The following is a 57,671-nucleotide window of genomic DNA, read 5'->3' on the forward strand; positions in this document are numbered from 1 at the left end:
TCGACACTTCGGGAGCCGCTCTCGTAACGGGAGAAGGAACTTTTTCTCCGGAGCAAAAAGCGGAATCCAAAGCTCAGCCGGTTGAACACGGCCAAGCCGGTGAGAAGGGCAACGACGGAGAACGTGCCACAAACGGGAACCCGGGCGGTCCGATCCTGCTGGTCGCCGAACGTTTCAGCTTGAACGGAACGCTGGAGCTGGTCGCAAACGGAGGGGACGGCGGCCGAGGGCAAGACGGAGGTGATGGTGCACCCGGAGCCGATGGAGCAAAAGGCGACGACGCGGAAACGTATATTTTCTCGTCCGATAAGGAAGGGGAGCCGGGCAAACCTGGAGGAAACGGCGGCGGCGGCGGCAGCGCCGGAGCGTCGGGCCAGGGAGGAAACGGCGGCCTCGTATTTGTGGGCAGCGTTGTTCAGCCGGAAGACGGCCGCTTCGCATTGACAAGCGAGGGAGGCCGGGCGGGAGAAAATGCCCTGCCGGGAAAAGGACAGGCCGGAGGCAAAGGGGGACAAGGCGGCTTAAAGCTCTACACGACTCCGCCCTCTTACGGCGGTATGCCGGGAACGATGTCCATTCCGATTACGATAGTCGGCAAAGAACGAGCGTCCACGGGACAGGACGGCGAACAAGGACAGGACGGACAAGCGGCAGCAGCGGCGAACGCCGGTTATAACGGATCGATCGTCGTTGCGACGCTGACGTACGAACAGTTTTACGGCGTTCCGATCGAGGTCGACAATCTGTCGCAGAGCGATAAAGCCCGTGTGGAAGAAGCGTTATGCGCTTCTCTCGAACAGAAAATGCTGACGTTGAACAAAGCGAACGTCGCTTACCTGTCCGGCGAGGAGACGAATATCGAAGAAGCGGTCCTGCTGCTGCAATGGTTGTACCGCACGGTGCCCGACGAAGCGGCGCTGGCGAATTTGAGAAGCCTACCGAAAGAAAACGGCGCACATCTGGCTCCCCTTCTGGAAGCATCGGTGCAGTGGCTTGCTCTGCGTAACAGAATCGTGATTTTGCTGTCCCAGATAACGCAGGGACTCGATTATTTCGGGCATCCCTGGAACTGGGTTCCTCTTTTGCCACTCGGCGAATATCAGGAAAGGGGCAGGGATCTGATCGACGCTGCGCAGCAGGCGGAGCAGCTGTACCGGGATTATCTTCAGGCCCAGGATCGTATGGAGAATCGGGTATATGCGCTGAAGCATGCTTTGGACTTGTCGGCCGATAGCATCGCAGGCATGGAAAAATCGAGAGAAAACACGATCAAAACGAGAATTGATTTGAAAAAAACGGTAGACGGCATGATGGAGAAAATTACGGCCCAAGAGGCGGTATTGCAAAAAGAGGCGGCGGAATTCGTTGAGCTGGTTAGAAAACAGCTGGCCGTGGCCTCGCTCAAAGAAATGTTTAATCTGATCGTAAACGGCGTAGCTTTGGTGACCAACGTCGGACCGGCGATTACGGCGCTTCGGACCGGCGGAGCCATCGCTTCCGCGATCGGCACTTACATGGAGTCAGGTAAAACGATTGCAATATCCGAGGAAGGCAAAGACCAAAATCAGGTCGACAAGGAGAAAAAGAAAAAAGAAGCCGCTCTGACCAAGTCGGTCGGCAATGTGACCAAGACGTTGTCGTCAGGAATCGCCGTCATTACAAACGTGGTCAATTTGGTCGATCTGACGAAACGAATGAACGAGGCACGCGACAGTTTCGGTTACAAATCGACCATGGTGACGATGAAGCGTGAAGAATTCGAAGCTATGTTGAAGCCGGTGTATAATCAGATCGCTCCGGAAAAAGTAGAAGCGTACCGTACAGCCTTTTATACCTATCTGAATATTGTAGAAGATTATCAAAGCAAAATTCAGAGCTATAAGGCCACTTATTTTCAAGAAGGGAAAACGGTCGCCGAGATCATGCGTATCCGTGCCGAAGACGAACGCATTCGTCAGGCGCTCGGCAATCAGGATGATCCTTCTCTTCCGCTGTTCCATACGTACGTTTTCAACATGTATAACGAATTGAAAGAGAATTTGATCGATTTTCTCTACCAGGAATATCAGGCGTTCCGGTATTCCGTACTGCGACACGATCGTTTTCCGAAGCTAAGGGACAATCATGTGGCGGAATTGAGCCGGATTCATGCCGATATCACCGGAAAGTTGACGAGCGATATCAATCGATCGGACGCGTCCATACAGGACATTCGACAGCTCAAGGTCATTTTGAACGAAAGTTCTTTTCCAGATCAGTTCGCAATGTTGCGCGAGCGCAAGCAAGCCTTGTTCCCCGTATCGCTGGACAATCCCGCGGTTCGGCAAAAACTGGCGGGCAAGGCGCACATCATGGTGAACAAAGTGAAGTTCGAACTTCCCGGCGTGCAGGCAGGCTCCGGCGAAGTGCATATCGAATACAGCCATTCGGGATATTCCGCTTTTCTAAGTCGAGATGCGCAGCGATATGACTTCGTGCATCAGCGAATCAGAGGCTTTTACGAGTACTCATCGCATGACGGTACCGATGTTCAAACTTCCGGTGGTAACATCGGCGACGGCTTGACGCGGATCATGCCCGGACTGCTGACGCTTTGGTCGATTGCCCTGCCTCAAACCGATTCGGCCGATGCACCGTTGAACGAAGGCGTCGATCTTCAGGGAATGAAGCAGATCGTCATGACGTTCGAAGGAACCGCTGAACCGTTTGCGGAGAAAGCGCCGACTTCTCCGCTGGACAGGCTTAAGGTCAAGGGGACCCCGATCACGGGTCTTACAGATGACGACGAGCTTTTCTTGGTCGGAGAATCGGTCGCCGAGTCCTCCGTAGAACATGAATTGGAGGAAGAACTTGTGATCGAATTGTAAGAATGCGGCCCGAAGCAAAAACTCGCAGGGATAGTCCCGGCGAGTTTTTGCGCGTTCCGGTCCATTAAGAGACTCTTGCCGAGACAAATCTGTTAGGGCAACAAACGAATTTATCCGTGTATCTATTACAAGGAGGCTACAACCATGTCGATCATCCGGGATTTGTTCCGGCATCTCGATTGGGCGAACCAAACGATGCTGGATACGCTGCGGCAGCAGGAAGTCGGCGGCAAACCGCTGATCCTGTTCTCGCATCTGCTGCACGCCGAACGCGTGTGGCTGGCGCGGCTCGAAGGAACGGACAGTTCGCGGTTCGCGATCTGGTCCGATGTCGAAATGTCGTACTGCGCCGAACTGATGGAGCGCAACGCGCGGGACTTCGCCGCTCTGCTGGACGATCCGGCCGCATCCGATCCGGCCCGCGTCGTCGCTTACGCCAACAGCCGGGGGACGACGTTCACGAATACCGTCGGAGACATTCTGACGCATGTGGCGCTTCACGGCCAGTACCACCGGGGGCAGATCAACGCGCGGCTGCGCGAAGACGGGCACAATCCCGTCAACGTGGACTATATTACGTTTAGACGCTGAGCCGCTTCGCGACGGGCGGGATTGTCTCCGCTTCGCCGCCCTGTTATAATTTGCCTATACTATTCGTACTGGGGGTTGGACCGTGGCAATGTGGAGCGTACCGGATTGCTCGTTCGCTAGAAAAGCCTTGCGCGAAGCCTGAATAGGGGCGGACTTTGTGTAGGGCAAGGCAGCAACAATCAGTATCGATCGCCCTGACTTTACGTAACGGCTTACCCGCAGGCTTTGCACCTTATCGCTTGACTACCAACAAATAAGGGGCTGAAAGCTATGCAAAACGTAACGCCATTCATTCGCAACCATCAACTGAACGTGATTCATAAACAAGCCACTTTCCTGCTCAAGACGCTGCGCAGCGTCGCGGATCGCAAAGTGCTGGAATCGGTTCGCCATACGGCCGTCCTGAACGTGTTCGAAGCGTTCGATCATCTGGATGCCGGGCAAAAAGAGCTGTTGGAGCGGATGTCCGCTTTCGAAGCGGCGCACGACCTGCAGGACTATCTCGATTCGCTCGAACCGTATCTGCTGCCGTTTCCCGAAGCGACGTCCCAACAGATCCAGAAGCTGTTTCCTAAAGCGAAAAAGTTGAAAGTGCTGGAACTTGCGGCGGTGGATTATCCGCATACGACGTACCTGAGATGGATCGATATCGCCACCAACCGGCTGTTTATCGTCTATCCGCGCGCGGGCGGATTCGTCGGGGTCGAAGGACGGATGACGTCGACGAACAAAAAAGGCTTCTGCATGTTCTGCAATCGGCATCAGGAACTCGGATTTTTCAACGTGAAGCTCAAAGGCAGTTCGCCGGACAACCTCTCTTCGCTCGGCCAATACGTCTGCATGGACGATCTGGCCTGCAACAAAGGGATTACGGATCTGGGTCCGCTGGAAAAGTTTCTGGCTTCGGTAGGCAAATAAGCCTGAGCGTGAGTGCGTAAATCGTATAACAAAAAGGCCGCTCTCCGGAGCGGCCTTTTTGCGTGCGCATGAACCGGGATAACCGCCAAGCCCGGTCGAAGCCGGTCTCCCCGCAACCCCGGTTCCTTCCGTCTTACTCCGCCGCGGCGTTCAGGTTTCCGGCTCGCCGGAATTTCCGGGCTCGCCGCGATCCGCCCGCAGCAGGCGCAGCGTGTACGCCATCGCCGGGAGGGCGAGCTGCAGCTGGTAATACGAAGTCCGTGGCAGGCCGATTCCGGCTTCGAACAGCCAGAATCGCTGCTCCGCGTCGATGCCGATATCCAGTCCGATCTCGTGGAAGCCGCCGCCCGCCGCTTTTTCCAAATGTTCCGCCATGCGCAGTCCGTACCCGTCGATACGCGTATGCAGAGGACCGTTTTCTTTTTCCCCGAATTGGTTGGCCAGAAAGTCCGCCCATGTGCTCGTCCCGCGGTACGTAAGGTCGGTATTGGTCACTTTCACGTGCGGGGTCAGCGACAAGCCGATCGAATGGAAAGCGACGATCCAGCGTCCTGCGCCGTTTTTGGACAGATGCAGCCGAACGTGGAACGGATGTCCCTGCGGCGTAACGCTGCGGATCAGCTTCTGCACGAAATATTTTTTGGCGGCCAGCATATGAATCAACCGGGGCAGGTCTTCCCGCGCGAACCGGTGCTTGTACTGCTGGTCATACAGCTCGATGCCGTCTTCGACAAACTCCGCGGTCAGCGCGTTCCGGCCGAGGTACCCGCCGTTCGTCTTGAAGATGACGCGTTCGTGCCGCTCGATAAAATCGATGACGTCCCGGGCGTCGGATTCCCGCACCGCCTTGTACGGAATAAGGCTCTGCGCCAACTGCGGATCGCGCTCGACCATCTTGTACACTTTGGTCTTCGTCATCGAGCGGCCCGCGATCGTATGGCCCATCGGGATACCGTCCAGCTTGCGGTAAGCCGCTTCGAACCGGGCGATCCCGCGCCGGCGCGTATTGTCGTAGACGGCGTCGGGATAACGGAATTCGCCGCGTACCCATTCGTCGTGCTCAAGCTTCATCCCGACGATCGTATGCTCTCCGATATCGGAAGCGCGAAAATAATAAAAGTCGGCTCCGTGGTAGGCGGCGGCGACCGCGCAGGCTCTCATCAGCGCCGGTTCGACCTTCCAGCCCAGCATCATGCCGATCAGCGGCTTTCGATCCATCGTCACCGACCTCCCGCATCGCGTTCGCCGTCCGCGCGTCCGCTGTCCGTCGGCTCGCCGCGATGCCGCGCGAGCACGTACAGCGTGTATGCCATCGCCGGAAGCGAACCCTGCATTTGGTAATACGGCGATCGGGGCAGGCCGAGACCGGCTTCGAACAGCCAGAACTTGCCTTCGGCATCGACGCCCAGATCCAGCCCGAGTTCGTGAAAGCCTGAGCCGATCCGCTCTTCCAGATACTGCGCCGTCCGGATACCGTATTCGCCCAGACTGTCGTCCATCGGGCCGCCTTCCGCTTCGCCGAACTGGTGCAGCAGGAAGTCCGGCCAGGTGCTCGTTCCCCGGTACGTCAAATCGCTGTTGGTAATTTTGACGTGCGGCATCAGCGAGAGCGTGACCGATTTGTAGGCGATCACCCATTGGTTCTGCCCGTTTTTGGACGCATGGACGCGAATATGAAAAGGATAGCCGTGCGGCGTGACGCTGCGGATCATTTTTTGTGCGCAGTATTTTTTGGCAATGAGCAGGTCGAGTGTCTTGAGTGTCTCTTCCCGGTTCAAATTGTGCACGTACTGTTGATCGAACAGCTGGATGCCGTCTTCGCCCGATTCGGCCGTAAAAATATTTGCGCCCATCGCGCCGCCGTCCGGCTTCAGCACAACCTGTTGGTGCTTGTCGATAAAGCCGAGCGTCTTCTCCGCGTCTCGCATCGTCATGAACGGAATAAGGTGGCGCTTCAGGTCTTCGTCGCCCCGGAGCAGGTTGTACACTTTCGTCTTGCCCATCGAGCGTCCTTCCAGCGTATGTCCCATCGGCACGCGTTCCAACTTGCGGTACGCTTCCTTGAACAGCGATTTGCCTCTGCGGCGCACGTTGTCGTAAATGACGTCGGGATAGCGGAATTCCCGCTCGATCCATTTGTTGTCTTCGAGCTGCATGCCGACAATGGTGTCTTCCTTGATATCCCGGGTGTGAAAATAATAAAAGTCCGCTCCGTAATGCGAAGCGGCCAGCGAACACGCTCTCATCAGGTCCTGTCTGACTGTCCAACCCAGCATCATGCCGATCAGCGGTCTTGCGGTCATCGTTACCGGCCTCCCGTTAAGTTCAATACAGCCATTTTACCCAATCGGGCGAGATTCGTCACTGTCCGGGCGGCATGGGTAATACCGGGTAGAGACCGACGAAAGGAGACTTCCCATGACCCTCACGACGAACGAACAGCTATCGCAGCTGCTGGCGGCCTATGACCTCGACCGGCCGCAGCCTACTTTTTTGAGACATAACGAAAATCGCACTTATCGCGTGCAGGATGCGGGAGGACGCAGTTATTTGCTGCGCATCCACGATCCTTACGTACCCGAGATGAAAGGACTCCAACATCGGTACGACGGCATTCTGGCGGAACTCGAGATGCTGGAGCGGCGCGGCGCCCGAAGCGACGAAGAAGTGCAGGTGCCTGTGCGCAGCCGGGCGGGCGAGCTCGTGACGACGTTCGAAGAGCGCGAGCGGACGCTAAACGTCTCGCTGCTGACGTGGCTGGATGGACGCGACCTGCAAAAAGAAGATCTGTACGGCGAGGATATGGTCGGCAAACTGGGCGGGGAACTGGCGAAGCTGCATGCCTTTTTCGCGGAATACGCAGCGCCCGGCATGGAAGCGAGACCGCATCAGGGCCGGGCTTACAACGACCGCTTGGCCGGCGTCATCCGCTCGGGCGTCGCCAAAGGGCTGTTCACGGCCGAAGACGCGGACACGGTGGAAGAGACGCTGCGGCTGATCAACGACCGGCTCGCGGGGCGCGGCGGAGAATTCGGAACGGATCTGATCCACGGCGATATCGGCCTGAACAATGCGATCGTGACGGAAGACGGCGGCGTGCGGCTGATCGATTTCGGCTTCTACGGCAGAGGCTACCGTCTCACGGACGTGGCGATGGGGGCCATGATGCTGCCGAGCGACCGGCGCGAGCTGTTTCTCGCGGCGTATGCCGGCGGCAAAAAGTGGACGGAAGAAGAGCTGCGCGAGATCGACGGCTTCATGCTGGTCGCGATTCTCGGGTATTACGTGTTCCAGTTCGGCAACGTGCGGATGCACGATTGGATGCGGGAACGGATGCCGATGCTTTGCGCGGACAAATGCCGGCCTTTTCTGGCGGGAGAGCGGATGCTGGAACGAATCGCTTTTTGAAAAGGGAAAGGTGAAGAGTGAAAGGGGCCGCGGAGCGCAAGCAAGCAGGAAACGGCGAGGACGGCGGAGAATTCCCGTGTAGACGAAGAAGTCAGGCTCCAAGCCGTTTGGATACGAGGGAGTTTAGAGGCCGAAAAAAGGCAGAGTCATAGAAGGAGGATTCCATGAAAATGTCTACGTGGGCCGGAGGCGCCGCACTGGCGGCGCTCGCCTGGCATTATCACGCGCTGCCCCGGAAAGATCCGATATCGACCGAAGATACGCCCGAAAGCTGCCTGATCGACACGCCCAACCGGCCGGCGTTCCAATCGGGCACGGAATGCGCGGCGTTCTCCAGCGCTTACGTCATGCGCCATCTGGGCGAAAAAAGCGACGGCCGCGAGATCTACCGGGGCTATCCGCGCAAACTGCTGGACGGTACCGTCGACCCGCGCGGCATTCTCGTTTTTTTCAAACGGAGAGGCTACCGGGCGACTTTCTACCGCGGAGACGCGGACACGCTCAAGAAGCGGATCAGCCTCGGCGTCCCCGTCATCGCGTTCATCAAAGTTTACCCGGATAAAAGATACGCGCACTTCGCTCCGGTCGTCGGGTACGATCTGGAACATTTCTACCTCGCGGATTCGCTCAAACACCGGATCAATGCGCGGGGAGAGAGTGTCTACAACCGCAAGCTGCGCATCGACGAACTGGAACGGCTCTGGCGGACCAATCCGTTGTATAAGCAGTCTTATATCGTGATTGAACGGTAGGAGGGGCCTGCCGGAAAGGGGAAGACGGATGGAACTGAACGATTTTATGGAAACTTCGATTCCGTGTTCGCCGAATAGAATTGCCGAGCAGCATCAAGGAAAGCGAATAAATTTCACTTCCGGGAATCGGCTGTCGGTTTTTTTCATCAGAGCGCCGTTTTTATTTTTGAGATGTTGGTCGAAAAAGTCCAGCATGTAGGCATTGACCACAGTATCGGCTCTTTGAGGCGCTATTTTTCCGGTGAGGCCCAAGCGGGCGAACAGCGGAGACAGGAACTGGGCGTCGGTAAAGTTCAGATGTTCGGTATTCTCGATATAAAGCGCTTGTCCTCCCGCTTCCACCGCTTCATGCATCCGCTTGAGTTCCAGCCGCTTGTCTTGCGCAGCGGCTTCTTCCCATTCCCGCGTCGAACCCATACGTTCCATTTCTTCATCCGTGTAGGGACGCTGTTCCAGCACTCGCTGCAGTTTCCCGAAATAGCTGTCCGACGTAATAAACAAGAACGGTTTCCGCAGCTCTCCCCGCTCGCGCAGGCGATACAGCCCGCCGTCCAGATCGATGCCGGCCGCGATTCGCGGATCGTACGAAGCGTCATAAGCGGCGGCTCCGCCGATCGAATGACCGAATATCCCGATATGGCCGAGATCCAATTTGCTTTGCAGGTTGCTCGGGATCTGCCCGGACTGCATCTGTTCGAACCGGTCCAGTACAAACGCGACATCGTCGGTCAATAGGCGGCCCAGCCGATCGCGCTGCAGGCTTACTGTGCGATAATCGTCGTCGGGCGAGAACAGGCTGTCGGCTGCGGCAGTTGTAATCTTTCCGTCCGGAAATTCGGTGGCGAAAGTAGTATAGGTATGGTCGATCACGGCTACGATATACCCGCGAGCCGCGAGGTATTCGGCCTGCGACGTATGGAAGAACCTCGACGAAGCGTTGCCGGGATTGCCAACAATCAGCGGATAGGTCGGCTGCGCCGAAGACACGGCAGCCTGCGGATCGGCATGGGCGGACACCTGCTCCAAATAGTCAAAAGTAAATTCGGGCAGTCCGTACTGCGCAGCCATATGTGGCAGAATCCGGGGGTCCGGAATCCAGGCGGCGGGTGTGCCGGTGCCGGCTTGAGCCGGATACCACACCTGAACCATCAAAGCCCGGTGCCCTTGAACGGGTCCGTCGAACGTTTCTGTTCGGTCCGTATCCACAAGATACAGCGCCTGCGTGCCTACCGGATAATCGCCTTGCGGCTCGGGCAGCTTGACTGCGGGAAAAGCATACAGCAGACCGACCGTTCCGGCCAGCGCGAGTCCTATACCGACATAGGCGAATCTTCGCAGCAGTCGGTACCGTTCTTTTTTGCAGACAAGCGCGGTAACCAGCAGGACCAGCACAACCGCGGCTCCCGCCAATGCAAATCCTCTCATTGTCGACTCCTCCTGTTCTTTTGGGCAGATGCTTCAATCTTACCTGGCAAAGGCCGTTTCAGCCATCGATTTTCCTTACAGCTTGATCGAGCTTGTGGGTACAAAAATCCCGGGTGCAAGAGCTGCTTGGCTTGGGACAAGGCAGCAGGCGATTTGGAATATTGCGACTCCGGACTCAAGACCCTCTCCCCAAATCCTTCTAGAATTGAAAAGAACTAATTAAAGAAGGTTACATACGGATGAAAAGAACGTAAAATGACCCAGTCGGAGGAATCGCGATCTTGAGAAAGCTGCCGTTTATCATTGCCGTTATTTGTTTGGGAACCGCCTTATCCGCTTGTTCCGCTCCAGCCGTTCCTCTGAGTCCTGCGGCTGCAGGCGTGACACAGGAGGAGAGCGCACAGATGGAGAAATATAATGCGTACGTGACGTTGAACAACCTCATGAGAGGCCGGATCGACGAAGTGCTGATTCATTATTTCGAGAAGTTCGGTACGGACAAACAGCCCGTGATCGAAGACAACTTCAGCTTTATTATGCTGGATGTGGTCGAACAGGACCGCGCCGTAATCGATCAGGTCAAAGGCTTTATGTCCAGCAAGCCGACTTTTGCGAGCGCCGACCCGGCTGCCTCCAAGCTGATCCCGGGTATTCAGGATCTATTGGCCGTTCTTGACGAGATGAAAGTCTATTACGACAGCAAAGGCTATGTGGACGACGACTTCACCACAGGCAAAGAGCTGCACGCCAAACTGCTGACCGCTTATGAGGCTTACGACAAATCCGCCCAGGGCTACTATACGGCTCTGCAGAAAATGGGCGACGAGCAGCGTCTGGCCGATCTGCAGGAATTCAAGAAGGCCGGCCAGGACATCCGGTACAACGCCTTGAAGTTTATGATCGACGCCGAAGCGACGGCGATGGAGATCGAGGCGCAGGGGATTCACGCCGCCAATGTGCTGGAGCTTGATCTGGCGAAATTCAAAGCCAAATACGAGGTGATGACCGCCGATCTGACCGCCCTGACCACCCTGTCCAAAGACAAAGACCAGATTCAAAAAGAAGGCCTGAACGAGTTTGCGATCCGCAGCTATGTGGAAGCGGCTACCGAAGCCAAAGTCGGCGCTTCGAATATCATCGAACGGATCAGGAACAAGGAGCCCGTATCCGATTCCGATCTGAGCGGCCAGTTTCTGGACAGTACGGAAGGAACCCCCGAGACGTTCAACCAGCTGATCGGCAAAGCGGTCGAACGTTATAACGGCATGTAAGGCAAACCGCGTAGGCCCAGCATGAATCCTCCCTTTGAAAGCGTGCCTAGACGGTACGGCTTCCGAAGGGAGTTTTTAATATAAAAAATGAACAGGGAGCGTGAACCGTATGGAAAATGAGCTGATGCAGCGTCTGATTGAACGGTACTTGAGCGCTCATCACACGTTCGCAGTCGACCTGCCCAACGGTATGAAAGCGGGCGAAGTTCTGCGGCTGCGGGGAAAATCGGTCTTTGAAAAAAAGGAGAAAAGCGGGTCCGAATCGAAGATCACAGTTAAAAGGTTCTGTCGTAAGCAGCAGGAGCCTGGAAAACGGCGAATCCGGAAAAATAGCGGCGGACGAATCTTTTTTTACAAGCGATCGAATCTCGTAGTCAGGGAATAAGTCATCGTACGCCTTGCACGGACAAAAAAAGCGGTGAAGCCGCTGTCAAAGGAGGAGAGGACACGCATGAAAAGATCCTCATTGTCCCTCGCACTCCGTATTCTGTCGCTGCTGCTCGGCGTAGTCGGAGTGCTGCTTATTATCCGCAGTACGGAACTTGGGCTGGCCCAGGCGGATTCGCTGACAGACGGCGAACAATACGACTCCGGCACCCGATTCTGGCTGGTGCAGCAGAGCGGGATCGCCGCTTATCGGACGCTTGGCGCGATTCTGGCCGGAGTCGGCCTGTTCCATGCGCTGCGGCCGCTCAGCCGGCTGGAAATGCAGCGGATCAGCACCTCGTCGGAGCAGGAAGACGAGCTGACCGGCATCAAGCAGACGCTGCTGCCGGGAGCGGCCAAAGATTCGGACACGTTCGCACTGCGTGCGGCCGGGTCCGAAGGGCCAAGAATCGATACGGCCGCCCGCATCGTCAACGCGTCTCCGCAAACGATCTATTGGGCGTTCGTCGATCCCGACGTGCTCGTGCGCTGGCTGCCTCCCGCAGGGATGCGCGGGCGGATCGAGCGCTTCGAACCGCAGACGGGCGGCGCTTACCGCATGACGCTGACGTCTGCCGACGCTTCCGCTTCGTTCGAAGGCAAATCGTCGCCGGACACGGACATCGTCGAAGGCCGCTTCACGGAACTGGTGCCGGGACAGAAGATCGTGCAGACGGCGACGTTCGATTCGCCCGATCCTTCTTTTGCCGGAGAAATGGTCATAACGTGGGAACTGGAACCGGTCGGGGAAAAAACGAAAGTGACCGTCCTCTGCGAACACGTGCCGGCCGGCATCCGGCAGAGCGAACACGAACAGGCGCTGTCGTCGACGCTTGCGAATCTGGAACGCGTAATCGGATAAGGGAAAGCTTGGTCGCTGTGTAATCTATTTATCTTGGATTATGACATGCGAAACAGGCATCCTGACATATGGCAGAACGTCTTCTTTTCCTATAATAGAAACAGAAGTTTATGTCCAAAAGCACGCATGGTAACATGAACACGACATCATAGTCCGAAACGGAGGATTTTCTTTTGCCTATTTTCCATGATTCCACAGCCCAAACGTTCCATCTGCAGTCCGCCGCGTCCAGCTACGTGATCCAGCTCGTTGAGTCCGCGCATCCCGCCCACGTGTACTGGGGACCGAGACTGTCCCAGGAAACGTTCGAGCCGCGCATCCATTCGATCGAACGCGCCTCGTTCAGCCCGAACCTGAGCCCGGAAGCGATGCACGTCTCGCTCGACACGCTTCCGCAGGAATATCCGGCCTATGGCAGCGGCGATTTTCGCGAGCCGGCGTTCGAAGCCCGCTACGCGGACGGATCGACGATCAGCCGCCTGACGTACGAGAGCCACGAGATCGTGTCCGGCAAGCCGGCGCTCGAAGGCCTGCCCGCCACGTACGTCGAGAACGACGCCGAAGCGGACACGCTGCATATCCGCCTGCGCGACGAGCTGACCGGACTCAGCGCCGTGCTGAGTTATACCGTGTTCCACGAGATTGACGCGATCACCCGCTCCGTGCGCTTCGCGAACGAAGGCCAAGACGTGATCGCTCTCGGCCGCGCGCTCAGCGTCAGCGTCGACTTCAACCACAGCGAATTCGAATTCCTGCAGCTCTCGGGCGCGTGGATTCGCGAACGCCATATCCACAAGCGCGAACTGGTGCCGGGTATCCACCGCATCGACAGCAAGCGCGGATCGAGCAGCCACAACCAGAACCCGTTTATCGCGCTGCTGTCCAAAGACGCGGGCGAAGACTTCGGCGAAGTGTACGGATTCAGCCTCGTGTACAGCGGCGGATTCCTCGGCCAGGCCGAAGTGGATTCGTTCGGTTCGACGCGTGTCCAGCTCGGCGTCCAGCCGTTCGATTTCGAATGGAGACTCGAAGCGGGTGAGACGTTCCAGACGCCGGAAGCGGTCATGGTCCGTTCGTCGGAAGGACTCGGCGGCATGTCGCGCACGTACCACAAGCTGTACCGCACCCGGCTCAGCCGCGGCGAGTTCCGCGACAAAGCGCGTCCGATTCTCGTCAACAACTGGGAAGCGACGTATTTCGATTTCAACGCGGACAAGATCAAAGAGATCGCGGCGGCCGGCCAGGACCTCGGCATCGAGCTGTTCGTGCTCGACGACGGCTGGTTCGGCAAGCGCGACAGCGACAACAGCTCGCTCGGCGACTGGTTCGAAGATTCCCGCAAGCTGCCGGACGGCTTGTCCAAGCTTGCGAGCGACATCACGGCGACGGGCATGGAGTTCGGCCTCTGGTTCGAACCGGAGATGGTCTCGCCGAACAGCGAACTGTACCGCAATCACCCGGACTGGTGCCTGCACGTGCCGAACCGCAGCCGCACCGAAGCGCGCCGCCAGTTGATTCTCGACCTGTCGCGTCAGGACGTGTGCGATTATATCGTCGATTCCGTCTCGAAAGTGCTGGAATCCGCGCCGATCACCTACGTCAAATGGGATATGAACCGCAATATGACGGAGATCGGTTCCGAACTGCTGGCGCCGAACCGCCAGCGCGAGACGGCGCACCGCTACATGCTCGGTCTGTACGGCGTGCTGGAACGCATCGTGTCGCGCTTCCCGCATATCCTGTTCGAGAGCTGCTCCGGCGGCGGCGGACGTTTCGATCCGGGCATGCTCTATTACATGCCGCAGACGTGGACGAGCGACGACAGCGACGCGGTGGAGCGTCTCAAGATCCAGTACGGCACGAGCATCGTCTATCCGGCGAGCAGCATGGGCGCGCACGTATCGGCCGTGCCGAACCATCAGGTCGGCCGCATCACGCCGCTTGAGATGCGCGGACACGTCGCGATGAGCGGCAACTTCGGCTACGAGCTGGACCTGACGCAGTTCACCGAAGAAGAGAAGACGGAAGTGAAAGCGCAGGTGCAGCAGTACAAAGAACTGCGCGGCCTGATCCAGTTCGGCGACTTCTACCGCATCAAAAGCCCGTTCGAAGGCAACGATACGGCATGGGCCTACGTGTCCGAAGACCGTTCGCAGGCGTTCGCCGCCTACTTCCGCGTGCTCGGCGAACCGTATGCGCCGCTGCGCCGCCTGAAGCTCAAAGGACTCGACCCGACGAAGCGCTACAGCGTCGAAGGCCGCCTTGGCCAGGGCGAGAGCGGCAGCGTGTACGGAGGCGACGAACTGATGCACTTCGGACTGTCGCTGCCGATGCTGAACGGAGATTTCCAGAGCGTGCTGTACGTGATTAAGGAAGTGTAAATTCGGCTTTTTGTCAAAAGGGCATCCAATCAAAGGGACAAGAGCGATTATCGTTGTCTGCAAAATAATCGTCTTCAGAAAATCTCGTCGGGAAACCAACTTCCCGGCGGGATTTTTCGTTTATTCAACAGGGAGCCGACACAGGAGAAAATAACTGCGGGAGAACCGCTATTTCGCGTTTCCAGCATCTTTCGGCGCAAATAGCTGCGTACAAACCGTTATTTGCTCAATGCAGCTCCATCTCATGTTCTTTTGTGCAAAATAACGGTTGTTCGGCAGTTATTTCACTTTTTGACGAAAATTTATCCCGAATAGGGGTTCTACTGCAGTTATTTTCGCCAACCGCCCCGTAACTCTCTTTCCGGCCTGTCTTGGCCTGCTTAGGAATCCTTGATAGGTCATGGTGTTTCTAATTTTCCTATGGAAGGACAGTATTCAAATGGAGCACAAGTATTCTGGTTCTAGCCGGCCCGACAGCAGCAGTGATCGGATAGCCGCACCGATCGCGGTCATCTCGGATATTCACGGCAATGCCCCGGCGCTGAGAGCGGTGCTGGCAGACATTTCCCAGCGGGGCATCGGCACGATCATGAATCTGGGAGACAGCCTGTTCGGTCCGATCGATCCCGTCGGTACGGCGGAGCTGCTGATGGACGATTCCCGCATCCTGCATATCCGGGGCAACTGCGACGAGATTCTGCTGCAAGGCAGCGCCGATTCCGCGACCTTCGCTTTCGTGAAGCTGCGGCTGACTCCCCACATGCTGGAATGGATTCGGAGTTTCCCTGCGACCCTCACATTTGAGGACCTGTTTTTCTGCCATGGAACGCCGCAGGCGAACGACCGGTATCTGCTGGAAAAAGTAACGGAGGAAGGCGTTCGCTTAAAAAGTTCCGCGGAGCTTGCGAGCGAATTTGCGGGCTGCGACCATCGTTACGTTTTTTGTGGCCACAGCCATATGTTCCGAACGATTAAACTGCCGGACGGCCGGACGATCGTCAACGCAGGCAGCGTCGGGCTTCCGGCTTACGAGGACGAACTTCCTTTCCCGCATGTGATGGAATCCGGTTCGCCGGATGCCGATTACGCGGTGGTTGAACAGCGTCCGGAGGGAAGCCGGGAGGTTCGGCATATCCGGGTTCCGTATGATTTCGAAAGTGCAGCCGTATTGGCGGAGGCCGCAGGGAGAGCGGATTATGCTTTTGCGATTCGTGCGGGGAGGGCGCTGCGATAAGCGGCATCTTGGCATCGGGCAGTAGAAGGAGGAGAAAAAGATGAACATTTACCTGGTCAGGCACGGAGCGGATGAAGAAGGCTATCGCGGAGGGTGGAGCCGGCGTGGGCTGACGGAAGAAGGCATCGCCCAGTCGAGGAGATTGGGAGACTATTTGCGCGATCATGCGGAAACGTACGGCATTCGTACCCTGATAGCCAGTGATCTTCCGCGCGCGGCACAGACGGCAGCAGAGGTCGGAAGGGTATTGGGGCTGACTGCGGTCTATTCGGACGAATGGCGGGAGATGAACAATGGCGATCTGGCCGGTATGCCGAATCCCGAAGCGGAAGCCAAATATCCGGGTCTATATTTCAATACGCTCGGGATGGATGATCCCTATCCGGGAGGAGAAACGCCGGCACATTTTCAGAACCGGACTCTCGCGGCTTTCGGGGAATTGTGCGGCCGGATCGAAAACGGCGAGACGGAAGCGGATGTTCTGCTCGTCACGCACGGCGGTGTCATCAATATTCTGTATCATACTCTTATGGGACGGGAATGGACGAACCGGGCTACCTTTTATCCGATCGATCAGACTGCCACGCACACGGTAACGAAAACGGACGAAGGATGGGAAATAACGGAGGAAAACGTCCTGCCGCATAAATAACACAACCGGAGGAGGAGGCACGATGCAACAAGCTGCCGTTGTCGTACCCTACGACGCCAACTGGCCAAGTCAGTTCCAAGAAATCGCCGGAAGGCTCCGCCAATCGCTTGGCGACCAAGCGCTGCGGATCGACCATATCGGTTCGACGGCGGTTCCCGGGCTTGACGCCAAGCCGGTGATCGATATCCAGATTTCGGTGCCGGCGCTTGAACCGATGATCTATACGCAGGCGCTCGAATCGGCCGGATACGTTCACCGCGCAGACAATCCCGATCTGACCAAACGTTATTTTCGCGAACAAGCCGGACAGCCGCGGACGCATATCCATGTGCGCGAAGCGGGCAGTTGGTCCGAGCAGACGGCGCTGCTGCTGCGCGATTTTCTCAGGGAGCACGAATCCTATCGCAAGCTGTATGCCGCGGAAAAGCATGCGCTGGCCCGCCGGTATGCCCGACCGGATCAGCGGCAGCTGTACGTGGACGGCAAAGACCCGGTGATCTGGCGCATCCTGTACGCAGCGAGCGGGTGGAGTCAGGCAACTGGCTGGAAGCCGCAGCGTCACGGCGACGACGATCAGGATCGGCAGGCGCCGTCGTCGGGCGATACGCGCTGAGCCCCGATCTGTCCCCTTGAACGCTTCCGGGTGCAGCATGAACAAATCCCCGCAAAAGAATCGCCAAGGTTGACTTGCCCATCCCCGCCCTCTAGCATAGAAAGCAGTGAATGACGGGGCAACGCCCCGTTCAACTTTGAGGCAGCCGGAGGGATCGCGATGATCAATCATATGACGACGCTTGGATTCGATATGCAGGGCGAAGAAGATTTTCTGAAACTGGCGGATTACGCCTACAAGAACGGGACGCCGATCCAGACGCCGCAGGGCGCTTACGTTCGGCTTCAGGCCGGAGGCGGCGCGGAACTGTGGCTTCAGCTGGACCGCGAACAGGTCGCGATCGGGATGCATCCGCATTTTACCGGGGCGGGTCTGATGCAGGTCGGCATCGAAGGCGAGCTGCGGCGGGAAGAAGCGAACGAACTCGACGGGACGTTCTATGCGTGGGCCGGAGCGGAAGCCGGGCGTCCGGGCGAAGGCTTGTACGCGTTTTTGTTCGATCTGCCGGACCGGGACGTGTACGGGGCGCTGACGACGCCGATGATCCGGTCGGTGCAGCTGTCGGCGTTCGCGCATGAGCTGACGGTGTTCTCGAACGAAGCGGATTATTATTCGTATCAGTTGGAGCGATCCGCGGGAGGATTGGTGCTGCAAACGGAGACGTTCACGTCGACCGGCCTGGACGATCAAGGCGGCGAACCCGGTTCGACGGCTGCTTTTACCGGACGAGTGCTGCGCGCGGGCTGGATCAAGAACGAAATGAGCGGAACGTATTTTCATTGGGCGCTCGTGCGCACGCTCGGCGGCGATATCGACGTGGTCGCGGACGAGCGGCTGGTCGGCGGACGCGAGATTCACGAAGGCGATATTCTGAGCGGGTCGTTCTGGCTGAGCGGGCGTTTGGTGGAACAGACCTGAACTTGAGACCCTATGGGAAGGAGCGAGGCAGATGGAGTTGAGCGGGATAGTTCCGATTTTGCGTATCTTCGACGAGACGAAAGCCCGGGAATTTTATATCGGGTATCTGGGGTTCGCCGTCGATTGGGAGCATCGTTTCGAAGCGGGTCTGCCGCTGTACATGCAGGTATCTAGAGGACCGGTGCGGCTGCATCTGTCCGAACATCACGGCGACTCCACGCCGGGCTCCGCGGTTCGGATCGAGGTGTCGGACGTGATGGCGCTGCACCGCGAACTGACGGTCAAGCCGTACCGTTTTCTCAATCCGGGCGTGGAAAACAGACCTTGGGGCGGGGCGGAACTTGAGCTGGTCGATCCGTTCGGCAATCGCCTCGTGTTCCATGAATCGAGTTGAGGCCGGCGTTAGCGGAACTTGAACCCGTCCATGTGTAATCTTTGATCTGCAAGCCTTGATAGGCAACCCCTGATTTGTATCCGCATACATTCTGACAGCGAGACATTCTGACAGCGAGAGGACGATGCACCATGACCCAAGCGCAAATTCCATCCATGATGAAAGCCGCCGTTATGCACGAATTGAGACAGATCACGATCGAGGAAGTTCCGGTACCGGAGATCGGGCCGAACGAAGTGCTGATCCGGGTCATGGCCGTCGGCATCTGCGGGTCCGATCTGCATTATTACGACCACGGCCGTATCGGCAATTATGTCGTTGACGGACCTTTCGTGCTCGGGCACGAATGCGCCGGCGAGATCGCCGCGGTCGGCGCGGAAGCCGCGCAGTTCAAAGTCGGCGACCGCGTCGCGATCGAGCCGGGCGTCACCTGCGGCAAGTGCGAGATGTGCAAGGCGGGACGCTACAATTTGTGTCCAAAGGTCGAGTTTCTGGCGACTCCGCCGTATGACGGGGCGTTCGTGCAGTATCTCAAGATGCGCGCGGACTTCGTGTTCCCGATTCCGGACCATCTGTCGTACGAGGAAGCGGCGCTGGTCGAGCCTTTCTCGGTCGGCATCCATGCGGCGTCCCGCTCGAAGCTGCAGCCCGGTTCGAGCCTCGCGATCATGGGCATGGGCCCGGTCGGCCTGATGGCCGTCGCGGCGGCCAAAGCTTACGGCGCGTCGACGATCATCGCGACGGATCTGGAGCCGCTGCGGCTGGAAGCCGCACGGAAGATGGGGGCGACGCACGTCATCAACGTGCTGGAGCAGGACGTGGTCGGAGAGATCAAGTCGATTACCGGCGGAGCGGGCGTCGATACGGCGTGGGAGACGGCGGGCAATCCCAAAGCGCTCCAAGCCGCTCTTAGCAGTCTGCGGCGCGGCGGCAAGATGGCGATCGTCGGCCTGCCGGCGCAGGCGGACATTCCGCTGAATATTCCGTTTATCGCCGACAACGAAGTGGATATGTACGGCATTTTCCGTTATGCCAACACGTATCCGAAAGGCATCGAATTCCTGTCTTCCGGGCAGATCGACGCTTCTGTGCTGATCACGGACAAGTTCCCGCTTGCGCAGACGTACGAAGCGCTGGAACGGGCGTTAAATTACAAAAGCGAATGCCTGAAAGTGGTCGTGTATCCGAACGGCTTGCTCTGAATCCTGCGTCGACAAGAGATGCAGTTTCCATATCGGATGGCGGGTCTTGAATAGAGTTGAGCCGAATAAACTGTACATTAAAGGAGCTTTCCGTGTAAACCTTCGTGCGAAGGAAAGAACGGGGAAGCTCCTTTTGTTGTACTTTTTATGTGTGATTTTACAAAGTTATCGTTTACATTTTACAAATCGTTCACTAGTATTAAATGCGGTGGCATCTATACTTACATACATGAGATTATAGGGGGATTACAAGCATGCGCAAGTTGTTAACGAAACGTTTGGCCGGAAGGTCTTTGGCTTGGCTTTTGGGTACGTCCCTTTTACTGGTTCCGTTCGCTTCCGCTTCAGCCGAATCGGCCGGGACGCCTACAGAAACGAAGATTACGCTGCTTGGCACATCCGACGTCCACGGCCGCTTCATGCCGTGGGATTATGCGTTGGACGGTCCGAATCCGGCAGGAAGCCTGACGCAGCTCCATACGATGATCCAAAAAGTGCGTGCGGAAAATCCCAATACGATCCTGGTGGATGTCGGAGACATGATTCAGGATAACTCGGCCGAACTGTTCAACGATCAACCCCGGTCTCCGATGATGGTCGCCATGAACGAGATGAACTACGACGTCTGGGTGATGGGCAACCACGAATTCAATTTCGGTCTGGACGTGTTGGAGAAAATCTCTTCCCAATTCGACGGACAGCGTCTCGCCGGCAATCTGTTCAAGGCAAACGGCGACCGGTACATGCCTGCGTATACGATCATCGAAAAAGACGGAATCAAAGTCGGCCTGATTGGCATGACCACGCCGATGATTACCGAGTTCGAGAAAGGGACCGACCACCTGGACGGCGTGAACGTGAAAGATCCGGTTCAGGAAACGAAAAAAGCGATCGCCGAGCTCAAAGGCAAAGTCGACGTCATGGTCGGCGTCATGCATATGGGTCTCGACAACGAGAACGGAAATCCGGGCACCGGCGTGACCGATATCGCCAATGCGAATCCGGAACTTGCCGCGATCTTTGCCGGACATCTGCATACGCTGATCGAATCGGAAACGGTGAACGGCGTGCTGATCGCCGAACCGAACAAATACGGATCGCACGTCTCGCGTATCGACCTGACGTTCGAGCAGGACGGCGACCGTGTCGTTTTGAAAAATAAAGAAGCCCGCGCGCTTGCCGTAAAAGCGTCGGACGGCACCTATGCGGATTCGGATGCGCAGCTTGAACAGACACTCCGACCGTTCCACGAATTCGCCCGCGCGGACGCCAATATCCGGGTGGCCGAATTGAAAGGAAAAAATCTGGTGCCGGCGGACGAGATCACAGGCATTCCGGCCGTGCAGGTGCAGCAGACTCCGTTGTCGGACTTCTTCGCCGAAGTCATGCTCCATTACAGCGATGCCGACGTGGTGGCGCACCAGATCGATAACGACAAAGCCAGACTGGATATCGGACCGATCAAGAAAAAAGATATTGCGTTCAACTATCAGTACGCGCTCGGCGAAGTGACCGTGTACGAAGTTACCGGCCGCGATCTCAAAGACTATATGGAATGGTCGGCGGGATACTTCAATTCGTCGCGCCCGGGAGACGTCACGGTCAGCTTCGATCCCAAGCGCCGGGCTTCCAAATACAGCACGAACGATTTCTTCGGCGGCGTCACCTATGAGATTGATCTCTCCAAGCCTTACGGCAGCCGGATCACGCGGCTGAAGTCCGCCGGCGGAAAAGCGATCCAAGCGTCGGATAAGCTGAAGCTCGGTATGAACGCGTACCGGATGGAAGCATTGATCGGGCAGGGCGGACCGCTGGAAGGACGCACGTTCAAGCCGCTCTGGTCGTCCAAAGACGCGTCGGCGTTCGGCGAGATTCAAGGCACGATCCGCAGCCTCTCGATCGCTTACCTGACCGACGTGATGAAAGGCGTGTACGAACCGAAAACGCGGAGCGGTTGGACGATCACCGGCGTCGATACGGATGCACCGGCGCGCGCGGATGTCGTCGAGCTGATCAACGACGGCATCCTGTCCGTCCCGACGACGGAAGACGGCAAATACACGAATATTGCCGCCATTAATATTGCGGACGCCGTGAATCCGCAAGAGATTGCCGCCCTGTCCGCCAAAGCCGGCTTGGACCCTGCTCAGTTCAAAGGCTTGAATACCAAAGGCGAATTTTATCGCAAGCTGAACGCGGCCCGCAAATTGGCAGCCAACGGTGGGGCAGCGACCCCATCGACTCCGACTGCGCCAACTCCGGCCAAGCCGGAAGCTCCAACCCCGGACACCGAGGCAGGCAGCCAAGTGAAACCGGGCAAAGTGACCGCAGAGTATCTGAACGCGCGCCTCTGGCCTTCGTCCAGGTCCAAGATCATCAAGGCCGTACCAAAAGGAACCGTGCTCGACGTCCTCTCGGCAGACAAGCACGGTTGGTTGAAAGTGAAACTGGACGGACGCATCGCTTACGTGTACGGTAAATACGTGAGCGTCGCGAAATAGGCGCAAGCCGCGGCGGTATAGAGGCGAAAGCGTCTGTACGGCCTGGATCAAATACTTGAACAGCGGAGGAATCCTATCCATGAAAATTGCGTTTCTCATCATCGACATGCAGATCGTCCATTTGGAAGGCGTACCTCAGTCCAAAATCGACAAGGTATGCGAATATATCAATCATGTGTCTGGCGTGATGCGTGCAGCCGGGCATCCGATTATCCATATTCAGGATATCGAAGGCATGACGGAAGAGACGGAAGGCAGCTACCGAACGATCGAAGAGATTGTATTCGAATCGCCCGATCAAGCGCTGTCCAAACCATATTCGAATGCGTTCTGGCAGACGAAGTTGGAAGAAACGCTTGCGCAGCACGGCATCGAACGCGTCATACTGGCCGGATTCGCAGCCGAACACTGCGTACAGTTCACGTACAACGGCGCGGTCGAACGCGGACTCAGTCCGGTACTGCTGCAAAACGGCATCCTCAGCCGGCACGACGATGCGGTCGCCGCCGCTTACCGGGATCGCAACCTGATCTCGTATCCGGTCGTGGAATGGCTGGCGCGAAGCTAGCCCTGTCTCCGGTAACCTGTCGGCGTGACCCCGGTCTTGCGCTTGAATAGCCGGTAGAAAAACTTCAAATCGCCGTAACCGACAGCCGCCGCGATCTCCGCAATCCCCGTGTTCGACGAGGAGAGCAGATCGCAGGCGGCTTCGACGCGTGCATTTTGCAGAAACGTCGAGAAGTTCAGCCCGGTCTGCCGCACGAACAGGCGGCTGAACTGGCGTTCGCTGAGGCCGGCCGCCCGTGCCAGTTCGCCGAGCGTCAGCGTCTCCGCGTACCGCCGCTCGATCTCCCGCACCGCCCGCGCAATCGACGCTTCGGCCGCGCCGCCGCGGATCGGCCCGGCCGAGGAGCCGGGCTCCGCCTCTTCGGTAGGATGCTCCGCCGCTTCGCCGGCGCGAGTGCGCTGCAGGGCGATCAGAATGCGGATCACGAGCGAGGTCAGCACCGCTTCGCAGCCCGGCTGCCGCGCCGTGTACTCGCGATACAAAGCGGTGAACCAGCCGTGGAATTCGCCGGGATCGCGCAGCTTGAACCAGGGACTTCCGGATGCGCGAAAAGCGGCGAGCAGCGCCGAGGCGTCCGGAAACATCTCTTCCAGCCGCAGCAAATAATCGATCGGGAAAATGCAGTTGTAGACGATCAGTTCCCGGCCGCGCCCCGGCGCCGCGGGGCGGAACACATGCGACACGCCGACCGGAATAAAAAAGACGTCGCCGCGCGAGACCCGCATATTCCGGTCGCCGATATAATGCACGCCCGCGCCTTCGCACACATAGGTCAGCTCGACGAAATCGTGCGTATGCTCCAGCATATCGAATGATTCCGACGTCCGGTTGACGTAAATCGGCATTTCTTTTTCAAAAAAATACGTGCCCAACAGTCGATCCATGCTTCGCTGCATAGGTGATGCCTCCTTGGCCGAAGCCGGCCGGTCTTACTGCTGCTTCGAGCCTAATCGATTTGTCCGAGCTTGTCCAGATTGGCCTATGAATTCGTCCGAATCGGCCTCTTGCTCCGGGTGCAAATCGTTTTACAATGAACAAGAACGGCAACGACATTCAGGCTACAAGCATGGGCATTCACTATACGATCGACCGGGAGGAATATCACTGATGCGTTCAACGAGAGTGACCGAACTGCGCTGCGAGTATTTGCAAGATCCGCTGGGACTGACCGTTCGCCGTCCGCGTCTGGGCTGGAAGCTGCTGGCGGATCGCCGGAACGTGATGCAGAGTGCTTACCACATTCAGGTGTCGGCCGACGATCCCTCTTTTGCCGAAGAAGGGTTGGTCTGGGACAGCGGACAAGTAGACTCGGACGAGAGCGTCCATGTGCCGTATGCAGGCGAAGCGTTGGTCTCCGTGACGCGCTACCTGTACCGGGTGCGGATCTGGGACGAGCAGGGCGAAGAATCGCCGTGGAGCGAGACCGCCTGCTGGGAAACGGGACTGCTGGACGCCGCAGAATGGCGCGCGCGGTGGATCACGCCGGCGGCGGAGGCTATCGATGCGGCGGCTCAGGCGGCTTTTTATATGCGGGGGCAGTTTGAGATGAATGGGTCCAAAGTGCGCCGGGCTACTGTCTTCGCGACCGCGCTCGGGCTGTACGAACTGGAACTGGACGGCCGGCGGATCGGCGACAGCCTGTTCACGCCGGGCTGGACCCGCTACGACCGCCGTCTTCAGGTGCAGGCGTATGACGTGACGCAGCAGCTGAGCGGCTCGGGCGGCGAACCGCATGTGCTCGGCGCGGCGCTTGCGGACGGCTGGTACAAAGGCCGGCTCGGCTGGGAAGGCCGCCGCGATATCTACGGAGACCGGCGCGCGCTGCTGCTGGAGCTGCATATCCGGTACGAAGACGGCACGCGGCAGGTGATTGCGTCGGACGAATCGTGGCGCGCCAGCGCGAACGGACCGATACGCATGTCCGGCCTGTACGAAGGCGAGACATACGACGCTTCGCTCGAAATGCCCGGCTGGAGCGGCCCCGGCTTCGACGACGCGGACTGGTCTCCCGTCTCGGCGCTGGACCGCCCGATGGATACGCTGATCGGCGAGCAGAGCGAGCGGGTCAAAGTGACGGAGACGATTGCGCCGGTGTCGCTGATCGTGACGCCCGCGGGAGAACGGGTACTGGATCTGGGGCAGAACATGGTCGGCCGCATGGCGTTTACCGTCCGCGCGCCCGCGGGCACGACGCTTACGCTGCATCACGCGGAAGTGCTGGATCGGGCAGGGAACTTCTATACCGGCAATCTGCGCACCGCCGCGCAGGAAGTGACGTATGTGTGCCGGGGCGGCGGCGCGGAGTCGTACCGGCCTGCCTTTACCTTTCAAGGGTTCCGCTACGTCCGCCTGTCCGGCTTCCCGGAAACGATCGACCTGCATGACTTCGTCGGGGAAGTCATTCATACCGATATGCGTCCTACCGGATCGTTCGAATGCTCCAATCCGCTGATCAACCGGCTTCAGCGCAATATCGTCTGGGGGCAGCGCGGCAACTTCCTCGATATTCCGACCGATTGTCCGCAGCGCGACGAGCGGCTCGGCTGGACAGGCGACGCGCAGGTATTTATCCGCACGGCAGCGTTCAATTACGGCGTCTCGCCCTTTTTTACCAAATGGCTCAAAGATCTGGCGGCCGAGCAGCTGCCAAGCGGCGGCGTCCCTTTCGTCGTGCCGAACGTGCTGGGCGAAGACGCACATTCTTCGGCGGCCTGGGGCGACGCGGCGGTCATTTGTCCGTGGACGATCTACCTCTGCTACGGCGACCGGCGCATACTGGACGAACAATACGACAGCATGACCGGCTGGGTCGAATACGTTCGCGCCCAGGGCGAGAACGAGCTGCTGTGGAACACCGGTTTTCACTTCGGCGACTGGCTCGGGCTGGACGCGGAAGAGAACGGCTACGTCGGCGCGACGCCGCGGGATCTGATCGGTACCGCCTTTTTCGCCTATTCCACGTCGCTGGTCGCGAAAGCGGCCGCCGTGCTCGGCAAGGAAGAAGACGCCCGCACGTACGCCGAGCTGCACGGCCGCATCGTCCGGGCTTTTGCCGACGAATTCCTGACGCCAAACGGCCGGCTGGCCGGTCATACGCAGACGTCGCATGTGCTGGCGCTCATGTTCGAGCTGGCGGAAGGACAGACGAAGCGCCGTCTGGCGGATACGCTGGCCGGATACGTGCGCGAGCGAAAGATGCACCTGACGACCGGCTTCGTCGGAACGCCGTATCTGTGCCGGGTGCTGTCGGAGAACGGTCATCATGACGTCGCCGTGCAGCTTGCGCTGCAGGAAGAGTATCCGTCGTGGCTGTACTCGGTGCATCAGGGCGCGACGACGATCTGGGAACATTGGGACGGCATCAAGCCGGACGGTTCGTTCTGGAGCGACGACATGAATTCGTACAACCATTACGCATACGGCGCGATCGGCGACTGGCTGTACCGCACGGTGGCGGGGCTGGATACGGACGAGTCCGCTCCCGGCTACAAACGGATCAAGTTGTCCCCGAACCCGGATTCCGGCTTGACGCACGCCCGCGTGCAGTACGAGTCTCTGTATGGCACAATCGTCAGCGGTTGGGCCAAGCGTGAAGATGGCAGCGTCACCTACGAGTTCGAGCTGCCGCCGAACACGACGGCCGAAGTCCGGCTGCTGCGCTCGGCCGGTCAGGCGGTGCGGATCGACGAACGCGAGGCCGCCGAAGCGCCGGGAGCGGCAGCATTCCGTACGGAAGAAGGCAGCATCGTGCTGGAACTCGGCTCGGGCCGGTATACGGTGCGAGTCGGCGGTTGAAGAGAGTGTGCGAAGAGAAGACGGCTTGCCGCGGACAGCGGAGGGGCCGTCTTCTTTTTGGGTAAAAAAGGATGGGGGACCGGGGCAGCGAATAATTAAAAAAGGAGTGAAAGGGGAGGATCGACGTGAATCAATCGATCGTACATATCGCGCTCGTCGTGAACGATTATGACGAGGCCATCGCATTTTATACGCAAAAACTGCACTTTACGCTGGTGGAAGATCTGTATCAGCCCGAGCAGGACAAACGCTGGGTCGTCGTCGCCCCACCGGGATCGACCGGCACGACGGTGCTGCTGGCACGCGCCTCGAAGCCGGAACAGGAGCCTTTTGTCGGCAATCAGGCCGGGGGGCGGGTGTTTCTGTTTCTGAATACGGACGATTTCTGGAGAGATTATGCGGACATGAAGCAAAGCGGCATCGAATTCGTACGCGAACCCAAAGAAGATTCGTACGGCACGGTTGCCGTGTTCAAAGACCTGTACGGCAATCTGTGGGATCTGCTGCAGTTGAAACAGGATCATCCGGTGATGCGGCGCATGCAGCAATCTCAAGATCGGACTTGACTGAAGGAGCGATCAGATGCCAACTTATTTTGTTATCAGCTATCCAGCCATCCCGCTCGTCGATGGAGTCGTCGCAGTTTTTTTCAAAAAAAGAGCCCTAAAATAAATAAAAATCATATTCAAAGGAGCGATAATTGATGTCTAATTCTTTGCCCAACCCTTCCGCCCACAGCCTGGAAAGCCAACTCGCGAAGCTGCGCGAACTGGGGATTCACGGGGTCGATTCCGACGCGGATATGATCCTACGGTTAACGAAATATGTCGGAGCCGCCTACTATGAACAGCAGCCCTATCTCCGCCTGCTGGCGGAACTCGGACATGAATTGTCGCCGAACGTCTGGACATTCGATGTCGAGTGCGTGGAGAGCGCCGACGTGTATGAGAATGCGATTTCGAAGATGATCGCTTTGGCGGAAGGACGGATCGAAATCGGGAGTCTGCAGGGCAAGTTCGATCCCGCCGAAGATTGGACGCGGATCGATCTGGTCCATGCGGGCCAGTCGCATGAACTCAACGCCGCCCATAACGGGGATTGGTTCGACATGGACGTGCTGGGCCGGGTAGAACGGATCGTGCGCATGGAAGACTGGGAATTTCTGCACCGCTGGGAAGACCAGACGGTGACGCTGGTGTTTATCGACCGCGCAGCGAGCAAAGAGCTGATCCGGCTCACGGACAAGCAGTTTGGGCCTTTGATCTGAACACCGCCACGCCTATCGCCGCCTGCACAAACAAGCAGCAGAAGGAACAAAATAGAAAAGTGGATAAATTTTGAATCCTTTTGCTTGGCAGCTGCGTAGAGTTCCCTTGTACGTTCGAGAAACGAAAACGAGAACAGATACAGGGGGATTCAAGATGAAAAAGAGATTATGGACAGGGTTGGCGGTCTGTTCGTTGGCGATCATGACGGCATGCGGGAACGATGCGAAAGAGACGGCCGTCGCTCCTGCGCAGGCAGCGGCGGAGCAGCCGGCCGAGCGGGCGGTGGAGGCCGAAGCTTCCCAAGCGGAAGCCGCGGTCGAAGTCGAGCATGAAGCGGCAGCGGAGACGGAAGCAGCGGTCGACACGGAGGCAGCGGTCGAGACCGCCGCCGAACGATCCGAGGCAAGCGATACGCGTTCGGAATCGCTCGTCCTCACCGAGGGGGATATCCAGCTTGTGGAGGAGTATTTCGAGCAGATCGAACCTGCGCTAAACGTTGCGCAGTCTACGATGAGCAATCTCTACGGATCGCTTGAGGCATGGAATAACTACGAAATGGAAGATGCAGAGCTGCGCGAATCTCTGATGGCATCAAACGCCGCTTTTACGCTGCTGGAATACGACTTCTCCCGAGTACAGGTGCCTGATTTGGAATCTGCGGCGGTATACGAGATGCTCTCCGAGATACAGAATATATTTTTGGGCATAGGCATAAACGGAGGGCGAGGCGTCGACTTGTTCATAGAGGGGCTCGACACGCAAAACGAAGCGAAGCTGGATGAAGCTATCGAGGCGTTTGCGCCTTTTGAACAATATGAAAAGCGGATGGCAGAGATCTCTAAGGAAGTACAAATGATGCTTGATACCGAGTAACAGACAAGCAAAAGGCGGAAAGCACCTTGAAGGGCTTTCCGCCTTTTCGTCTTTTCAGCGATCGTTACTGTTCCAATCGTTACTTTTCCACCGTCCAGTTGGCTTGAATCTGCTGCGCCATCTCTTCGGCGATCTGCTCGGGCGTCCGCGCATCGACGTCGATCGTATGATGGTTGTCGGCGTACACGAGCTTGCGGCTGGCGAACATCTCTTCCACTTCGGCCAGCGATTTGCTTTGCAGAATCGGACGGGTATCGATCAGCGCTTCAAAGCGCCCCAACCACGCCTCCCAGCTCAAGTCGAGATGGTACACGATGCCGCTCGACAGACACGATTCCCGGATCTCCTCCTGCATAAAAGAACCTCCGCCAAGCGACACGACTTTCTCGCGCTCGCTGCGGCACAGCGTCGTCAGGTACTCTTTTTCCATCTGTCGAAAAGCGGGTTCGCCCATCGTCCTGAAAATTTCCGTGACCGGCATACCGTGCAGCGCTTCGATCTCGTGGTCGGCGTCGAGAAACTCCCGTCCGAGCTTCTCCGCGAGCCGTTGGCCGATCGTCGTTTTGCCCGCGCCCATGAAGCCGATCAGAATGATATTTTTTTGGCGAAAAGGAATCCCGGAGGAAAAGGTTGGATTGGATAGGGTCATGACTTTGCTCCTTTGCGGCTTTAAACCGTTGAATTGTAAGTCGACAGCAGCGCCGCGTAAAATGAATACGTTCATTATAAAAGGTGCGGTTGGCGGGAGCAAGGTCAAACGTGCAGGGAAGAAGGTGCAGCGATGCCATTGTTGTTTGTGCGCCACGGTCAGGCCGAGCATAATCTAGATACGCCGGACCGGCTGGAGCGGCTTCATCCCAAGTTGACGGACCTAGGCAGGCAGCAGGTCGCCGAACTGAACAGCCGTATACGGATCGACGACAGCGATCTGCTGCTGGTCAGTCCGACCGTTCGGACGTTGGAGACGCTGGCGCTGTTAACGGAAGGGGGCAATGCCCGGCCGGCTTGGGTCAGTCCGCGGGTCGGCCCGCGTATGTTTCCGCAAAATCCGGCATGGACGACGCTGCCCTGCGACATTCCGCTGACGCGGGAAGACGTGCAGGCTTACGGCGCCGGGCTGAAGCTGCGGCAGCCGGATACGGCAGCGCTGTGGAGAAGCGGAATCAACGCCATGCCCGAAGCCGAATTTGCCCCGCTTGCGCGGGAGCTGATCGGCTGGATCGCCGGCCAACACTGCCGAAGAACGATCATCGTCAGCCATGACGGAACGATCAACGCCTATCGGCAGCTGTTGGGCGAACCGGACGTGAGCCGGCACGATTTTCTCGGCGAAGCAGGCTGTTATACGTTGGATATATGAAAAAGAGGAGTGGGCATATGACCAGACAAACATACTCGACCGGTTCCCCGTGGGAACCGATCGTCGGTTACAGCCGCGCGGTCCGCGTCGGTAACGTCGTGGAAGTCGCGGGAACGACGGCGATGAAGGACGGAGAGGTCGTCGGAGTCGGCGATCCGTACCGGCAGACAGCGGAGATTCTGGGCATGATCCGGGAAGCGCTGGAGCACGTTGGAGCGAAAATGGAGCATGTCGTCCGCACGCGCATGTTCGTGACCGATATTTCGCAGTGGGAAGAGATCGGACGCGCCCACGGCGAAGCTTTTCGCGACATCCGCCCTGTAGCGACGATGGTCGAAGTGAAAGCGCTGATCGATCCGGCGCTGCTGGTGGAGATCGAGGTGCAGGCGATTGTACCGGAAGAGTAGAGCCGGAATTGGCGAAGGGGCAGGAGGAATTGCTGGATAAGCGGCCGGTTGTTTCTGAGCGATAGGGAAAGGCTTGAAGAGGTTGAAAGTGAAGGGTGAAGGGTGAAGGGTGAAGGGTGAAGGGTGAAGGGTGAAGGTCTAGGGCGATCGAAGTGTCGGAAACTTGCGCAGTCACGGGAATGTTGACTTTTGATGCACATTTTCGGATTATTAAGCGGGTTTTAGAGCGAATGTTGACTTTATGTACACAATTTGGCCGATTCGGTCGGATTAGGCGTCGAAATCGGCTAAAATGTTGCCTTTTAGTCAGCATTATTGCTCCGGCGGCCGATCATCGCGTGAAATGTTGACTTGATGTGCACATTTTCGAAGCCGGGCTTGTTCTGAGCAAGTTCGGCTTTGCCTCGCAGCGTTCAGTCTCGCCTGGCTCGCTCCAAAATCGCCAAAAGACTCAAAAGCCCACACCCCAAAAGCCGCTAACCCATACCCAAGCGGCGCACAGCCCCCAAAAAACAAGACAAAAAAGAAGCCGAGCGGTTAGCTCGGCTTCTTTCGACTTCTTTTCATACATCCTATCCATAAACGATCCGGTATCCGGCCGCTTACTTGCTTTTCGCCGCATCTTCCGCCACTTCGCCGGAGACCTGCGTAAAGCGGCCCAGCAGGGCGCGGATATCGGCGGAAGATTTGAGGCGGTATCGGGCCGCCGTCACTTCTTTGCCGATCTTGACGGAGTACGCATGTTCCGGCAGCGCCGCGAACATGTCTTCGTCGGTCCGGTCGTCGCCGGCGCCGAACACGAAGTCGAAGTTGCCCTGGCTCAGCATGAGATGCGCGCCGTGGCCTTTGTTGACCCGCGTATCTTTGACTTCGATGACTTTGTTGCCGTCCAGAACGCCGACGGTCATCGACTGGGTGATGGACATGAGCGCTTCCTTCAGCTCGTTGCGCTTCACGGCCGCGATGTCCGGTTCGGACTGGCGGTAATGCCAGGCGATCGAATAGTCTTTCTCTTCGATCAGCGAGCCCGGCGTCCGGTCGGTGTACGTCTCCATGATCGGACGGATCGCTTCTTTCCATTCGTTGTCGATGTTCAGCGTCATCGTCCATTCGCCGCCCGCCGGGCGGAACCACAGGCCGTGCGCCGCGACGATGCTGAGGTTCAGGTCGCCCAGCCATTTCTCGGCCGTGAAGCGGTCACGTCCGGTGATGATGACGACCGTGTTCTTCGGATCTTCGGTCAGCGTCGTCAGCAGCTGCTTCAGTTCGCGGTCCGGCCGCGCCTGATCCGGCGTCGGCTTGAAGCCGACGAGCGTGCCGTCGTAGTCGAGGAACAGCACCCGCTTGTTCGCGGTCCGGTACGCCAGATCGAGTTCCGACGAAGCGGAAGTCAGACGATCGAGCGGTTCGGTATGGATCTTCTCTTCCGGCGAACCCTGCAGCGTGTTGAGGAATTCTTCCGCCCAGAACTTGACGTTGTAGCGGGAGATCCGGCGGTGCATGTTTTTGTTGCGGTCCATCTTGTCGTCTTCCGGCATTTCAAGCGCCATCTTGATGCCGGCCGCGATCGCTTCGTGATCGTTCGTGTTGACGATGATCGCTTCGCCGAGTTCGCTGGCGGCGCCGGCCGTCTCGCTCATGACGAGCATGCCTTTGTAATCGGTACGCGAAGCGACGTATTCTTTGGCGACCAGGTTCATGCCGTCGCGCAGCGGAGTGACGAGCAGCACGTCGCTGTGGCGGTAGAAAGCGATCAGGTCGTCCTGGGACACGGTGCGGAAGAAGAACCAGACCGGCATCCAGTTGAACGTGCCGTATTCGCCGTTCACTTCGCTGACGAGCTCTTCGATCTCCCGCTTGAGGTTATCGTATTTCTCGATGCCGACGCGGGACGGCGCGATGATCAGGTTCAGGCGTACCTTTTCCCGGTATTCCGGGTAGTTGGACAGAAACTGCTTGAACGCTTTGATCCGGTCGGGAATGCCTTTCGTATAGTCCAGACGGTCGACCGAGATGATGTTGCGGACGTTCTGCGTGCTTTTGACGAAATCCATCGTTTCCTGCGACGCGTTTTCCTTGGTCGGCGTTTTGGCGAAATAGTCGTAATCGATGCCCATCGGGAACGCGTCTACCTGTACGACATGCGACTCCAGCTGCATTTTGTACAGGCTGTGTTCGTGTCCGAGCAGACGGCGCACGCTGCTCAGGAAGTGGCGCACGTAATCGTACGTATGGAAACCGATCAGGTTCGCGCCCATCAATCCTTGCAGAATCTCGTCGCGCCAGATCATCTGACGATAGATTTCGTACGAAGGGAACGGAATATGGAGGAAGAATCCGATCTTCACGTCCGGATGCTTTTCCCGGATCATCTGCGGCAGCAGCATGAGCTGGTAATCGTGGATCCAGATCGTGTCGCCTTCCTCGATCAGCGGATCAACCGAATCGAAAAACTTGCGGTTTACGCGCTGGTACGCTTCCCACGTCTCTTTTTTATACTCGACCGCGCTCGTGAAATAATGGAACAGAGGCCAGATCGTCTCGTTGCAGAAGCCGTGGTAATATTGTTCGATGTCGTCGGAAGTCAAAGGGACCGACAGGCATTTGTAGTCGTTTCTGAGGGTGTCGGCAACGGAGGAACTCTCTTCTTCGCTGAGATCGTCCTGCGCGACGCCCGGCCAGCCGGCCCAGACCGTGCTGCCCTGTTCATGGTAGTTTTTGAGTCCGGTAGCCAGACCGCCTATGCTTTCCTTGTACTCCAGGCCGGATTCGTTTTTGCTGACGGTGACGGGAAGACGGTTGGATACGAAAATCGTTTTACTCATAGGTTGGACCAGCTCTCCTTCTTATTTGAAAATGGATGAAAAACGCGCATTATCCGTAACAATTCTTTCCCTCATTACCCGAAACGGGGCGTTCAGACTCAAATTCGGGACGAAACGAAAACGTGCGGCAGGTAAATCGAGCTTTTCGTAACTTTTGGGCGGCAGGCTCCGTTTAAAGGTTAAATGGCCGGAAAATCGGGAGGAGAGAAGAACCTGAGATGCAGAGATTCTTCATCATGTCGTGTGCGCTGCTGCTGATTCTGATGTCTGTAAACCTGTTTGTGCCGCCCGGAAAAGCGCTGGCCTGCAGCTGCTCCATTCCGGCAACGGCAGATCTGGCGACAGAGAAAGCCGCGGCGGTTCTGACCGGAACGGTGATTGGGATCGGAAAATTCAAAGACGGCCGGAACGAAGCCTATGACGCAGTCACGCTGGCTGTAGACGAGAGCTGGAAAGGCGTAAATGAACCGGAAGTCGTCATCTATACAAGCTGGAGCAGCTGCCAATTCGATTTTGAAAAAGGGAAACGCTACCTGCTGTATCCGTATGAACACGACGGTCGGTACGAAGTCGCGAACTGCGGCCGTTCGGGCGAGATCGATCCCCAAAATCCCGAAAATCCCGAAAATGCGAGAGCAGCTGCGGATCTCCGGCAGCTCGGAGCGGGTACGCAATACGAAGTCCCGCCGGAAGTCCTAACGAAAGCGAATGAAGAAACGGGTAACAATAGAGGATGGGTCGCAGCGCTGACGGGGATTGTACTGTTTGCGGCTGCGTTCGGAGTGTGGCAATGGCGGAAGCGAAGCAGTAAAGCCCGGGAATGAAAAAATGAAAAGCAGCCTGCGGTTCGATCGCTTGAGATCGCCCTGCAGAAAAGCTGCATCAGAAGGGAGAATATACGGATGCACAATCAAATGGACCCTCATGAGAAACAGGCAGCGCCGCGGGAACGCCCGACTGTCGATCCGGGCAGCGGAGAGCCGTCGTACCGGATACGCCCCGCGACAGAAGAAGATCTTCCTTTTCTATGGGAGATGCTGTTCGAGTCGTTGTATGTACAAGAAGGCGCGGAGCCGTTCGACCGTTCGATTCTCGAACAGCCGGCCATGCGCAAATACGCGGAAGACTGGGGCCGGGCAGGCGACTTCGGCGTGATTGCCGAAGCGCCGGACGGGACGCCGCTCGGTTCGGCGACAGCCCGTTATTTCGGCGCGGACAACCGGGGCTACGGTTATGTCGCGCCGGACGTGCCGGAGCTCGGGATGGCGCTGCTGCCGGGCAGTCGGGGCCGAGGCATCGGGACGGCGCTGCTGCGGCATCTGCTGGACGGACTGCGGGAGCGGGGCGCGCGGCGGGCATCGCTGAGCGTCGATCCGGGCAACGAATCCGCGATGAAGCTGTACCGCCGTTTCGGCTTCGAAGAAGTCGGCCGGGAAGGGACGTCGATCACCCTGATGGCAAACTTGGAAAAAAAGGGCGCAGATCCGACTCCGTCCGAAGCTTTATCTTCGGCGGGCGAGGCAATTACGGCAGGTACGGCAAATGCGGTAGATGCGGCAAAGAGATACGCGGCGCCCGGCGAAGCGGAGCTTGAACGCGACCCGCTGATCGTCAGCCTGCGTCCCGAGCCTTACGCGCGGATGCTCGCGGGCACGAAGAGGCATGAATTTCGGCGGCGCTTCGCAGACCGGCCGACCGGTGCGTACCTGTACGTATCGACGCCGGTCGGAGCGGTCGCCGCCTACGCGGAATTCGGCCGCCCGATTGCGGGCACGCCGGAAGAACTGGCCGTGCTCGCGGAGCGCGACGAGCCGGGTTCGTACGCGCAGACGCTGGCGTATTTCGACGGCACGAAGCGCGGCTTCGCCGTGCCGATTCTGGCCGTGCGGCCGATCGCTCCGCTGCCGCTGGCCGACATGCGCGGGACGTTCGGCTTCCCGCCGCCGCGTTCGTATCGGCGCCTAGACGCGGCGTCCGCGCTGGGGCGCGAACTGGCCGAAAGGCTGGCCGCCGCCGGCGAAGGACCGGANAAAATCATGCGGCATTATATGGAGAGCGCCGCCGAGGAGCAGCTGCGCAACCGGCGCAGCATCGGCTACTCGCTGGAAGGCGACGAAGTGATGCTGATCGAGCAGCGTCCGTCCAAAGACGGCGCCGGCTGGATCGAGCTGCCGGTCGCGCAGTTCCGGCTCGACGCCGGCGGATGGAACGTCTACGGCATGGACAGCGGCGGCCGCTGGCGCCCGGTGCCGGAGATTCCGCCAAGCGACGATTTTCAGGCGCAGCTGAACCGCGTGGCCGCCAACGACCTGGGCATTTTTTAACGAAAAAGGAGGCTTAATTAGGATGAAATACGCCGAACAATTCCGCACGCTGCAAGAGACGCTCGTACCGGATAGCGGCCAGGCGCCGACCGTGCAGGGCGAACTGATCCGCTCGGTCGCCCGCCTGCACGAAGAAGCCGAACAAAACGGCAACGCGAACTGGGACGAAGGGTACGAGCTGTTCGCCGATTTTATCGAGAAGACGTTCCACGCGCAGCGCATGGCCGATCCCGTGTTCAGGGAGCGGGTCGAGACGATCCTCAACCGTATCCGGCAGCCGAAGATCGCGTATCTGGATTATGAATCGTTCCACGAATTGAGCGATCACGCGGTGGAGTGGTGCCGGCTCCATCCCGAGCCGATTCCGAATCCGCACGATCCGAGGCAGTACCGCTGAACCGGCGCTGCTGACCGGGTACCGCCGATCGCGGCCGAAGGCGAGGAAATGCTCGGGAACGCTCCGAAAACGCGCCTCGGCGCGAAGCAGGCAGGCCGGACAAGCGTCCGGTTTTTTTTATATCCAGAACGAAAATAACGCTTTCAAAAAAAGAGTTGAAACGTTTCCAATTTGGTGCTATCATACGCCTAAAGAGAGAAAAAGTAGGTGGAGAAACAAATGTCGAGTGTCAAGGATGTCGCTCAGTTGGCCGGCGTCGCGGTCGGAACCGTCTCGCGCGTCATCAACAACTCGGGTGCCGTCAAGCCCGAGACGAGAAGAAAAGTCGAAGAAGCGATTCGTACGCTGCAGTACGTGCCGAACGAAGTCGCGCGCAATTTCAAAATGCAAAAATCGAAGACGGTCGCGCTGCTGCTTCCGAGTATCTGGCATCCGTTCTTCTCGGAACTCGCTTATTACATCGAGGACGAACTGGATCTGGCGGGCTTCAAGCTTATGCTGTGCAACAGCGGCGGACGCCCGGAGAAAGAACTGTATTATCTGGAGATGCTCCAGCAGAACAAGGTGGCCGGCATCGTGGGCATCACGTACAACGACGTCGAACATATGGTGCGCACCGATATTCCGATCGTCAGCATCGACCGGCATTTCGACAAGACCATCACCTGCGTCACGTCCGACAATTACGAAGGCGGCCGGTTGGCACTGCGGGAACTGGTCAAGGCCGGTTCGACCAGGCCCGCTTTTATGGGTTCGCGCACCGAGCTGTTCAGCGAGACGATGAACCGCCGCGACGGCTTCGCGGACGAAGCTGCGGCGCTTGGCGTTGAATGTGTCATTTACGAGAAGCCCGATCCGGTCGTCGACGAAGACGCGTATTACGAAGAGTTCCTCGAACGACACCGGGACATCGACGGCGTGTTCGCGATTACGGACATGTTCGCCGCCAAATATATCGAGCGCGCCAAGAAGTTGGGTATCCGGGTGCCCGAAGACGTGCGCGTGATCGGATACGACGGCATTCAGGACCACGCCTATTTCCATCCCGTGCTGTCGACCATTCGCCAGCCCGTCGAAGAGATGGCCCGCATGACGATCCAACTGCTGTTTAAGAAAATCGAAGGCACCGAAATCGAACAGGAAACGTACCGCCTGCCCGTTACGTTCAGACCCGGAGAAACGACGTAACGGAAGGCCTGTTTTTTAGCCAGTTTTGGAAACGTTTCAAATTTAAGTTGGAAACGTTTCAATTCTAGATAAACGTTGGGTGAACAGAAAGGGAGAATGAGGATGATATCAAGACAAAGCTTGGCCGGACGCTCGGAAGTCAAAGCGAAACGAAACGTCTGGAGCCGGATCAAAAGGGATTACCAACTGTATCTGTTCCTGCTTCCGATCGTGGCGATCTATCTGGTTTTCCGGTACTACCCGATGTACGGCGTGCAGATCGCGTTCAAGGATTTCTCGCCCAGCCAGGGCATCTGGGGCAGCGAATGGGTCGGATTCAAGCATTTTGCCGACTTTTTCGGCGCGTACAACTTCTGGCAGATCATGGAGAACACGCTGCTGCTGAGCTTTCTCTCGCTGCTGTTCAGTTTTCCGGCTCCGATCCTTATTGCCCTGCTGCTGAACCAGATGATGGCGAAGAAGTACAAGAGCTTCGTCCAGACCGTCATCTACGCGCCGCACTTTATTTCCACCGTCGTGCTGGTCGGCATGCTGGGCGTGTTCCTGTCTCCCAACAGCGGCATCGTCAACCATGTCATTACGTGGTTCGGCGGCCAGCCGATCCTGTTCATGGCCGACGCCGGCTGGTTCCGCCCGCTGTACATTCTGTCCGGCATCTGGCAGGAGACCGGGTTTGCCACCATCATCTACCTGGCCTCGCTCGCCGGCGTCAATCCCGAACTTCACGAAGCGGCGATCATGGACGGAGCAAGCAAATGGAAAAGAGTGCTGAACGTCGATATCCCGAGCATCCTGCCGACGATCGTCATTTTGCTCATTTTGGCGCTCGGCAACGTGATGAGTATCGGGTTCGAGAAAGCGTTCCTTATGCAGAGCGATCTCAACTACTCCGCTTCGAACATCATTCCGACTTACGTGTACGAGACGGGCATTCAGAAAGCGCAGTACAGTTTCTCGACCGCCGTGGGCCTGTTCAACTCGGCAATCAACATTATCCTCATCTTCGCCGTTAACCGCATTGCCAAAAAATTGACGGAAACCAGTCTTTGGTAGGAGGAAGCCCCATGAACTTATTGACGAAAAGAAAAACGAAAGGCGATTTCTGGTTCGACGTCGTCAACTACTCGCTGCTGACGATCGTCATGCTGCTCGTGCTGTTCCCGTTGTACTTCGTCCTGATCGCGTCGTTCAGCGACCCGAACCTGATCTACTCCGGCGAAGTGTGGTTATTCCCGAAAGGATTCACGCTGGAAGGCTACGAGCGCATCTTCCAGGACGCGGCGATCTGGACGGGCTACGCCAATTCGCTGCTCTACGCTTCGGTCGGGACGTTTATCGGCGTAGCGGTGACGCTGTGCGCGGCTTATCCGCTTGCGCGCAAAGACCTCTACGGCAAAACGGCGATCATGTGGTTCCTGCTCGTGACGATGTTTTTCAGCGGCGGACTCATTCCGACGTATCTGCTGATCAAGGACCTGAACATGCTCGACAGTCTGTGGGCGCTCGTACTGCCGGGAGCCGGGGCGGTCTTCAACGTCATTATCGTCCGCACGTTTTTCCAGTCTTCGATCCCGGACGAGATGTGGGAAGCCGCCTCGATCGACGGCTGCTCCAACGCCCGCTTTTTCTGGAGTATGGTGCTGCCGCTGTCCAAGTCCATCGTCGCGGTCATGGTGCTGTATCACGTCGTCGGGTTCTGGAACGGATTTTTCGACGCCATGATCTATTTGAGCGACGAGCAGAAATATCCGCTGCAGCTCGTGCTGCGCAACATCCTCGTCCAGAACCAGGTGAATTCCAGCATGATGATCGACGTGGAATCGTACGCGGCCAAGCTGCGGGTGACCGAGCTGATCAAGTACGGCGTCATCATCGTGGCCAGCCTGCCGCTGCTCGCCCTGTATCCGTTCCTGCAAAAATATTTCGTCAAAGGCGTCATGATCGGCTCGATCAAAGGCTGATCGCGGATTCGATTTCGCTCGGGGAGGGATGCCGGAAGCAGCACGAACCCGCGGTCTGCGGGCAGCGACACCCATTCATTCAACGAACCTAAGGGGGTTACGAAAGATGTCCAGAAAATTGTGGAAAAAACCGGCTTGGAAAAGTGCGAGCGTGCTGATGCTGACGAGCGTGATGGTGCTGGGCGGATGCGGCGGCGGCGCTCAGGAAGACCATGTGGGCAAAGCCGACCAGGACGACAACTTCAACGCGACCGGGCTGCCGATCGTCGACGACACGATCACGCTGAAGATGGTGTCGCAGAAGTCGGCGCTGGCGCCGGATTACGGCGAAATGGAAATTTTCAAAAAATTGCAGGACAGCACCCATGTTCAGGTCGAGTGGAACAACATCCCGGACACCGATTTTGCGGAAAAGAAAAACTTGCTGTTCGCCAGCGGAGACATTCCCGATGCGTTCTACAGCGCCGGCCTGTCCGACTACGAACTCGTGAATTACGGCAAAGACGGCACGCTGCTTCCGCTGGAAGACTTGATCGAGCAGTATGCGCCGAACCTGAAAGCTTTATTGGAAAAGCGTCCGGATATCCGCGCGAACATCACGGCGCCCGACGGGCATATTTACGGCCTGCCTTCCTGGGAAGAGAACGATCTCGGCTCCAATCCGTTTTTCCACGCGATCAACAAGACCTGGCTCGACAAGCTTGGCCTCAAAGTGCCGCAGACGCTCGACGAATATACGCAGGCGCTGCAGGCGTTCAAGACGCAGGACCCGAACGGCAACGGCAAAGCGGACGAACTTCCGCTCAGCTTCATGCATATGCAGTGGTGCATGGATATCGGCGGCCTCTTCGGCGCTTTCGGTATGCCGGATAACATGGAGCACCGGATCGTACGCGACGGCAAAGTCATCTTCACCGCCAATCAGCCGGAATACAAGGAAGCGCTTAAGTACGTGCACGACAACTGGTACGCCAAAGGGCTGATCGATCCCGAGTCGTTCACCCAGGATGCCGCCCAGTATTTGGCCAAAGGCAAATCGCCGGACGAGACGCTCGGTTCCTTCGTCTGGTGGGAAGTCGCGGAGATGACCGGAGCGGAGCGCGCCGACGATTACGTGCTGCTGCCACCGCTGACCGGACCGGACGGCGATCGCACGATCGGCCGGGGCAACGGCGGCGGGCCGGCACGGGGCGCGTTCTCGATCACGAAAGAGAATCAATACCCGGAAGCGACGATGCGCTGGATCGACGAGCAGTACGAGCCTTACATGGCCGCTCAGGTCCACTGGGGACCGCTTGACGTCGTGTTCGAGAAAGACGCCGCAGGCAAGCTCGTGAACCTGCCGCTTCCGGAAGGCACCAATGCCGGCGAATTCCGTCAGACCGTGGCTGTAGGCGCAGGCGCGCCGGGCGTTATCACGAAGGAAGACCTCGGCGTGGTCGTCGACCTCGAACCGCGGGCGCAGCAGCGCATGGACGATCTGGAGAAATACTACATGCCTTATATGGAAAAAGAAAATTATCCGAGCCTCTTCTTCGAACCGGACGAATTGGACACGATCAACCGCATTGAGCCCGAGCTGCTGAAATACGTCAACACGCAGCGCGGCAAGTTTATCGTCGACGGCGGCGCGGACGAGGAATGGGACGCTTACGTGCAGACGCTGGAGAAAATGGGACTGAACGAATTGATGGAAATTTACCAAACGGGTCTCGACCGCTATAACGCTTCGCTGAAGCAGTAAAGCACAAGCGGACACGCAAAAGGATTCAAAAAGAGTGATTCAAAAAGAGTGATTCAAAATAGAGACAGGTGGGAGAAACCATGCTTGATTTTACCGCAATTGGAGAAGTATTGATCGATTTTACGCCGTCCGGGGAACCGGACGGCAATCTCCCGACGTTTACGGGCAATCCGGGAGGCGCCCCGGCGAACGCGGCCGCGGCGCTGGCCCGGCTGGGACATCATTCGGCGCTGATCGCCTGCGTGGGCGACGACGCATTCGGCGTGCTGCTGCACGACACTTTGCGCGACTGCGGCATCGACGTCTCCGGCGTCCGCGTGACGGACGAAGCGAATACGACGTTGGCGTTCGTGCATCTGGACGAAGACGGCGACCGTTCGTTCAGCTTCTACCGCAAGCCCGGCGCGGACATGATGCTGACCGAAGCCGATCTGCCGGCGGATCTGATCGAACGCAGCCGCATCCTGCATTTCGGCTCCGTGACGCTGACGCACGAACCGGCCCGCAGCGCGACGATAGCGGCGGTCGAACGCGCGCGCGCCGCGGGAGCGACGGTCACATTCGATCCGAACGTCCGGCTCGATCTGTGGACGGACGAAGCTGCGGCACGTGAGCAGATCCGGTGGGGGTTGGAGCGGGCCGACATCGTCAAAGTGTCGGAAGAAGAAGTGCTGTTCCTGACCGGCATCGCCAGCGTCGAACGCGGAGCGGCGAAGCTGCGGGAACAGTTCGCCGGACGGCTGCTCGTCGTCACGCTCGGAGAACGCGGCTGTTATTACGAAGCCGGCGGCAGTTCCGGGTACGTGCGCGGCTACGAAGTGGACGTCGTCAATACGACGGGGGCGGGCGACGCGTTCTTCGGCTGCCTGCTGCATGCCCTGCTGGAATACGGCCTCGATTCGCTGCCGGCAGAGACCGAACTGCGCCGGGCGCTTGCGTTCGCCAACGCCGGCGGCGCGCTGGTGACGACCCGGCCCGGCGCGCTGCGGGCGATGCCTGCCGCCGAAGAAGCGGCGGAGCTGATGGAGCGCGCCGCGCCGCATGATTATACGGAAAATTTCCGTCCGCAGTTCCATTTCACGCCCGAGCGGCATTGGATGAACGATCCGAACGGGCTCGTCTTCTATGAAGGCGAATACCATCTGTTCTACCAGCATCATCCGTATTCGAGCGTCTGGGGACCGATGCATTGGGGGCATGCGATCAGCCGCGACCTGATCCGCTGGGAGCATCGCCCCGTCGCGCTGCTGCCCGACGAGCACGGCTTCATCTTCTCCGGCTGCTGCGTCGTCGACCCTGACGACAGCAGCGGATGGTTCGGCGGCGGATCGGGGCTGGTCGCCCTGTTCACCCATGCGTCCGACGATCCGATCAGCGGACGTCCGATGCAGCGCCAGAGCCTGGCCTACAGCCGCGACAAAGGCCGGACGTGGGAGAAATACGCCGGGAACCCGGTGCTGGAAGAGACGGACTGCCCCGACTTCCGCGATCCGAAAGTGTTCTGGCACGCCGATACGGGCCGCTGGATCATGCTGCTGGCCGCCGGCGACCATATTCGCTTCTACCGGTCCGCCGATCTGAAGAGTTGGGAATTCGCCAGCGAATTCGGCCGCAGCGAAGGGTCCCATGACGGTGTCTGGGAATGTCCCGACCTGTTCGAGCTTCCGGTCGAAGGCGAAGACGGAAGCCGCTGGGTGATGATCGTCAGCATCGGCGACAATCCCGCCTGCCCGGAAGGCTCGCGCACGCAGTATTTCACCGGCCGCTTCGACGGTCTGTCCTTCGTGAACGACGCGCCGGCCGGGCGCGTGCTCTGGCTCGATCACGGCCGGGACAATTATGCGGGCGTCACATGGTCGGACGTCTCCGCGGAAGACGGGCGCCGCCTGTTCATCGGCTGGATGAGCAACTGGAAATACGCCAATATTACGCCGACCGAAGGCTGGCGCAGCGCAATGACGCTGCCGAGGACGCTGTCGCTGCGGGCCGGAGCGGAGCAGCCGGAGCTGGTGCAGCTTCCGGTGCGCGAAGTAGAGAGTCTGCGCGAAGCGACGGAGACGGCGTCCGGCGCGGTGCTTGCGCCGGGTTCGGCGCTGCGTATGGAAGCGGGAGCGGGGCTGATCGAGATCGAGGCGGAGATCGGGACCGGGTCCGCGGAAGAGATCTCAATCTCGTTCCGGTCCGGCGAATCGGGCGAGACGACGATCGGATACGAACCGCAGCGCGAATGGCTGTATATCGACCGGACGCATTCGGGCGTGACGGAATTCCATGAAGCGTTCGCCTGCCGGCACGGCGTTCGGGCCCGGAGCGAAGACGGGCGGCTCAAGCTGCGGATCTGGCTCGACCGGAGTTCGGTCGAAGTGTTTGCGGACGGCGGAGCGGCCGTTCTGACCGACCAGATCTTCCCGTCGGCCCCGGTAGACGGGATCGAATTCCGGGCGCGGGGCGGGGAAGTCCGCTTCGAACGCCTGAATGTGCACCGGCTGGGATCGGCGTACGCCGAACCGGCGGCGCACACGATCGAAGAAGGGAGCTTGTCCCGATGAGCGATCTCCTGCGCATCGACCCTATAGAGAACAATGACAATGGCCTGCTGCTGCATTGGCCGCTCGACGAAGGCAGCGGACCGGTCGCGGTCGAACGCTTGTCCGGCCGAGCCGATTCCGTCGAGCATGTGCTGCGGAATCCGCCGTTCGCCGAGGCGCGCGATCCGCAGTGGCGCGCCGGGCCGGGCGGCGAAGAACGCGGCAGCCTGCTGCTTGACGGATACTCGACATTTATCGGGCATCCGATCGGGGCGGACGAAGCGATCGACCGCGCAGACGGCCTGTCCGCGCTGAGCGTCGGAGCTTGGATCGCGCCGCGTTCGTACGAGCACGGCGACCCTCGGCATCCGGCCGCTATCGCGGCGCGCTGCGACCGGGATGCGGGACGCGGATTTCTGCTCGGAACGTCCAGGCACGGCTCCTGGACGTTCCAGTTCGGGCTGAGCGACGGCCGCTGGATCGAACTCTGGGCGCCGGACGAAGACCGGCTGCCCAAAGGGCAGTGGTCGCATGCCTACGGCGTGTTCGACGGGCAAGCGGGCACGGCGAAGCTGTACCTGAACGGCCGGGAAGCCGCTTCGCTTCCGGTGCCGCAGAGCTCGCGCCTGATGCCGGCATCCGGCACGGAGCTGTGGATCGGGCGCCATCCGCAGGGGGTGCGGTTTGCCCGGGCGTTCGAACGGCAGCGCTTCGCCGGCCTGCTCGGCGGACTGCGGATCTACGGCCGGGCGCTTGCCGAAACGGAGATCGCCGAAGCTTACACTGGCGTGCGGCGCGCCTGCGGGGGAGATCATCCGCCGCTTGGGAGCGGGCAGATCCGGCTGGACCGGTCGGCTCTGGCGTCGGACCGGCATCGCCCGCAGTATCATGCCCATCCGCCGGCGCACTGGATGAACGAGCCGCATGCGCCCGTATACTTCGAAGGCAAATACCATTTGTTTTACCAGCACAATCCGCAGGGTCCTTTTTTCCATCATCTGCATTGGGGACACTGGATCAGCGAAGATCTGGTGCATTGGCGGGACCTGCCGGTCGCGCTGGCGCCGGAAGACGACGGACTCGCTGCCGACGGCATCTGGTCGGGCAGCGCTTCGTACGACGCCGACGGCCTGCCCGTGCTGTTCTTCACGGCCGGCCATGCCGAAGCTTCGCCGGATCAAAGCGTGGCGCTGGCGCGCAGCACGTATGCCGAAGACGGGGACGCCGAACTGGTTCGCTGGACCAAACATCCGGCTCCGCTGATCGTGCAGCAGCCGGATCAGGGACGGTTCGGCGATTTCCGGGACCCGTTCGTATGGCGGGAAGGCGACCGCTGGTACGCGCTGGTCGGCTCCGGCACGGCGGAAGGCGGCGGCACGGCCTTCGCCTACGTCTCGACGGACCTGCTGAACTGGACGTACAAAGGGCCGTTCTACATAGCGGACATGGAGCGCTTTCCTTATCTCGGCCCGATCTGGGAACTGCCGGTGCTGCTGCCGCTCGGCCGGGACGCGGGCGGCGCGGAGAAGCATCTGCTGCTGATCAGCCCGGTCGGCGCCGGAGCGGACGTCGAAGTGTTCTACTGGATCGGGACGCTGGACCGCGAATCGCTGTCGTTCGTGCCGGACGACGAAGAACCGCAGTTGATCGACGTCGGCGATTTCCATTTTACCGGACCGAGCGGCATGGTCGATCCGAAGACCGGACGCTTGATCGTGTTCACGATCGCGCAGGGCGACCGCACGCCGGAGATGGAATACGCGTCGGGCTGGGCGCATAACGCGGGGCTTCCGCTGCAGGTATGGCTGCGCGAAGACGGCAGGCTCGGCCTCGGGCCGATCGAAGAGCTGGAGAGTCTGCGCGGCGAGAAGCTGGCGGATCTCCGCGATGTCGGAGCGGACGAAGCGAACCGCCTGCTGTCCGGCATCGAAGGCGACATGCTGGAGATCAAGGTTGAACTGCGGGCGGACGGCGCGGACCGATGGGGGCTTGCGGTCAGACGCTCCCCGGGCGGCGAGGAAGAGACGATGCTGTTCTACGACAGCGCCGAATCGAGGCTTGGCGTCGACCGTTCGAAGACGACGCTCGACCCGCGCGAGCAGGGTGGCGGCGTGCAGAGCGGACGGCTGGATCTCGGCGGCGACACGCTCAAGCTGCACGTCTATCTGGACCGCTCGATGATCGAAGCGTACGCGAACGGATTGAAAAGCGTGACGACCCGGGCTTATCCGAGCCGGACCGATGCGCTTGGGCTACAAGTACGGGGGAACGGCGGCGTGCAGGTGATGTCGCTGGAAATTTGGGAGATGCGGTCGATTTGGGAAGTCGGCTGAAGCATACGCAGACAGAAGTTCGAGCTTAACGCGAAGGAGGTCCGATATGGCTCAGGAATTTTTCTACCGTCCCGAACAGGCATGGGTCGGCGACGTCATTCCTTATTACGAAGACGGGGAGTTCAAGTTGTTCTACCTGCACGGCTGGAGGGAGAATCACCGGGAAGGGCTGGACCACGGCTGGCATCTGCTCGGCACGACCGATTTCGTGCGGTACGACGAACGCGGAGCGTGCGGCATCGAAGGCGGGACCGGGCATGTGCTCAAGGTCGACGGGACCTACCATATGTTCTACTGCGTCTTCCCCGAAGGCAGGCAGTTGGTCTGCCATGCGGTCAGCACCGATCTGAAGCACTGGGAGAAGCTGCCCGAAGAGACGTTCGGGCCGGACGGAGAAATCTACGAAATGGCCGACTGGCGAGATCCGTTCGTGTTCTGGAACGAAGAAGAAGGCTGTTACTGGATGCTCGTCGCCGCGCTGGCCGTGGGGACGACAGCCCGCAAAGGCTGCGTCGGGCTGCTGACGTCCGCGGATCTGAAGCATTGGGAATACCAACCGCCGCTGTACGCGCCGAAGCTGCATGTCGGCGCGCACGAATGCCCGGAATTGTTCTCGATCGGGGAATGGTGGTATCTGGTCTACTCTTCGTATACGGGGCGCTTCGGCACTTTTTACCGGATGAGCCGGTCGCCGCGAGGCCCCTGGTTCTCGCCGCGCGAAGAAGCGTTCGACGGCCGCGCCTATTACGCGGCCAAGTCGGCATCCGACGGAACGAAGCGGTATCTGTTCGGCTGGAATCCGACCAAGCGCGACGACCTGTTCGGCTGGAATCCTCCGCAGGCGGCGGGACAGGATTACGATACGTGGGATTGGGGCGGCAATCTGGTCGTGCACGAGATTTTCCAACGGCCCGACGGCACGCTCGGCACGCGGGTGCCCGAGTCGATCGACGCGGCGTTCTCCGTGCCCGTACCGGCTTCGTTCTCCGGCCTTGCGGGAGAGTGGACGGAGACCGGCGGAGGCGATGCCGGAGGTCCGACGCTGACGTGCGTCGAACCTTACGCGTTCGCCGCCTGCGCCACGCGCGGCGAGCTGCCCGGAGTCTGCCGCATATCGGCCGACCTGAGCTTCTCGCCCGGCACGCAGGGCGCCGGCTTCATGCTGCGGACGCAGGGCAGTCTGGATGCCGCTTATTACGTGACGCTTGAGCCGCAGCGCGGCCGCGTCACGTTCCGCGGGCCGATCATGCAGTCGGAAGAAGGCGGGAAGACGTTTCCTTACGAAGTCGAACTGGAGCGTCCGTTCGATTACGAGCCGGGCGAAGCCGTCGGGATTCGTATTCTGATCGACGGTACGATCTGCGAAATCTACGTCGGCGGCCGGGCCGCGATGAGCGCCCGCATGTACGACATCGAACAAGGCCGGCTCGGTCTGTTCGTCAATCAGGGAGAAGCGGCGTTCGGGAATGTACAGATTCATACGCTTGGGTGATCCGAATCGAATGAAGGAGGTTCTCGAATGGGAAAATTCGCGTTCAACAAATCCCGAATGGCCAAAATGGTCATTGGAGCGCTGCTGATCCAGCTCGCGGTTCCCGGCTTGTCGTCGGCGACCGAACAAAGTTCCGGGGGTGCGGCCGCTTCAGACTCCCCGCAGGCAGCCGCGGTGTCCGTCACCGATTCCGTCTATCAACCGGACAATGCGGGCTTTGAGACGGGAGACCTGAGCGGCTGGACGGTCGTCGAAGGCCAAGCGTTCGGTCCGCAGAGCGTATCCGACGAGACGACCTGGTGGGCGGAGAACATTCCTTACGCCCAGGAAGGCAGCCATCACCTAAACGGCTGGAGAGCCGACGAAGCGGCGACCGGCACGCTTCGCTCCGGTACGTTCGAGCTCGGCGGCAGCGGCTGGATCAGCTTCAAGCTCGGCGGCGCCAAGAACCCGGCCAAAGCCTATATCGACATCGTCGATGCCGATACGAAGCAGGTCATCGCCCGGTACGGCAATTCCGCCTTCTCGGACAAAGGCTTCCCGAATCCGGCTCAAGGGATGCGGCTGGCCAACATGGAGACGTACAAAGCGAATCTGTCCGATTATACGGGCCGGCAGCTGTACATCGAGATCGTGGACCGTGCCGTATCGGACTGGGGCGTGATCTTCGCCGACGCGTTCTTCACGAATCACCCGGCGGAGCCGGCCGAAGGCGTGCTCGCGACCGATATCAAGCCCGACTTCAAGCGGTATCAGATCCGGAATCCCGGCTTCGAGACCGGTGACCTGACCGGCTGGACCGTCACCGAAGGCGATGCGTTCGGACCGGGAAGCGTCTCTAACGAAAGCGTCTGGTGGGAAGAAGACATTCCTTATCAGCAGCAGGGAATGTATCACCTGAACGGCTGGAAAGCCGGCGAAGCGGCGACCGGCGTGCTGCGGTCGAGCGATTTCGAACTCGGCGGCAGCGGCTGGATTACGTTCCGGCTCGGCGGAGGCAAGCATTCGGACCAGGCTTACATCAGTGTCCGCGATGCGGAGACAGGCAGCCTGATCGCCAGATACGGCAACGACGCATTCAGCGAAGACGGGTTCCCGGACCCGGCCCAGGGCATGCGGCTGGCGAACATGCAAATATACCGGGCCGACTTGTCCAGATATATCGGCAGGAAGCTGCATCTCGAACTCGTCGATCGGGCTGTCTCGGATTGGGGCGTGCTGTTCGCCGACGCTTTCGATACGTTCCACGAGAGCCGGCCCGAAGACGGAGCGATCGCGGTCAACCTGATCCCGAGCGCGATCGGCAATCCCGGATTCGAGACCGGCACTTTGGCCGGCTGGACCGTCGAAGGGAATACTTTTGAAGTGAGCGACGAAGCGGCAGCCGGCAAAGAAGGCACTTTCTACGCCGCTTCTTCTGCGGAAGGCCAGGGTTCGATCACTTCCGGCGCGTTCACCCTGCAGGGCAGCGGAACGGTGGCGTTCAGCCTGATCGACGTCACGCGTCCGGAAGACGCGTATGTCGCCCTGTACGAAGCGGGGACCGATACGCTGCTGGCCAGAACCGGCGCGGCCGAACCCGGCGGGAAGATTTCCTGGAACATGCAGAAGCATTACGGCAAAAGTCTGTATCTCAAAATCGTGGACGCGTCCGACCAAGCCCGCATCGCCGTCGATGCTTTTGAGACGAACGGGCCAGGCAGCGTGTTCCATATGAAATTCGACGAAGGCACGGGCAAGGAGGCGCTTGAAGAAGTGCAGAACCGGCGGTACGACGTGCGCTACGTCTTCAACGCCGCGAGATACATGGATTCCAAAGATCCGAGATGGACGCCCCGCGGAGTCAAGGGCGGAGCGCTGCTCTTCGACGGATATTCGAACGACGTGGAAGTTCCCGCGGCGGACACCGTTCCTGTCGGCGACGCGCTGACGATCGAAGCCTGGGTCGCTCCGCGCAGCTACGAATGGGGAGACGGCGGCAAGCTGTCCGCGATCGTGAACCAGTCCGACGCGGACAAGGCGGAAGGTTTTGCCCTGGGCATGTACCGGCACGGCACCTGGTCCGCGCAGATGGGCATTGGGGGACAGTGGGTTCAGGTCTGGGTAAAAGATCATCCGCTGGAAAAGTACGCCTGGAACTACGTAGCCGCGACGTTCGACAAACAGGCAGGCAAAATCAAACTGTACCTGAACGGCGAGGAAGTAGCTTCGCAGGATACGCCCGCGAACGTGCCGATCACCGTGTCTTCCGCGAGCCTGCTGATCGGCAAAAACAACAAGCCCGTAGAGCTTGCAGGCCTGTTCTCTTACAACATGTTCAGCGGACTGATCGACGAAGTGAAATTGCAGAACCGTGCGCTCGGCGCCGCGGAGATTCGCGCCGAATACGACAGCGTGAAGACGCTGCACGGCGGCAGCATTCCGCAAATCCCGAGAGGCGATATCGACGAGGACCCTGCGGTCTTCGACGGCGATCAGCATCGCCCGCAGTACCATGCGATGCCTCCGCAGAACTGGATGAACGAAGCGCATGCGCCGATCTATTACAACGGCAAATACCATCTGTTCTACCAGCATAATCCGCAGGGACCGTACTGGCATCAGATCCATTGGGGCCATTGGGTCAGCGACGACATGGTCCACTGGGAGAACGTGCGGCCGGCGCTTGCGCCCGAAGCGGGCTCGCTGGACCCCGACGGCGCGTGGTCGGGCAGCGCGGCGTACGACCGCTCCGGCAATCCGGTGCTGTTCTACACGGCCGGCAACGACGCATTGTCGCCCAACCAGCGGACGGGACTGGCCACTCCGGCCGATTTGACCGATCCTGATCTGGAAAAATGGAACAAGCATCCGGTGCCGGTCACCGAGCAAGGCGGCAACGGCATCCCGAACGAGTTCAGGGACCCGTTCGTCTGGTACGACCAAGAGACGGACAAGTGGTACCAACTGGTCACTTCCGGCCTGAAAGACTTCAGCAGCGGAACGGCATTGGTCTACGTGTCCGACGACATGTACAATTGGGAGTACAAAGGTCCGCTGTATACAAGCGACCGAAGCCTGTACCCGGAACTCGGCACGGTGTGGGAACTGCCGGTGCTGCTTCCGCTCGGCACAGACAGCAGCGGCAAAGAAAAGTATATTTTCATGGTGAATCCGCACGAGAAGCCGGAACAGGTCCCGCCGGCGAACGACGTGCAGCGGGACGTCGAAGTCTTCTACTGGATCGGCACGTGGGACCGCGACAATTTCAGGTTCGTCCCCGACCGGGACGCGCCGTCCAAACTCGACGTGGGCGACGGTTATTTGACGGCGGAGAGCGGCATGGTCACGCCCGACGGCAGAACGGTCGTCTTCTCCATGGTGCAGAACGTCAGAACGCCGCAGGCCGAGTATCAGGCGGGATGGGCGCACAATCTGGCGCTGCCGATCTCGCTGAGCCTCGACGATCAAGACGAGCTGCGTATCGAGCCGATCGCGGAACTGCAAAGCCTGCGGGCGGACAAGCTGGTCGACCTGAGTAACAAAAATCTGGCGGACGCCAACCGGTCGATCAAGGATGTCAAAGGCGACATGCTGGAAATCGTCATGGAGATCGATCCGGGCGAAGCGCAGCAGTTCGGACTTAAGGTGCGGCGTTCCGACAACGGCGAAGAAGAGACGCTGATCTATTACGACAAAGCGGACTCGACGTTCAACGTGGACCGGACCCGAAGCAGTATCGATCCGGACGCGCGGGTGGACGGCGTTCAGGGCGGGTACGTGGACCTGGACGGCGAAAATCTCAAGCTGCACGTGTTTCTGGATCGATCGGTCGTCGAAGCGTTTGCCAACGACAAGAAAAAGCTGACGACGCGCGTCTACGTCGGCCGGTACGATTCGCTTGGGCTGCAGGTCTGGGGCGACCAGGACATTACGGTCAAGTCGATGGAAGTGTGGAACATGAACGCTTTGACGGGCAAAGCGGCGGCTCCGGTCGACGTGCCCGCCGATTGGGACAATTCCGCGTATCCCGGCTTGACGGAGCTGCCCAATCACGATTTTGCCACGGGGGACCTCGCCGGCTGGATCGCGGAAGGCGAAGCTTTCCAGAATGTCCATGTGACCGACGAAGCGTTCTTCTGGGACACGATCTATTTCAATCCGTCGCACAAAATTCCCGGCGGTTATCATCTGTGGGGCTTCAATGAAGCCGCGGGCGGCGACCGCTTGACAGGAACGCTGAAATCGCAAAACTTCGTGCTCGGCGGGAACGGCCGAATCGATTTCCTCGTCAGCGGCGGACGCGATCCGGACAAGCTGTACGTCGCGCTTGTCCGGGCCTCGGACGGGCAGGAGCTGTTCAAGGAAACGGCGACGAATTACGAAGAGTACCAGCGCAAAATTTGGGACGCTTCGGCCTATGTGGGCGAACAACTTTATTTGAAAGTGGTAGATCAGTCGGCAGGCGGGTTCGGGCATATCAACGTCGACGATTTCAATGTACCGGTTCAGGGAAGTGCTCCGGTCGATCCGGGAGAGCCTACTACTCCGTCGGAACCGGCGGAGCCGGGACAACCGACCGATCCGGGTAATCCTTCCGTTCCGGTCAACCCGGCCAATCCGACCGATTCGGGCGCTGCACCCGCTGCGCCCGCTGCGCCCGCTTCGGGGCCGAATGTCGTTTCTCCGGCCGGTTCCTTGAACGTTACGGATAAGCCGCTTGAGCCCGGCAGCTTGTCGTTCAGGCTTCAACCGGAGCAGCGTCAGCTGCTCTTCCCGGCCGATACGGCCGCGAACGACGGCAAAAACGCGCTGAAGATCGTCCGGGGCGGAGTGGAGATCGATATTCCGGCGGACGTTCTGATGCAGCTGCGGCCGCTGATTCCGGCTGCAGCATGGGCACAAGCCCGAATCTCCGTCGAACTGGATGTGCTGCCCGCCGACGTGCGCGGGGCGCAGCTTGAACGCGCCGCAGGCCGCAGCCAAGCGGAGATCGCCGCTGCGGGCGAGATGTTCGATTTCGAATTGTCGGTCGTTCAAGCCGACGGTACCGCCCGCCCGCTGAAGGCGTTCTCGAAGCCGGTCACGCTCCGGCTGCGCGCCGACGGAGCTTCACAGCAGAAGCCGGACGGCATCTACGCGATCGCCGAAGACGGAAGCCTGGCTTATGCGGGCGGCACGCCGTGGGACGGCGGATGGACGGCGCAGGTGGACCGTTCCGGCCGGTACGGCCTGCTGCGTTACGACAAGGCATTCGACGACGTGCCGGCCTCGTATTGGGCGCATGACGCGATCCGGCGCATGGCCGCCAGGCAAATCGTGCAGGGAGTCGACGGGGCGTCGTTTGCGCCCAAGCGCGACGTCACCCGGGCCGAATTCGCCGTGCTGATCGCCCGGGCACTGGATCTGGATTCGGCGAAGCCGAATCCGTTCAGGGACGTCGATGCCCGCCGGGCTTACGCGCCTGCGATTGCCGCCGTATTCGAAGCGGGAATCGCAAGCGGCCGAAGCCAAGATACGTTCGGCCCGGAAGACACGCTGAGCCGGGAAGAAATGGCGGTCATGCTCATGAACGCCTATCGATTCCGTACAGGCAGCGAAGCGTCCGCGGCAGGGAAACGTGCCGATTTCAAAGACGTCGATGACGTCGGCAAGTGGGCGCAGAACGCAGTCTCCGCCGTGAACAACCTCGGACTGATGCAGGGACGGGGAGGAGACCGGTTCATGCCGCAGGCGACGGTAAGCCGCGCGGAGACGGCGCAGGTCGTCTCGCTGCTGCTCGACAAAACCGAGCCCTGAAAAACAAGCCCTAAACAAAGAGAATCCCGAACAATGCGAACCCCAACAACGCGCACTCCAACAATATGAGCTCTAACAATACGAACTCGAACAATAGGAGTTCAAAGAACACGGCCCATGCCGGATCAGGCAAAATATCCGAATCGGACCGCGCCAAAAAAGGCATTCCGCTTGCAGAGTCTTCTGCACCGGAATGCCTTTTTCTTGTTCACGAAAATTCCGTTTTTTCGGATTCGATCATTTTTTCGGATTCGCCCGCTTCGTCCGATTTCCCTCGCTCCCTGTTCGCTCCGCGCTCTCCGTGCGGCCCGTTTTCCCCGTACTCTTTTCCGAACGCTTCCATCTGCTCCAGAACCGGCAGCAGCCGGACGCCTTTTTCAGTTAGCGAATATTCGACTTTGGGCGGCACTTCCGGGTACACTTTCCGGTGCACGACGCCGTCTTTTTCCAGCTCTTTGAGCTGCTTGGTGAGCGAACCTTGCGACAGTCCGCCGAGAAAGTGCTGGATATCGCCGAAACGGCGGGTTCCGCTTTTGAGATACCAGAGAATGAAATATTTCCATCGGCCCGACAGGATGTTCTGCGTCAGGACAATTGCGTACAGGTCTTCTTTTTCCTCGATAAAGGCTGGCTCGAATCCGTTCAAACATACTCTCATGGCGATCCCTCCCGATCCAAAGGTACAAAAATATGCACTATGCCTATTTAAATTGCCTTCTTTGCAAAGCAAGGCGCCGGACTTATGATAGGTTCACGCCGTCGAACGCAGCATGCGTTTTATATATTTAGTAGGCTAACTACCAGTGTAACAAATTTCAAAGGAGAAAAGAACCATGACCTCTCGCAAACCGATTCAGTTTTGAATCCCGTCCCAAACCAAATGCCGAACCCAATTCCAATCCAACAGAAAAGAGGAATACTTTTGAATCCTACGATCGAACTGCTGCACAATCACGTATCCGTCCGTTCCTATGCCCCCGAACCGTTGACCGACGAGCAGCGGGACGTTATTTTCCGGGCCGCCAATCAGACGTCGTCGTTCAGCCTGCTTCAGGCCGTTTCCATCATCCGCATCACGGACCCGGAGCTGCGCAAGCAGGTCAGAAAACTCAGCGTGGATCAGCCGTATATCGAAGAAGCGGGCGAATTCTGGATTTTCTGCGCGGATTTCAACCGCAATCATCGGATCGCGCCGGACGTGGACCTGTCCTATATCGAATTTCTGTTGATCGGAGCGTTCGACGCGGGCCTGATGGCGCAAAACGCGCTGACGGCCGCCGAATCGCTTGGCCTCGGCGGCGTATACATCGGCGGCGTGCGCGCGAATATCGAAGCGCTGTCCGACCTACTCGAACTGCCGGAACATACGATTCCGCTCGTCGGATTGTGCATCGGCGTACCGGCGGGAGAGAAAGCCGGCTTGAAGCCGAGACTGCCGCAGTCCATGGTCCTGTTCGAAGACCGGTACCGGACGCTGGACCGCGACGAACTGGCCGAATACGACCGAATCGTGCTGGATTATTACGAGCAGCGTCCGGTCAAAGCGCCTTTTACCGCCAAAAAGGTCAAAGGATGGAGCGATCACGTGCAGGATCATCTGGAGCGGAGCATTTTGCCCGGCATGATGGACTACTTGAACAAGCAGGGCTTTGCCAGAAAATGAAGAGGCTGCGGCAAATTGACACCTCTTCCCGTCCATGATAAATTTAGCCTGCTAAATATCGGGAAAGAATGGATGGTTGACTCATGACAGATACAGATACAGATGCAGTGGATTGCGAGATTCGCCAATCGTTGGACCGGGTCTCCTCGCAGATGCGGCGCAATTACGGCGAATCGCTGAGAGAACTCAATCTTTATGCCGGACAGGACAATTTGTTGTATCGGTTATGGCTGGGCGACGGCATTACGCAGATGCAGCTGTGCGAACATCTCAAGTGCGAGCCGCCGACCGTCACGAACATGGTCAAGACGCTGGAACAGAACGGATTCATTTATCGCAAAAAAGACGGGGCGGACGCGCGGGTCATGCGGATTTTCCTCACCGACGAAGGTCGTGCGCTCCAGCAGCCGGTCGAGAACAAGTGGAGAGAGCTGCGGGAGAAGCTGCTGCACGGCATCCCCGAGGCAGACCGGCTCGTGCTCCGGACGCTCATGCGGCATATGGAGAACAATTTGACTTAGCCGCCGTCTCGATCCGCGCAGACAAGGAGAACAAGCAGCGATGGAACAAAGAAAGCTCAAATTGGGAGGCATCATCGACGGCGTCGGCTGGAATCATACGGGCTGGAGACATCCCGGCATGCCGGCGGACGCCAGCGAAAACATAGATTACTACGCCGAAAAAGCGATCCAGCTGGAAGAGGCGAAGTTCGACCTGATCTTCCTGGCGGACGTCAGCCATATCGGTCCCGGCATGATTCCGCACTATCTGAGCATGTTCGAAGGGGTATCGATCTTGTCCGCTTTGAGCATGGTCACCCGATCGATCGGGCTTGCGGCCACGATCGCGACTTCGTATGCCGATCCGTTCACGGTGGCGCGGCAGATCGCTTCGCTGGACAAGATCAGCCGGGGACGCGCCGGGTGGAACGCGGTCACGTCGAATCCGGGCGGACTGGTCAATTACAGCCGGGGCCATCTGCGCAAGTCCGATCTGTATCCGATGCAAAAAGAGTTTCTGGACATCGTCGAAGGGCTGTGGGATTCGTATGAAGACGACGCTTTTATCCGGGACAAGGAAAGCGGAGTTTTCTACGATCCCCGCAAGATGCACGCGCTGAATTATAGAGGGAACTATTTCTCGGTGGACGGACCGCTGAACGTCAGTCGTTCCAGACAGGGGAGACCGGTCGTGTTTCAAGCCGGCACTTCGCCGACGTTTATGGACATCGCCGCGCGGCATGCCGAAGTCATCATGGCACCGGGCGACGATTTCGCTTACCTGACCGGATACGCGGCCGAACTTAGAAGCAAAGCCGCCGCTCAAGGGCGTTCGCCGCGCGACCTGCTGATGATGCCTTCGCAGAATCCGATCGTGGGCGAAACGGAGCAGGAAGCGCTGGACAAAATGCGGGAGATCGAATCGTGGATACCGCGCGGGTATCGGATGCCCAAACCGACGTTCATGGGGTCCGCCGAGCAGGTCGCCGACCGGATCGAACGTTGGCACCTTGCCGGCCTGATGGATATTTTGCTGATCCGGCAGGACCATCCCGAAGGCTTCGCGGACTTTATCCGGCTGGTCGTTCCGATCCTGCGGGATCGGGGCCTGTTCCGCACGGAATACGAGCACGACACGCTGCGCGGCCTGCTGGAACTGCCTTATCCCGAGCACCGGCACGCCAACTCGCATCGTTGAATAAAAAACAAGGAGAGGTTAAGCATGGGCCGAAAAATCAGAACGGGCATTATCGGAGGATCGATCAACAACGGCTGGGCGAGAGGCACGCATATCCCGGCCCTGCAGCAGTTGGAAGAGTATGAACTGACGGCGGTCGGCACGAGCCGGATGGAGAGCGCGCTCCAAAGCGCCGAAGCGTTCGGCGCGGCTCACGCGTTCGACCGGGCGGCCGATCTGGCCGGCCATCCCGACGTGGATCTGGCGGTCGTCAGCATCAACGTCAAAGAGCATCATGCGGCGGTCCGGGCGATCGTTCCCGCGGGCAAGCCGATTTACTGCGAATGGCCGCTCGGCTCGAACACGGCGGAAGCGCTGGAGATGCGGCAGTGGGTCACCGAGAGCGGCATCCCGAACGCGATCGGCCTGCAGGCGAGGCAGGCTCCGGCTGTCAATTACGTCAAAGACCTGCTGAAGCAGGGATTCTTCGGCAAAGTGCTGTCGGCCAAGCTGAACCTGTCGATCGAAGGGATGGGCGGCGAATCCGACAAAGCCAACTCGTACTTGTTCGACCGCGAAGTCGGCGGCAACCTGCTGACGATCGTGACCGGCCACAATCTGGACGCGTTTACGTACATGCTCGGAGATTTCAAGGAACTGTCGGCCGTCACGGCGCAGCAGTTCGCGGAAGTTCGGATCACGGATACGAACGAGCGTATGACCAAGACGACCGACGATCAGATTCTGATCAACGGTCTGCTGGAGAGCGGCGCCGCGGCCCAGGTTCACGTCCAGGGCGGCGTGAAGCACGGGACAGGCCTGACGATCGAAATCTTCGGCGACCAGGGCACGCTCGTGCTGAGCGCGCCGGCCACCATCCAGTTCGGATCGCATCGGCTGCGCGGAGCGGGCGCGTCCGGCGCGGAGCTGCGGGATCTGGACGTTCCCGCGTCTTACGTCGACGTGCCGGATTCGCTGCAAAACGATTCGGGCTTTGTCCTGAACGTCGCCCACGCGTACCGCAAATTTGCGGCGGATATCGCCGAAGGCACGTCCACGGCTCCGAATTTCGATG

44 protein-coding genes and 1 pseudogene (1 of these 45 running past the window's edge) are annotated in these 57,671 nt (G+C 58.9%); 38 read left to right on the forward strand and 7 right to left on the reverse strand.

Features of this window, described 5'->3' with window-relative positions; translation table 11 throughout:
• Nucleotides 1–179: 179 nt before the first annotated feature.
• The 3 genes from FTE24_RS23475 (at nucleotide 180) to FTE24_RS09695 (ending at nucleotide 4,376) form a co-directional block, all read left to right on the forward strand.
• Nucleotides 180–2,867 carry a hypothetical protein gene (locus FTE24_RS23475; RefSeq protein ID WP_150233082.1) on the forward strand — a complete coding sequence of 896 codons (2,688 nt, stop codon included), beginning with the start codon at nucleotides 180–182 and terminating at the stop codon, nucleotides 2,865–2,867.
• A 144-nt stretch (nucleotides 2,868–3,011) separates the two neighbouring features.
• Nucleotides 3,012–3,458, forward strand: a complete 447-nt coding sequence (locus tag FTE24_RS09690) for a DinB family protein (protein WP_150233084.1) — start codon at nucleotides 3,012–3,014, stop codon at nucleotides 3,456–3,458.
• A gap of 270 nt (nucleotides 3,459–3,728) precedes the next feature.
• On the forward strand, nucleotides 3,729–4,376 hold the full coding sequence (locus FTE24_RS09695) for a FusB/FusC family EF-G-binding protein (RefSeq protein ID WP_150233086.1): 648 nt from the start codon (nucleotides 3,729–3,731) through the stop codon (nucleotides 4,374–4,376).
• Between the two features lie 150 nt (nucleotides 4,377–4,526).
• Here the strand turns inward: FTE24_RS09695 and FTE24_RS09700 are convergent, their stop codons facing one another.
• Nucleotides 4,527–5,594 carry a YheC/YheD family protein gene (locus FTE24_RS09700; RefSeq protein WP_150233088.1) on the reverse strand — a complete coding sequence of 356 codons (1,068 nt, stop codon included), beginning with the start codon at nucleotides 5,592–5,594 and terminating at the stop codon, nucleotides 4,527–4,529.
• A gap of 2 nt (nucleotides 5,595–5,596) precedes the next feature.
• On the reverse strand, nucleotides 5,597–6,679 hold the full coding sequence (locus FTE24_RS09705; RefSeq protein ID WP_150233090.1) for a YheC/YheD family protein: 1,083 nt from the start codon (nucleotides 6,677–6,679) through the stop codon (nucleotides 5,597–5,599).
• Nucleotides 6,680–6,794: 115 nt separating this feature from the next.
• On the opposite strand from FTE24_RS09705, the gene FTE24_RS09710 reads away from it, so the two are divergent.
• Both FTE24_RS09710 and FTE24_RS09715 read left to right on the forward strand, forming a co-directional pair.
• A complete protein-coding gene (locus FTE24_RS09710; RefSeq protein ID WP_150233092.1) occupies nucleotides 6,795–7,784 on the forward strand; it encodes a phosphotransferase enzyme family protein in 990 nt (329 codons plus the stop codon).
• A gap of 164 nt (nucleotides 7,785–7,948) precedes the next feature.
• Nucleotides 7,949–8,536: a hypothetical protein gene (locus tag FTE24_RS09715; protein WP_150233094.1), complete on the forward strand. Its 588-nt coding sequence runs from the start codon at nucleotides 7,949–7,951 to the stop codon at nucleotides 8,534–8,536.
• Between the two features lie 93 nt (nucleotides 8,537–8,629).
• Here FTE24_RS09715 and FTE24_RS09720 read toward each other — a convergent pair whose 3' ends face one another.
• Nucleotides 8,630–9,961 carry an alpha/beta hydrolase family protein gene (locus FTE24_RS09720; protein ID WP_150233096.1) on the reverse strand — a complete coding sequence of 444 codons (1,332 nt, stop codon included), beginning with the start codon at nucleotides 9,959–9,961 and terminating at the stop codon, nucleotides 8,630–8,632.
• A 404-nt stretch (nucleotides 9,962–10,365) separates the two neighbouring features.
• On the opposite strand from FTE24_RS09720, the gene FTE24_RS09725 reads away from it, so the two are divergent.
• The 12 genes from FTE24_RS09725 (at nucleotide 10,366) to FTE24_RS09780 (ending at nucleotide 22,983) form a co-directional block, all read left to right on the forward strand.
• Nucleotides 10,366–11,232: a YiiG family protein gene (locus FTE24_RS09725; RefSeq protein WP_237401711.1), complete on the forward strand. Its 867-nt coding sequence runs from the start codon at nucleotides 10,366–10,368 to the stop codon at nucleotides 11,230–11,232.
• A gap of 109 nt (nucleotides 11,233–11,341) precedes the next feature.
• Nucleotides 11,342–11,617 carry a hypothetical protein gene (locus tag FTE24_RS09730; protein ID WP_150233100.1) on the forward strand — a complete coding sequence of 92 codons (276 nt, stop codon included), beginning with the start codon at nucleotides 11,342–11,344 and terminating at the stop codon, nucleotides 11,615–11,617.
• Between the two features lie 66 nt (nucleotides 11,618–11,683).
• Entirely contained in the window at nucleotides 11,684–12,520 is an 837-nt protein-coding gene (locus FTE24_RS09735) for an SRPBCC domain-containing protein (RefSeq protein WP_237401712.1), read from the forward strand.
• A 173-nt stretch (nucleotides 12,521–12,693) separates the two neighbouring features.
• Complete coding sequence (locus FTE24_RS09740) at nucleotides 12,694–14,901, forward strand: alpha-galactosidase (protein WP_150233102.1); 2,208 nt, start codon at nucleotides 12,694–12,696, stop codon at nucleotides 14,899–14,901.
• A 439-nt stretch (nucleotides 14,902–15,340) separates the two neighbouring features.
• Nucleotides 15,341–16,135, forward strand: coding sequence for a metallophosphoesterase family protein (locus FTE24_RS09745; RefSeq protein ID WP_150233104.1), 795 nt, complete (start codon nucleotides 15,341–15,343; stop codon nucleotides 16,133–16,135).
• Between the two features lie 40 nt (nucleotides 16,136–16,175).
• Entirely contained in the window at nucleotides 16,176–16,787 is a 612-nt protein-coding gene (locus tag FTE24_RS09750) for a histidine phosphatase family protein (protein WP_150233106.1), read from the forward strand.
• A 22-nt stretch (nucleotides 16,788–16,809) separates the two neighbouring features.
• Entirely contained in the window at nucleotides 16,810–17,400 is a 591-nt protein-coding gene (locus FTE24_RS09755; protein ID WP_150233108.1) for a GrpB family protein, read from the forward strand.
• Between the two features lie 159 nt (nucleotides 17,401–17,559).
• Nucleotides 17,560–18,318 (forward strand): hypothetical protein, encoded by a 759-nt coding sequence (locus FTE24_RS09760; protein WP_141446757.1) that lies wholly within the window; start codon nucleotides 17,560–17,562, stop codon nucleotides 18,316–18,318.
• Nucleotides 18,319–18,349: 31 nt separating this feature from the next.
• Entirely contained in the window at nucleotides 18,350–18,712 is a 363-nt protein-coding gene (locus FTE24_RS09765; RefSeq protein ID WP_150233110.1) for a glyoxalase superfamily protein, read from the forward strand.
• Nucleotides 18,713–18,843: 131 nt separating this feature from the next.
• Complete coding sequence (locus FTE24_RS09770; protein ID WP_150233111.1) at nucleotides 18,844–19,914, forward strand: NAD(P)-dependent alcohol dehydrogenase; 1,071 nt, start codon at nucleotides 18,844–18,846, stop codon at nucleotides 19,912–19,914.
• Nucleotides 19,915–20,168: 254 nt separating this feature from the next.
• On the forward strand, nucleotides 20,169–22,415 hold the full coding sequence (locus FTE24_RS09775) for a 5'-nucleotidase C-terminal domain-containing protein (RefSeq protein ID WP_150233114.1): 2,247 nt from the start codon (nucleotides 20,169–20,171) through the stop codon (nucleotides 22,413–22,415).
• A gap of 79 nt (nucleotides 22,416–22,494) precedes the next feature.
• A complete protein-coding gene (locus FTE24_RS09780; protein ID WP_150233116.1) occupies nucleotides 22,495–22,983 on the forward strand; it encodes an isochorismatase family cysteine hydrolase in 489 nt (162 codons plus the stop codon).
• On the opposite strand, the gene FTE24_RS09785 is transcribed toward FTE24_RS09780, so the two are convergent.
• The gene (locus FTE24_RS09785) at nucleotides 22,980–23,879 is read right to left on the reverse strand and encodes an AraC family transcriptional regulator (RefSeq protein ID WP_150233119.1); all 900 of its coding nucleotides are present in this window, start codon (nucleotides 23,877–23,879) and stop codon (nucleotides 22,980–22,982) included. The two genes, FTE24_RS09780 and FTE24_RS09785, sit on opposite strands and share 4 nt — an antisense overlap.
• A 211-nt stretch (nucleotides 23,880–24,090) precedes the next feature.
• On the opposite strand from FTE24_RS09785, the gene FTE24_RS09790 reads away from it, so the two are divergent.
• The 4 genes from FTE24_RS09790 (at nucleotide 24,091) to FTE24_RS22995 (ending at nucleotide 28,919) form a co-directional block, all read left to right on the forward strand.
• Complete coding sequence (locus tag FTE24_RS09790; RefSeq protein ID WP_150233121.1) at nucleotides 24,091–26,778, forward strand: alpha-L-rhamnosidase; 2,688 nt, start codon at nucleotides 24,091–24,093, stop codon at nucleotides 26,776–26,778.
• A 125-nt stretch (nucleotides 26,779–26,903) separates the two neighbouring features.
• Entirely contained in the window at nucleotides 26,904–27,344 is a 441-nt protein-coding gene (locus FTE24_RS09795; protein WP_150233123.1) for a VOC family protein, read from the forward strand.
• 137 nt (nucleotides 27,345–27,481) lie between these two features.
• The gene (locus FTE24_RS09800) at nucleotides 27,482–28,045 is read left to right on the forward strand and encodes a hypothetical protein (RefSeq protein WP_150233124.1); all 564 of its coding nucleotides are present in this window, start codon (nucleotides 27,482–27,484) and stop codon (nucleotides 28,043–28,045) included.
• Between the two features lie 154 nt (nucleotides 28,046–28,199).
• Nucleotides 28,200–28,919 (forward strand): hypothetical protein, encoded by a 720-nt coding sequence (locus tag FTE24_RS22995; RefSeq protein WP_202111817.1) that lies wholly within the window; start codon nucleotides 28,200–28,202, stop codon nucleotides 28,917–28,919.
• 79 nt (nucleotides 28,920–28,998) lie between these two features.
• On the opposite strand, the gene FTE24_RS09810 is transcribed toward FTE24_RS22995, so the two are convergent.
• Nucleotides 28,999–29,568, reverse strand: coding sequence for a shikimate kinase (locus FTE24_RS09810; protein ID WP_150233126.1), 570 nt, complete (start codon nucleotides 29,566–29,568; stop codon nucleotides 28,999–29,001).
• Between the two features lie 132 nt (nucleotides 29,569–29,700).
• Between FTE24_RS09810 and FTE24_RS09815 the strand changes: the two genes are divergently transcribed.
• Together FTE24_RS09815 and FTE24_RS09820 are read left to right on the forward strand one after the other, a co-directional pair.
• Nucleotides 29,701–30,279, forward strand: a complete 579-nt coding sequence (locus FTE24_RS09815; protein WP_150233128.1) for a histidine phosphatase family protein — start codon at nucleotides 29,701–29,703, stop codon at nucleotides 30,277–30,279.
• A gap of 17 nt (nucleotides 30,280–30,296) precedes the next feature.
• Complete coding sequence (locus tag FTE24_RS09820; RefSeq protein WP_150233130.1) at nucleotides 30,297–30,686, forward strand: RidA family protein; 390 nt, start codon at nucleotides 30,297–30,299, stop codon at nucleotides 30,684–30,686.
• Nucleotides 30,687–31,288: 602 nt separating this feature from the next.
• On the opposite strand, the gene FTE24_RS09825 is transcribed toward FTE24_RS09820, so the two are convergent.
• Nucleotides 31,289–33,511 carry a bifunctional alpha,alpha-trehalose-phosphate synthase (UDP-forming)/trehalose-phosphatase gene (locus FTE24_RS09825; protein ID WP_150233132.1) on the reverse strand — a complete coding sequence of 741 codons (2,223 nt, stop codon included), beginning with the start codon at nucleotides 33,509–33,511 and terminating at the stop codon, nucleotides 31,289–31,291.
• 218 nt (nucleotides 33,512–33,729) lie between these two features.
• On the opposite strand from FTE24_RS09825, the gene FTE24_RS09830 reads away from it, so the two are divergent.
• From FTE24_RS09830 to FTE24_RS09880, 11 genes are all read left to right on the forward strand, one after another.
• On the forward strand, nucleotides 33,730–34,335 hold the full coding sequence (locus FTE24_RS09830) for a hypothetical protein (RefSeq protein WP_150233133.1): 606 nt from the start codon (nucleotides 33,730–33,732) through the stop codon (nucleotides 34,333–34,335).
• A gap of 90 nt (nucleotides 34,336–34,425) precedes the next feature.
• Nucleotides 34,426–35,835, forward strand: a complete 1,410-nt coding sequence (locus FTE24_RS23230; RefSeq protein ID WP_442978167.1) for a GNAT family N-acetyltransferase — start codon at nucleotides 34,426–34,428, stop codon at nucleotides 35,833–35,835.
• A gap of 22 nt (nucleotides 35,836–35,857) precedes the next feature.
• On the forward strand, nucleotides 35,858–36,232 hold the full coding sequence (locus tag FTE24_RS09840; RefSeq protein WP_150233135.1) for a hypothetical protein: 375 nt from the start codon (nucleotides 35,858–35,860) through the stop codon (nucleotides 36,230–36,232).
• A gap of 219 nt (nucleotides 36,233–36,451) precedes the next feature.
• Entirely contained in the window at nucleotides 36,452–37,420 is a 969-nt protein-coding gene (locus FTE24_RS09845; RefSeq protein WP_150233137.1) for a LacI family DNA-binding transcriptional regulator, read from the forward strand.
• 102 nt (nucleotides 37,421–37,522) lie between these two features.
• Entirely contained in the window at nucleotides 37,523–38,473 is a 951-nt protein-coding gene (locus tag FTE24_RS09850; RefSeq protein ID WP_150233139.1) for an ABC transporter permease, read from the forward strand.
• 11 nt (nucleotides 38,474–38,484) lie between these two features.
• Nucleotides 38,485–39,381 carry a carbohydrate ABC transporter permease gene (locus FTE24_RS09855; RefSeq protein WP_141446725.1) on the forward strand — a complete coding sequence of 299 codons (897 nt, stop codon included), beginning with the start codon at nucleotides 38,485–38,487 and terminating at the stop codon, nucleotides 39,379–39,381.
• A 106-nt stretch (nucleotides 39,382–39,487) separates the two neighbouring features.
• Nucleotides 39,488–41,125, forward strand: coding sequence for an ABC transporter substrate-binding protein (locus FTE24_RS09860; RefSeq protein WP_150233141.1), 1,638 nt, complete (start codon nucleotides 39,488–39,490; stop codon nucleotides 41,123–41,125).
• 80 nt (nucleotides 41,126–41,205) lie between these two features.
• Entirely contained in the window at nucleotides 41,206–43,674 is a 2,469-nt protein-coding gene (locus FTE24_RS09865) for a PfkB family carbohydrate kinase (RefSeq protein WP_150233143.1), read from the forward strand.
• Nucleotides 43,671–45,986, forward strand: coding sequence for a GH32 C-terminal domain-containing protein (locus FTE24_RS09870; protein WP_150233145.1), 2,316 nt, complete (start codon nucleotides 43,671–43,673; stop codon nucleotides 45,984–45,986). The genes FTE24_RS09865 and FTE24_RS09870 overlap by 4 nt, the downstream gene beginning before the upstream one ends.
• Before the next feature lie 46 nt (nucleotides 45,987–46,032).
• Complete coding sequence (locus tag FTE24_RS09875; protein ID WP_150233147.1) at nucleotides 46,033–47,478, forward strand: glycoside hydrolase family 32 protein; 1,446 nt, start codon at nucleotides 46,033–46,035, stop codon at nucleotides 47,476–47,478.
• Nucleotides 47,479–47,505: 27 nt separating this feature from the next.
• Nucleotides 47,506–53,256 carry an S-layer homology domain-containing protein gene (locus FTE24_RS09880; protein WP_150233149.1) on the forward strand — a complete coding sequence of 1,917 codons (5,751 nt, stop codon included), beginning with the start codon at nucleotides 47,506–47,508 and terminating at the stop codon, nucleotides 53,254–53,256.
• A gap of 313 nt (nucleotides 53,257–53,569) precedes the next feature.
• On the opposite strand, the pseudogene FTE24_RS09885 reads toward FTE24_RS09880, so the two are convergent.
• A pseudogene (locus FTE24_RS09885) lies at nucleotides 53,570–53,914 on the reverse strand (winged helix-turn-helix transcriptional regulator); the annotation flags it as partial.
• A 264-nt stretch (nucleotides 53,915–54,178) separates the two neighbouring features.
• Here FTE24_RS09885 and nfsA point away from each other — a divergent pair.
• From nfsA to FTE24_RS09905, 4 genes are all read left to right on the forward strand, one after another.
• Complete coding sequence (gene nfsA, locus FTE24_RS09890) at nucleotides 54,179–54,919, forward strand: oxygen-insensitive NADPH nitroreductase (protein ID WP_150233153.1); 741 nt, start codon at nucleotides 54,179–54,181, stop codon at nucleotides 54,917–54,919.
• A gap of 83 nt (nucleotides 54,920–55,002) precedes the next feature.
• Nucleotides 55,003–55,440 carry a MarR family winged helix-turn-helix transcriptional regulator gene (locus tag FTE24_RS09895; protein ID WP_150233155.1) on the forward strand — a complete coding sequence of 146 codons (438 nt, stop codon included), beginning with the start codon at nucleotides 55,003–55,005 and terminating at the stop codon, nucleotides 55,438–55,440.
• A 40-nt stretch (nucleotides 55,441–55,480) separates the two neighbouring features.
• On the forward strand, nucleotides 55,481–56,617 hold the full coding sequence (locus tag FTE24_RS09900; RefSeq protein WP_150233157.1) for an NtaA/DmoA family FMN-dependent monooxygenase: 1,137 nt from the start codon (nucleotides 55,481–55,483) through the stop codon (nucleotides 56,615–56,617).
• 24 nt (nucleotides 56,618–56,641) lie between these two features.
• On the forward strand, nucleotides 56,642–57,671 hold the 5' portion of the coding sequence (locus tag FTE24_RS09905; protein WP_150233159.1) for a Gfo/Idh/MocA family protein. The gene runs 74 nt beyond the window's last position; only the first 1,030 of its 1,104 coding nucleotides appear in the window; it begins with the start codon at nucleotides 56,642–56,644; its stop codon lies off the right edge, out of view.

The organism is Saccharibacillus sp. WB 17, from assembly GCF_008634075.2.
GTDB lineage: Bacteria > Bacillota > Bacilli > Paenibacillales > Paenibacillaceae > Saccharibacillus > Saccharibacillus brassicae.

Coding starts and splice junctions, on each gene's coding strand:
- FTE24_RS09690 (WP_150233084.1), top strand. CDS start 3,012: ATGTCGATCATCCGGGATTTGTTCCGGCATCTCGATTGGGCGAACCAA.
- FTE24_RS09695 (WP_150233086.1), top strand. CDS start 3,729: ATGCAAAACGTAACGCCATTCATTCGCAACCATCAACTGAACGTGATT.
- FTE24_RS09700 (WP_150233088.1), bottom strand. CDS start 5,594: ATGGATCGAAAGCCGCTGATCGGCATGATGCTGGGCTGGAAGGTCGAA.
- FTE24_RS09705 (WP_150233090.1), bottom strand. CDS start 6,679: ATGACCGCAAGACCGCTGATCGGCATGATGCTGGGTTGGACAGTCAGA.
- FTE24_RS09710 (WP_150233092.1), top strand. CDS start 6,795: ATGACCCTCACGACGAACGAACAGCTATCGCAGCTGCTGGCGGCCTAT.
- FTE24_RS09715 (WP_150233094.1), top strand. CDS start 7,949: ATGAAAATGTCTACGTGGGCCGGAGGCGCCGCACTGGCGGCGCTCGCC.
- FTE24_RS09720 (WP_150233096.1), bottom strand. CDS start 9,961: ATGAGAGGATTTGCATTGGCGGGAGCCGCGGTTGTGCTGGTCCTGCTG.
- FTE24_RS09725 (WP_237401711.1), top strand. CDS start 10,366: ATGGAGAAATATAATGCGTACGTGACGTTGAACAACCTCATGAGAGGC.
- FTE24_RS09730 (WP_150233100.1), top strand. CDS start 11,342: ATGGAAAATGAGCTGATGCAGCGTCTGATTGAACGGTACTTGAGCGCT.
- FTE24_RS09735 (WP_237401712.1), top strand. CDS start 11,684: ATGAAAAGATCCTCATTGTCCCTCGCACTCCGTATTCTGTCGCTGCTG.
- FTE24_RS09745 (WP_150233104.1), top strand. CDS start 15,341: ATGGAGCACAAGTATTCTGGTTCTAGCCGGCCCGACAGCAGCAGTGAT.
- FTE24_RS09750 (WP_150233106.1), top strand. CDS start 16,176: ATGAACATTTACCTGGTCAGGCACGGAGCGGATGAAGAAGGCTATCGC.
- FTE24_RS09755 (WP_150233108.1), top strand. CDS start 16,810: ATGCAACAAGCTGCCGTTGTCGTACCCTACGACGCCAACTGGCCAAGT.
- FTE24_RS09760 (WP_141446757.1), top strand. CDS start 17,560: ATGATCAATCATATGACGACGCTTGGATTCGATATGCAGGGCGAAGAA.
- FTE24_RS09765 (WP_150233110.1), top strand. CDS start 18,350: ATGGAGTTGAGCGGGATAGTTCCGATTTTGCGTATCTTCGACGAGACG.
- FTE24_RS09770 (WP_150233111.1), top strand. CDS start 18,844: ATGACCCAAGCGCAAATTCCATCCATGATGAAAGCCGCCGTTATGCAC.
- FTE24_RS09775 (WP_150233114.1), top strand. CDS start 20,169: ATGCGCAAGTTGTTAACGAAACGTTTGGCCGGAAGGTCTTTGGCTTGG.
- FTE24_RS09780 (WP_150233116.1), top strand. CDS start 22,495: ATGAAAATTGCGTTTCTCATCATCGACATGCAGATCGTCCATTTGGAA.
- FTE24_RS09785 (WP_150233119.1), bottom strand. CDS start 23,879: ATGCAGCGAAGCATGGATCGACTGTTGGGCACGTATTTTTTTGAAAAA.
- FTE24_RS09790 (WP_150233121.1), top strand. CDS start 24,091: ATGCGTTCAACGAGAGTGACCGAACTGCGCTGCGAGTATTTGCAAGAT.
- FTE24_RS09800 (WP_150233124.1), top strand. CDS start 27,482: ATGTCTAATTCTTTGCCCAACCCTTCCGCCCACAGCCTGGAAAGCCAA.
- FTE24_RS22995 (WP_202111817.1), top strand. CDS start 28,200: ATGAAAAAGAGATTATGGACAGGGTTGGCGGTCTGTTCGTTGGCGATC.
- FTE24_RS09810 (WP_150233126.1), bottom strand. CDS start 29,568: ATGACCCTATCCAATCCAACCTTTTCCTCCGGGATTCCTTTTCGCCAA.
- FTE24_RS09815 (WP_150233128.1), top strand. CDS start 29,701: ATGCCATTGTTGTTTGTGCGCCACGGTCAGGCCGAGCATAATCTAGAT.
- FTE24_RS09820 (WP_150233130.1), top strand. CDS start 30,297: ATGACCAGACAAACATACTCGACCGGTTCCCCGTGGGAACCGATCGTC.
- FTE24_RS09825 (WP_150233132.1), bottom strand. CDS start 33,511: ATGAGTAAAACGATTTTCGTATCCAACCGTCTTCCCGTCACCGTCAGC.
- FTE24_RS09830 (WP_150233133.1), top strand. CDS start 33,730: ATGCAGAGATTCTTCATCATGTCGTGTGCGCTGCTGCTGATTCTGATG.
- FTE24_RS09840 (WP_150233135.1), top strand. CDS start 35,858: ATGAAATACGCCGAACAATTCCGCACGCTGCAAGAGACGCTCGTACCG.
- FTE24_RS09845 (WP_150233137.1), top strand. CDS start 36,452: ATGTCGAGTGTCAAGGATGTCGCTCAGTTGGCCGGCGTCGCGGTCGGA.
- FTE24_RS09850 (WP_150233139.1), top strand. CDS start 37,523: ATGATATCAAGACAAAGCTTGGCCGGACGCTCGGAAGTCAAAGCGAAA.
- FTE24_RS09855 (WP_141446725.1), top strand. CDS start 38,485: ATGAACTTATTGACGAAAAGAAAAACGAAAGGCGATTTCTGGTTCGAC.
- FTE24_RS09860 (WP_150233141.1), top strand. CDS start 39,488: ATGTCCAGAAAATTGTGGAAAAAACCGGCTTGGAAAAGTGCGAGCGTG.
- FTE24_RS09865 (WP_150233143.1), top strand. CDS start 41,206: ATGCTTGATTTTACCGCAATTGGAGAAGTATTGATCGATTTTACGCCG.
- FTE24_RS09870 (WP_150233145.1), top strand. CDS start 43,671: ATGAGCGATCTCCTGCGCATCGACCCTATAGAGAACAATGACAATGGC.
- FTE24_RS09875 (WP_150233147.1), top strand. CDS start 46,033: ATGGCTCAGGAATTTTTCTACCGTCCCGAACAGGCATGGGTCGGCGAC.
- FTE24_RS09880 (WP_150233149.1), top strand. CDS start 47,506: ATGGGAAAATTCGCGTTCAACAAATCCCGAATGGCCAAAATGGTCATT.
- FTE24_RS09895 (WP_150233155.1), top strand. CDS start 55,003: ATGACAGATACAGATACAGATGCAGTGGATTGCGAGATTCGCCAATCG.
- FTE24_RS09900 (WP_150233157.1), top strand. CDS start 55,481: ATGGAACAAAGAAAGCTCAAATTGGGAGGCATCATCGACGGCGTCGGC.